Source organism: Embleya sp. NPDC001921, assembly GCF_053594475.1.
Window position 1 is genome coordinate 229,842 of sequence record NZ_JBSFEO010000001.1, and the last position, 57,671, is coordinate 287,512.

Genomic DNA, 57,671 nt, shown 5'->3' on the forward strand with positions numbered 1-57,671 from the left:
GCGCCGGGCACAGCGTGGGTCCAGGCGTGCCGGGGGGCCGGCGCATGCGCCCGGACCACCGTGGGGAGCGCAGGGTGAACGGCGCAACGGACGACGCGCGGGCCGACGGGGCCAAGGCGTCGCTGAGCCGGTTCGCCCGCGACTGGGCCCGCACCATCGAGGGCACCAGCTTCGTCCCGTTGAGCGGTGCCGAGATCGAGCAATACCTGCGCGGGCAGGCGCTGCGCATGGCGCAGGCGCTGCGCACCGAGCCGTTCGACCCGGCCGCCGCGCGCGACGTCGGCGCGTCCCTGGTCGGCGAACACTTCACCGGCAGCGGCACGCTGGAGCGCACGCTGGGCCTGGTCGGCCCGTGGTGGCCCATCCTGCGCCGCGACGCGGTCGCCCGGGGCCAGGACCCCGACGCGTACCTGGAGCGGATCGCCGCGCTGATGGGCGCCCTCGCGGCGGGCTACGCGGAGGCGCTGCGCCGGCGGACCCTGGACGAGCAGGAAGCCATCCACGCCGCCGTTCTGGTCGCTCGTGACAGTGCCGAGCACGCACTGCACACGAGTGAAGCGCGCTTTCGGGCGGTTTTCGATCAGGCCGCGCTCGGCATCGGGATCGGCGACGTCGACGGCAACGTGATCGACGTCAACCAGGCGATGACCACGATGTTCGCGGCCAGCGTCGAGGAGATGTGCAAGCGGCAGGTCCGCGACTTCATGCACGACGGCGACACCGACCACATGTGGAAGCTCTATGACGAGTTGATCAGCGGCGAACGCGATCACTTCGCGCTGGAGAAGCAGTTCGAGAAGGCCGACGGCGAGACGTTGTGGACGCATCTGTCGCTGTCCCTGGTCCGCGACTCCAAGGGCAACCCGGAGTACCAGGTCTGCATGCTGGAGGACGTCACCGACCGGCATCGCCTGCACACCAGGCTGCGCCACCAGGCGATGCACGACCAGCTCACCGGGCTGCCCAACCGCGCGTTGTTCGTCGAGCGGCTGACCGCGGCGTTCGAACACCCGGGCCCCGGGGACCGGGTCGGCCTGTGCTACCTGGACCTGGACGGGTTCAAGGTGGTCAACGACAGCCTCGGGCACGACGTGGGCGACCAGCTACTGGTCGCGGTGGCCCGGCGGCTGAGCCGGTACGCGGGCCAGGCCGGGCATCTGATGGCCCGGATGGGCGGCGACGAGTTCGTCATCCTGGTCGAACACTCCACCGGGACCGGGCAGGTGGTGGCGCTGGCCGACGGCGTGTTCGCGGCGTTGCGCGAGCCGTTCCGGATCCGCGGCCACGACCTGACGGTCACCGCGAGCATCGGCATCGTCGAGCGGCCGGTGGCCGGCACCAGCCCGGCGGACACGCTGCGCGCGGCCGACATAACGCTGTACTGGGCCAAGTCCGACGGGCGCGGGCGCTGGACCGTGTTCGACACCGACCGCAACGACCGCGAGGTGGCCCGCTACACGCTGTCCGCGGAGATGCCCGCCGCGCTGCACCACGGCGAGTTCTACGTCGACTACCAACCGCTCGTCTCGCTGGCCGACGGCGGTGTGCTCGGCGTCGAGGCGCTGGTGCGCTGGCGCCACCCGCGCAACGGCCTGGTCGGCCCGGATCGTTTCATCGGGCTGGCCGAGGAGACCGGGCTGATCGTGCCGCTGGGCATGCACGTGCTGGAACAGGCCTGCCGCGAGGCGCGCCGCTGGCAGGACCTGGAGCCGGACGGCGCGCCGTTCATCAGCGTCAACCTGGCCGAACGTCAGTGCCGCGAACCGGGCCTGGTCCGTCAGGTGGAGCGGGTGCTGGCCGAGACCGGCCTGGATCCGGGCCGGCTGCAATTCGAGCTGACCGAGAGTCAGATCATGTCCACCGACGGTGGTCCGCTGGAGCGGCTGCGCGAACTGGCCGCGATGGGCATCCGGATCGCCATCGACGACTTCGGCACCGGCTACTCGAACCTGGCCTATCTGCGCCGCCTGCCGGTGTGCGAGCTGAAGATCGCCGGCTCCTTCGTCGAGGGCCTGCGCCAACCCGGCGACTCCGATCCGGTGGACGGCCGGATCGTGGCCTCGCTGGTCGAACTGGCGCACGCGATCGGCCTCACGGTGACGGCCGAGGGCATCGAGACGGCGGTCCAGGCGGAGCGGCTGCGGGCGATCGGCTGCGACGCGGGGCAGGGCTGGTACTTCTCCCGGCCGGGACCGCCGGATCGCATCGAGGGCATGCTGGCGGGGGTCAAGGAGCGGAGCTGAGGGTACGGGTCGGGGCGCGCGGGCCGGTGCACGCCGGGCGGCACGGGTCGGGGCGCGCGGGTCGGCCCGGGCCAGGGCCGGGCGGCGCGGGGCGCGCCCTGATACCCGTAGTACTTCGGAGCTACCTCGCGGGTGGGCCCTTCGGCGGGACGCCCGCGCGTGCGGAGGGCGCCTAACGTCGCCTCCGGGGCGTGGTCGGAGCCCGCCCGGAGGGCGGAGGTAGGGCATGCCTAGGGTTGATCCTGTGCGAAAGGGGAGGATCGGGCGGATCGGGACGGCGGCGACCGCGGTGGCGCGCGTGCTGCGGCACGACCTGTGGAACCCGAAGCCCGATCCGCTGCCGCGTGGCTGGCGGGACTGGCAACCGGCTTCCGCGGTGCTGTTGGTGGTCCTGGTGATCCCGGTCGGGGCGATCAACGTCAACCAGAGCGCGTGGCAGTACGGCCTGGGCAACGATGTCGGCCTGCTGCTCGGCGGGATCGGGCCGGCGGCGGTGGTGGCCGCGATGTTCCGGCCGGTGCCGGCCTGGTGGGTGGCGACCGCGGCGATGGTGCTGACCGCCCTGCTGGCGGATCCGGCCGGCCCGCAGCTCTACCCGTGGACCGGGGCCGGGATCGCGGTGCACGCGGGCGTGCTGTTCCTGGTGGCCCTGCGCTCGCGCCCGCGCGTCGCGGCCGAGGTGCTGCTGATCACCGTGCTGGCCGGGCTGGGCTGCATGGCGGACCCGCTCCCCGGGTCCCGGTCCGACCTGATGCAGGCCGCGCTGATGATGACCGCCGCGGCGGTGATCGGCGCCGCGCTGCGCGGGCGCCGGGTGGCCCGGACCGAGTTGGTGGTGCAGGCCGAGCTCACCGCCGAGGAGCGGGCCCGGCGCACCCTCCTGGAGGAACGCACCAGGATCGCCCGCGAGTTGCACGACGTGGTCGCGCACCACATGTCGGTGATCTCCATCCAGGCGCAGGTCGCCCCGCACCTGGTGGAGAACCCCTCCGACGCGCTCAAGGAGAACCTGGTCGGCATCCGCGCGAACGCGGTCGACGCGCTCACCGAACTGCGCCGGGTGCTGGGTGTGCTGCGCTCGGAGGACGAGTTGTCCGACGCCATGCGGCACGCCCCGCAACCCACGCTGGACCGGCTGGACGAGTTGGTCGAGAACGTGCGCGGCGCGGGTCTGCGGGTGGACACCCGAATCACCGGCGAGCGGCGGGCGTTGCCGCCGGGGGTGGAGCTGTCCGGGTTCCGGATCGTGCAGGAGGCGCTCAGCAACGTGCTGCGGCACGCGCCCGGGGCGGCGATCCGGGTGGAACTGGGCTACCAGGAGACCGGATTGGCCATCCGGGTCGCCAACACCGCGGCCGAGGTGCCAAAGGCCCCCGGGCAACCGGCCGCGTCGGCCGGCGGACACGGGTTGCTCGGGATGCGCGAGCGGGTCGCGATGCTGGGCGGGGAGTTCGCCGACGGGCCCATTCCCGGCGGCGGTTACGAGGTAGTGGCCAGACTTCCGTTGGAGGACCGTTCGTGACCATCCGGGTGTTGATCGCCGACGACCAGATGATGGTCAGACAGGGCTTCACCGTGCTGTTGAACGCGGAGCCCGACATCGAGGTGGTCGGGCAGGCCGTGGACGGCCTCGACGCGGTCGGGCGGGTGGCCGAACTCGCCCCCGACGTGGTGCTGATGGACATCCGGATGCCTCGGCTGGGCGGCATCGAGGCCACCCGGCGGGTCACCGGTGCCGGCGACGGCTCGGTCAAGGTCCTCGTGCTGACCACGTTCGACCTGGACGAGTACGTGTACGAGGCGCTGCGCGCGGGGGCCTCCGGCTTCCTGCTCAAGGACGCCTCCGCCGAGGAACTCGCGCACGCGGTACGGGTGGTGGCCGCCGGCGACGCACTCCTGGCGCCGAACATCACCAAGCGCCTGATCACCGAGTTCTCCCGGCTGGGCGGCGCTCCCCGGACCCCGCTCAAGGAGCGCCTCGGCGACCTCACCGAGCGGGAGACCGAAGTCCTGTCCCTGATCGCCCAGGGCCTGTCCAACGCGGAGATCGCCGGCACGCTGGTGGTGGCCGAACAGACCGTGAAAACCCACGTCGGCCGAATCCTGATCAAACTGGGCCTCCGCGACCGAACCCAGGCGGCGGTCTACGCCTACGAATCCGGCCTGATCCGCCCGACGGGCTACTAGCGAGCGGCGTGCGCGCGGAACGGCGGACGGGCGGGTGGGGTGTCGGTCGGGGTGGTTAGCGTGTGGGGCGGTGGGGTCGAGCCGACCCTGATTCGACTATCACGATGGAGGTTCGCCGTGTTTCGTCAGGGCGACATCCTGTTGCAGCCGATCCATGAGCAGACCGTGCCGAACGGGGTGAAGGCGCTGCCGACCAAACCCCGGGACGCGCGCGGGCGGTTGGTGCTCGCGCTCGGCGAGGCCACCGGGCACGCACACGCCGTCGTGGGCAGCGGCACGCTCTACCTGGCCCCGGAGCCGATGCTGATCGGGCATCTGCGCCTCGACGAGGCCACCCGCATCGTGCACGAGGAACACGCCACGATCGACCTCCCCAAGGGTTGGTACCGCGTGGTCCGCCAGCGCGAGTACATCCCGGGCGCGGTCCGCATGGTGGCGGACTAGATCGGGCCCGAACCGGTGGAACCGTAGGCTCCGCCTTCGGAGGTTGCGGGCGGAGCCGGTGGGCGCGACCGTCCCGAGCCGACCAAGACACGACCGCACGTCACGGGAGACACGATGGCCACGCCGCCCCGCAAGCTGCCCGGGATCGCGCTGCCGCGCAAGGCAGTCGTCCCACCCCCGCCGGCCCCACCCGCTCCGCCCGCCAACCCGGCCGCCGCGTCCTGGGCCGCGCACCGTGAGCGCGAAGCGCGGGCGGCTCGGGCGGCCGAAGCGGCGACGCCGACCGCTCCCCCGGCTGCCGACGCCCCGGCCCCGGCAGCCGCGGTGATCCCCGAGGCCGACCAAGCGGCACGGGCCGCGCTCCGCGCCAGGCGCGCCCCGCGTCACGCGCCGACTCGCACGGCCGACGAGCCCGGGCCGGCCGGGCCCGTGACCCCGCGGCCCGCCGCCACCCACCGACCGGGGCGGATTGCCCACCACGCGCCCGTGCCCCGCCACTTTGCCGTGCTCGACCTCGCGGATCGGCTCGCGTTGGCGGAGGCCGTCACCGACTGGGCGCACGTTGCCGCCGCCACCGGTCCCGCCGACCGGCCGGCCGCCGAGGCGGCCATCAAGGCCGTGTACCGGGCCGCGGGCATGCCGGAGCCGGAGCGGGTGGTCTGGTACGACTCGCCCCTCGCGGCGGCGGTGGCCGCCGCCGTGGCGGCCGGCAGTTGCAAGCCCGCCGACCTCGCCGCCACCCGGCTGTCGGTGAAGGTGCCCGGCCGTCCGGGCCGCCCCGTGCAGGAACGGCTCTGGAGCGGCCCCTGGACGGCCGCCAAGGCCGAGGCCACCGCGGCGCTCGGCACGGCCGGCTGGGACCTCGCCTGGGCCGAGGGCGCCGATCGGCTGTGGGAGCCCACCCGGCAGCTCACCGAGCGGATCCGCGAGGCCGTGCACTCCGGCGTCGGCGCGTGGGACCCGTCCGTGCGCACCCCCGCCTCGCGAGGCCGCTGGGACGTCGCGGACAAGGTCCGCGCGACCACGCACAGCGCCCTGGGCGGTCAGCACGACGCGGCCTGGCTCGCGGTCTTCGACGGGCTCAAGGAGCGCTTCCCCGAGTTCGACTTCCCGCTCCTGGCCGAACTCGGCGAGGTGGCCCGGCACATCGGCTGGTGGTGGCCGTACGAGCGGGTCGTGCTGGTCAGCGAGCGGCCCACCACGATGCACCGCGACGACCAGTCGCGGCTGCACAACGGCGACGGCCCGGCACTGACCTACGCGGACGGCTTCGCGCTGCACGCGTGGCGCGGGATGCCCGTCCCGGCCGACTTCGTCGGCGGGCTCGGCCCCGGCGGCAGCCGGCTGACCGTACGCGCGATCCACAACGAGGACAACGCCGAGCTGCGCCGGGTGATGCTGGAGATCTACGGCTACGACCGCTACCTGCGCGAGGTCGGCGCGCAACCGCTGGACCGGGACGAGACCGGTGTGTTGTGGGAGATCGAACTCGACGACGACGAGCCGATCGTGATGGTCGAGGTGCTCAACTCCACCCCCGAACCGGACGGCACCACCCGCACCTACTGGCTACGCGTACCGCCGGACACCGAGACCGCCCGCGAGGGGGTGGCCTGGACGTTCGGCCTGAGCCCGCAGGACTACCGCCCACTGCGCGAGACCTGACGCCCGGTCACCGGCGCCGGCGTGCCGCGGCACGCCGGCCTCGCGAACCCGAACACCCCGGACCCGCGCGCCCCGCACGTCAGTGCGGAATCGCCTGCCTCGGCCGAGTGGCCGCCAGGCCGTCGCGGAACTCGTCGATCCGGCGCGCGACGTCCCAGATCGTCACGCTGCCCTCCAGCAGCGACAGGTACAACGAGCGTTCGGCCAGCCCGGTCAGGTCGACGGTGAAGTACACACTCATCAAGGGATTGATGAACAGCTCGCTGTTGTCCGTGCGTTCGGTGAAATGCGCGTCGCCGAAGCGCCCGTGCAACGCCGCGGCGACCGACCCGTGCACGATGCTCGGCCGCTGCGGGGTGAGCCGATTCGCGTACGCCACCGCGTCCAGATACAGCGCCCCCTCGCGCGATTCGCGCGGGATCGACAGCGCGCCGAGGTAATGCCCCGAGCGGGTGAGCGCGGCCAGGTTCTCCAACACCTGGGCGTGGCAGATGCCGTGGTAGGAGTCGATGCCGAAGCCGAGCGAGACGACCAGCCGGGTCGGCACCCGTACGCCGGCCACCGCGGCGAGGCTGGTCATGTCCTCCTCCGGAGTGCCCAACGACGCCTCGTCGCCGCGCATCAGGATGTCGGTACCGCCGTCCACGAGCACGATCGCGTCCACGTCCAGGTCCTTGACCAACCGGCGGTAGGCGGCCCGCAACGGTTCGACCCCGGTCTTGCCGAACGCGTACACCGTGTCCGGAAGGCCGTTGCGCGCCAGCCACATCGCCAGTGCCCGCTCCGGGAAGTAGTCGTCGTTGCCCGGCGTGTCCGGCCGTACCGCCGCCAGCCCCGGCAACAGCCGGTCGCGGGAGGGGAGTCGATCCACCGTCACGAACGACAGGTTCGCGTAGTGCACCCGCTTGCCCTGCTCGCTCAGCGCCAGACCGAGCGGCAGTCCGGCGAACACGTCGAAGCCGCCGCCCGCTCCGGCGATCAACACGGAGCGGGCGGCCCGGAGGCGGGCGAAGATCGGGGGTTCGGTGAGGGTGAACACGCGCGGACCGTACCAAGGTGATCATGCGGCGCGTCAAGGCAATTGGCGGTGCTCAGGTCGAACCCACCGCGGCCGCGCGGTACTCCTCGACCAGCAGTCGCTTGTACAGCTTCCCGGTCGCGTGCCGGGGCAGTTCGGCACGGAAGTCCACCGACCGAGGACACTTGTGATGGGCCAGCCGCGCACGGCAGTAGGCGATCAGCTCTTCCGCCAACTCCGGGCCCACCAGGGCATCTTCCGCCGGTTGCACGACCGCCTTGACCTGCTCGCCCAGGTCCTCGTGCGGAATGCCGAACACCGCCACGTCGGCGATCGCGGGATGCAGCGCGAGCAGGTTCTCCACCTCCTGCGGATACACGTTCACCCCACCGCTGATGATCATGTGTGCTTGACGATCCGTCAGGTACAGGTAGCCGTCCGCGTCCAGCCGGCCGATGTCGCCCAGCGTGGTCCAACCCCGGCCGCCGGGATCGCGGCCGGCCTCGGTCTTGGCCGGGTCGCGGTGGTACGAGAACCGCGGCCCGTCGGCGAAATAGACGATGCCGTGCTCGCCCAGCGGCAGTTCGTTCCCCTCCTCGTCGCAGATGTGCGGGGTGCCCAGGATCGCCCGCCCCACCGTGCCCCGGTGCGCGAGCCATTCCTGGGGGGTGCAACCGACGTAGCCGTTGCCCTCGGTGCCGGCGTAGTACTCGTACAGCACCGGCCCCCACCAGGCCATCATGCGTTCCTTGACCTCGGGCGGACACGGCGCCGCCGCGTGCACCGCGTAGCGCAGCGAGGACAGGTCGTACCGCTCGCGCGCCTCGACCGGCATTTTGAGCATGCGCACGAACATGGTCGGCACCCATTGGCTGTGCGTCACCCGGTACCGCTCGATCGCGGCGAGCGCGGCCTCGGGGTCGAAGCGCTCCAGGACCACCACGGTGTGCCCGCCCCGCAGGAACTGCATGCAATAGCGCAACGGGGCCGCGTGGTAGAGCGGCGCGGGACACAGGTAGACGTCGCCGCCCCCGCCCGAGGTGTTCATCCCGTACAGCGCGCCGATCAGGTGAAACAGCGTCAGCGCCGGTCCGGTGCCCACCGGGTGGTCCTCGCGCGTGGGCAACACGCCCTTGGGCCGACCGGTGGTGCCGGACGAGTACAACATGTCCGCGCCCTCGACCTCGCTCGCGATCGGCGTGCTCGGGTACGGCCGGACCGCGGCCTCGTACGGCTCGAAACCCGGCGCCGCGCCGTCCAGCATGAGCAGGCGCTCCACCCGGGGCACACGCTCGCGGACGGCGCTCGCGAACTCGGCCTGCGCGGCCGAGGAGACGAACACCCGGGCCCCGCAGTTGTCCACCACGTACACCAGTTCGTCCGGGTGCAGCCGTACGCCGATCGGCGTGTAGATCAACCCGGAGCGCTGCGCGGCCCAGGTGAGCGCGAGGTAGAGCGGGTGGTTCTCCAGCGCGATGGCGATGTGGTCGCCGGGACGCAGCCCGGCGTCGTACAGCAGGTGGGCGAAGCGGTTGGATTCCGCGTCCAGTTCGGCGTAGGTGACGACACGGCCGGTGCCGGCCATGATCACGGCGGGGCGGTCGGGGTGCGCGGCGGCGATGACACCGGGATGCATGGGCGATCCTCGTCTCGGTGCGACGGTCCCGCTCCCGAGCGGGGCGCGGGCTCCTGAGCTTCCGTTCGGATGGCGCCGCAGAAGTCTCGCACCGTACCCAGCCGTATTGAAGACGCCGCGCGCGTCCCGGCCGCCCGTGTCCCGGCCGGAGATGTCCGCAGCGCACGTACCCGGACCGAGCACTCTGGGGCCTGCTCCCCGGGCAGTCCCGGGGCAGCCCCCGAGCACTCCCGAAGCCCGCTCAGTGCAGCGGTCGCCCACCCGCGAAAGCCGGTCCGCGCACCTCGCCGCCGGGCCGATCCCCCGCCGGCGGCGCCAGTTCGCGCCCCAGCCACTCGAACGCGGCCGGCAGACCCTTGGCCCAGGTGCCGAAGTTGTGCCCGCCGGACGGCTCGATCCGCACCTTCACGGTGTCCGTCGGCCGGAACTTGCGGGCGAACTCGCGTGCCTCCCGGGCCGTCTTGCCCTCGCCCTTGGCCGCGAACAGGTACATCCGCACCGGCGGCCTGCGCGCGTCCTCGATGGTGTGCAGCGGGCTGTTGGCCCGGCGCAGCCCCTCGTCGCCGCGATACAGGTCGCCGGTGGTCATGTCGGTGATCGCCTTGAAGTAGCCGGAGAGGCTGGCCGCCGCCGCGTAGCGGTCGGGGTGGCGCAGGGCCAGGTTCGCGGAGCAGAAGCCGCCGGTGGAGTAGCCGAGCAGGCCCCAGTGCGCGGGTGCGGGCGCGGTCCGGAAGTTGGCCGTGATGGCGTCCGGCACGTCCTGGCCGAGGTAGGTGTCCGCGCGGGAGCCGCCCGGGGCGTCCACGCATTCGCTGTCCCGGCCCGCGATCGGGTTCTGCGCCGCGATCACCACGATGGTCGGCGGCATCCGGCCCGATTCCATCAGCCCGGCGAGCATCTGGTGCACCTTCATCCGGCGCAGCCAGGTGTCGGGCGTGCCGGGGAAGCCGGAGGTGAGCTGGATCACCGGAAACCGGGTGCGGGTGTTCTCCGGCGCGAAGTAGGCGGCGGGCAGGTAGACGAAGGTGTTCAGCCTGTAGCCGGTACGAGGGCCCTGGATGCTCGTGTTGACCAGCACGCCGTACTTGGGGTCGGCGCCCTTGCGCCGGGGGTGCGGGGCCCTGGGCTGGTCGGTCAGCGGGGGCTTGGTGACCATGAACGGCAGGCCCTTGCCGCCGTCGTCGGAGAACGGGACGGCCGGCTTGGGGTCGAGGTGCTTGACCTTCACGGTGGCCACCGGCACGTCCGGCACCGACGGTCCGTCGGCGATGTGCATCAGATCGGACAGGGTCGAGTAGAAGTACATCTGCGCGTTGACCGCGGCCAGGATGGTGAAGGTCACCATGAGCTGGGTGAACAGCAGGGTGCAGATGCGGCGAGTGCGCTGGAGGGTGGGGCGGTTCCAGAACCAGACGGTGGCGAACGCGGTGCCGGCGGTGACGACCGCCATGCCTATGACGAACCAGATGCTCGTGATGTCGACGTCCCAGACCGGACGTCCCGCCAACTGTTGTTCCACGCTCCCACTGCCTTCTTCGCCGGGCCCGACCGATAGCGCCGATCCCGGCCGGCACCCCACACAGTCGCGCCGGGAGCGGAGCAGCCTGCCTGTCCATCCTGTGCCCGGCCGCGCGGCGGCGCGTCGATCCAGAGTCCCTGACCGAGTCATTCACAAGTCGCACGCAAGCCCGCCGGCTCCTCCGCGCTCCGGGGCGTGCCCGGACGTGGCCGGGCGTGGTCAGTACGAGCGCGGCAACCCGAGTGTGTGCTGCGCCACATGGTTGAGGATCATCTCCCGGCTGACCGGCGCGATCCGCAGCGTACGGGCGATACCCCACAGCGGGACCAGTCCGTAGTCGCGGCTCATGCCGTTGCCGCCGTGTGTCTGGATGGCCGCGTCGACCGCGTGCACGGCGGCCTCGGCGGCGGCGTACTTGGCCATGTTCGCGGCCTCTCCCGCGGCCTTGACCAGGTGCTCTCCCGCGTCGTGCAGCCAGGCCGCCCGGGCCGTCATCAGCGCGGCCAGCTCGACCTCGATCGCGGCCTCGGCGAGCGGGTGCGCGATGGCCTGGTGGGTGCCGATGGGCGCGCCCCACACCTCGCGGGTACGGGCGTACTCCGCGGCGCGGGCGAGCGCGTACCGGGCGATGCCCACGCCCAGCGCCGCACCCGTCACCCGCTCCGGGTTCAGGCCGTGGAACACCTGGCGCAGCCCGTCGCCCTCGGTGCCGATCAGCCGGTCGGCGGATACCGGTACGTCGTCGAAGAACAGCGTGAACTGCCGCTCCGGCGCCGCGCCTTCGATCGCCAGCGGGCTCGCGGTCAGGCGCGGGTCGTCGGCGTCCACCAGGAACAGCGAGAGCCGGCCGCGCCCGGAGCCGGGGTCGGTACCGGTTCGGGCGACCACCAGGATCGCGTCGGCCTCGTCGACGCCGGAGATGAACTGCTTGGTGCCGCGCAACAACCAGCCGTCGCCGTCCCGGGTCGCGGTGGTGGCCAGGCGATGGGTGTTGGAGCCCGCTTCGGGCTCGGTGATCGCGAACACGATCTTGCCGCTGCCCGACGCCAGCAGGGGCAGCCAGGTGCCCTTCTGCTCGGCGGTGCCGAACCGGGTGAGCACCTCGCCGGCGATCGCGCCGGAGACCAGGAGCAGCAGCAGCGGGCAGCCGTGTGCCGCGACCTCCTCGCAGACGATCGCCAGCTCGACCAGGCCGCCGCCCCCGCCGCCGTACTCCTGCGGGATGTTGACGCCGATGTAGCCGTGTTCGCCGAGGGCCTGCCACAGTTCGGTGGTGGGCCGGCGGTCGCGGCTGTGCTCGGCGAAGTAGCCGGGGCCGAATCCGTCGGTGATCGCACCCACCGCCGCGCGCAGGGCCCGGTGTTCGTCGCTTTCGTCGAATCGCATGGCTCACCCGTCCAGCAGCGTCGTGGGGATGTCGGTGTGCCGGGACCGGATGTACTCGGCCAGGCCCTTGGCCTGCGGGTCCGGGCGGGTGGAGGCCGCGACGCCCTCGCCGAGCAGGCCGGCGATCACGAAGTTGACCGCGCGCAGGTTCTCCAGCACATACCGCCGGATCGGCAACTCGGCTGCCTCCGGCAGTAGTTCGCGCAGTCGATCCACCGTCAGGTGTCCGCGCAGCCAGCGGAATCCCACGTCGTCGCGGGCCCACAGGCCGAGGTTGGCGTCGCCGCCCTTGTCGCCGGAGCGCGCTCCGCAGACCAGCCCGAGCGGGACCCGGCGGGTCGGTCCCCCGTCGCGGGCGGCGGGTTCGGGCGCCGGCGTGGGATCCGGCAGCGGCGCGGTGTGCTCGGGCGGGGCGATCACCTTGGCGGTGCCGTCGGGCAGCACCACGGTGTGCTCGACCTCGGTGGCCGGGATCCACCCGGCGCGGAAGACGCCGTACGCGGTCTCGGCGGTGGGGGGCGTGGTGGTGTGGAAGCCCGGGTAGCCGGCCAGCGCGAGTTCGACGACCGCGCCGGAGAAGGCCCGGCCGACCTTGGCGGGGTCGGGGTCCTTGACGGTGACCCGCAGATGCGCGGTGGCCTGCTCGTTGGTCGGCGCGTCGGGTCGGTCGTAGCGGATCAGCCGCACGTCGACCTCGGCGAATCGGTCCCGGCCGCCGAGCGTGTCGAACAACATGCGTTCGGCGTGCGCGGCCTTGGCCTCGATGTCCAGTCCGGTCAGCACCATGGTCATGGTGTTGCGGTAGCCGCCGAGTTCGTTGACGGCGACCTTGAGGGTGGGCGGCGGCGGCAGGCCGCGTACGCCGCGGATCCGGACCCGGTCCGCGCCGGCTCGGCCGAGCGTGATGGTGTCGAAGCGGGCCACCGCGTCCGGGTTGGCGTAGGCGGGTCCGGCGATCTCGTACAGGAGTTGCGCGGTGACCGTGCCGATCGAGACCAGGCCGCCGGTGCCCCGGTGCTTGGTGATCACCGCCGATCCGTCCGCGGCGACCTCGGCGATCGGGAAGCCGGGGCGGCGGGTGTCCAGCGCGAAGTCTGCGCCGCGGCCCGGGCGTTGCGGACGCGGCAGCTCGCCGAGGAAAGGGTAGTTGCCGCCGGTGGCCTGCGGGCCGCACTCGATCACGTGGCCCGCGACGATCGCGCCGGCGAGTCGGTCGTGGTCCGTGCGCCGCCAGCCGTGCCACCACGCGGCGGGGCCGACCACCAGCGACGCGTCGGTCACCCGCGGGCAGATCACGATGTCGGCGCCCTCGGCGAGCGCTTCGGCGATGCCCCAGCCGCCGAGGTAGGCGTTGGCGGTCACCGCGCGCGGGCCGGCGTCGATCCGCTCCAGCACGTCGTCGCCGGTGACGTGGGCGATCCGCGGGGCCAGGCCCAGGCGTTCCGCGCTCGCCCGCAGCCGCTCGGCGAGCCCTTCCGGGTTGAGACCGCCGGCGTTGGAGACGATCCGGATGCCCCGGTCCAGGCAGGTGCCCATGACCTGTTCCATCTGGGTCACGAAGGTGCGCGCGTAGCCGGCGGTGGGGTCCTTGGCCCGGGCCTTCCACAGGATGGACATGGTCAGCTCGGCGAGGTAGTCGCCGGTGAGCACGTCGATCGGGCCGTCCTCGACCATCTCGCGCGCGGCGGCGAGCCGATCGCCGTAGAAACCCGAGCAGTTCGCGATCCGCACCGGGCGGCGGGCGGCGCCCTCGTCGGCGACCGGGTGCTCTCGTCGTCGTGTCCCGCTCATCCGCTCGCCTCCACCGGGGCGGTCACCACGGCCAACACCGCGCCGGCGTCCACCGGATCGCCGGGGCCGACCGGGAGGTGGGTCACCACACCCTGGTGCGGCGCGGTCACCTCGTGCTCCATCTTCATCGCCTCCACCGCCAGCACGAGTTGTCCGGCCACCACGTGCTCGCCCTCGGCGACCGCGACCCGCACCACGGTGCCGGGCATCGCGGCCAGCAGCGAGCCGGCGGGTTCGGCCTCGGACTCCGCGGCTTCGGGCAGGCGCGGCAGTTCGACCAGTTCGCTCGCGCCGAGCGGGCTGTCCAGGTAGACCGTGTCGCCGACCCGGTGCACCGCGATCGTGCGCCGCACCCCGTCCGCGCCCAGGTCCACCCGATCCGGGTGGGCGGCGTGAACGACCAGTCCGGGCAGCGGCTTTCCGTCGATGGCGAGATGGTCCGGGAGGCGGTAGGTGACGGTCGTACGGCCGTCCGTGTCGTGCGCGTAGGTCACCTGCTGGTCGGCGCTGCGGACGTTGCGCCAGCCGCTGGGGATGCCCGTCAGTACGCGGGCCGCCGCGCGCCGCTCGGCCTGCCCGGCGAGTGCCGCGGCGGCGGCGTGGATCGCGGAGACCGCCGGGTCGGCGGCGCACAGGTCGGCGGCCGAATGCCGGTCCAGGAAGCCGGTGTCCGCGTCACCGGCGGCGAACTCCGGCGAGCGCAGGATGCCCACGAGCAGGTCCCGGTTGGTGCGTACGCCGTGCAGCCGGGCCCGGGCGAGCGCGTGGGCGAGCTTGCGGCAGGCCTCGTCGCGGGTCGGCGCGTAGGCGATCACCTTGGCCAGCAGGGCGTCGTAGTGCGGCCCGACCCGGCTGCCGGTGACCACGCCGGCGTCCACCCGGATGCCGTCCCCCTCGGGGATGTCGAAGCGGTGCAGTGTGCCGACCGAGGGGGCGTAGTCGCGTACCGGGTCCTCCGCGTACAGCCGGGCCTCGATCGCGTGGCCGACGGCGACCGGTGCGGCGGGCAGCGCGTGGCCCTGGGCGACCAGGAGTTGCAGCCGGACCAGGTCGAGGCCGGTGGTCAGTTCGGTGACCGGATGCTCGACCTGGAGTCGGGTGTTGACCTCCAGCAGGTGGAACGCGCCGGATCGGTCGAGCACGAACTCGACGGTGCCCGCGCCGACATAGCCGATCGCCCGACCCGCGGCGACGGCCGCCGCGCACAATCGCTCGCGCAGCGCCCGGTCGACGGCGGGTGAAGGGCTTTCCTCGATCAGCTTCTGGTGCCGGCGCTGGATCGAGCAGTCCCGTTCGAAGAGCGCGAGCACGTTTCCGTGGGTGTCCCCGAAGATCTGTACCTCGACGTGCCGCGGTCGCTCGACCAGGCGCTCCAGGAAGACGGTGTCGTCTCCGAACGCGGCGCCCGCCTCGCGCCGGGCCGCGGCCACCGCCCGGGCCAGGTCCGCCGGTTCGCGCACGGCCCGCATGCCTCGACCGCCGCCGCCGAAGGCGGCCTTGACCAGGAGCGGGAAGCCGACCCGGGCCGCGAGCGCGTCGAGTGCGTCGAGCGCTTCGGCCCTCGCGTCCTCGCGGACGATCCCGCCCGGAAGGACCGGCACACCGGCGGCCCCCAGCAGTTCCTTCGCGGCGAGCTTGTCGCCCATCGCGGCGATGGTGTCCGGCGCGGGTCCGACGAACACGAGTCCGGCGGCCTCGACCCGCAGGGCGAAGTCGGCGTTCTCGGACAGGAATCCGTAGCCCGGGTGGACCGCGTCCGCGCCGGTCGTGCGGGCCGCCTCGATCAACAGGTCGCCGCGCAGGTAGGTGTCCGCGGCCGCGTCGCCCGGCAGCCGGACGGCCTGGTCGGCCGCCGCCACATGCGGCGAGTCGACATCGGGGTCGGCGTACACGGCCACGGTGTCGATGCCCATCGCGTGCGCGGTGCGGGCGATCCGAACCGCGATCTCGCCGCGGTTGGCGATCAACAGCCTGCGGATGAGCGGCATACGATCCCCTCGGGGTGCGGTCTTGGGGGTTGCGGGTCGGTGCGGGTTGCGGGTCGGTGCGGGTTTCCCGGCTGGTTCGAGGTGCGGGTCGGTTTCGGTTCGGATCGGTTTCGGGTGCTCGCGTGCGGGCGCCTGCGGTGTTGCCGGCGGCGGCGGATCCGAGGCGGGTCACATTCGGAAGACCCCGTATCCCGTGGTGCCCGCGATCGGTGCCGAGTGGGCCGCCGACAGTGCGATACCGAGCACGGTGCGGGTATCGCGCGGGTCGATCACGCCGTCGTCGTAGAGCCGCGCGGTGACGAAGAACGCGTGCGACTCGCGCTCGATCTGCGCCTCGATCGCGCCGCGCCGCAGTTCGTCCACCTCCTCGTCGAAGGGGATCCCGCGCGCGGCCGCGGCCTGTCGGCCGACGATGGACAACACGCCGGCCAGTTGCGCGGCGCCCATCACCGCGAGCTTCGCGGTCGGCCACGCGAACAGCAGCCGGGGGTCGAAGGCACGGCCGGACATCCCGTAGTTGCCCGCGCCGAAGGACGCGCCGATGTTCAGGGTCAGATGCGGCACGGTCGAATTGGTCACCGCGTTGATCATCTTGGCGCCGTCCTTGACGATGCCGCCCTGCTCGTACGCGGTGCCCACCATGTATCCGGTGGTGTTCTGCAGGAACAGCAGCGGGGTGTCCGAGCGATTCGCCAACTGGATGAACTCGGTGGCCTTCTTCGACTCCTCGCCGAACAGCACGCCTCGCGCGTTGGCCAATACGCCGACCGGGAAGCCGTGCACGGACGCCCATCCGGTGACCAGGCTGGTCCCGTAGCCGGGCTTGTACTCACCGAACCGCGAGCCGTCCACGACCCGGGCCAGCAACTCCTTGGGGTCGAAGGGGACTCGCAGATCCGCCGAGACCAGGCCGAGCACCTCGTCGATGTCGTACAGCGGTTCGTCCGCCGGCTTCGTCGGTCCGGGTCCGTGCTTGCGCCAGTTCAGTTCGGCCACGATCCGCCGCCCGATCCGCAGGCAGTCGTACTCGTCGACGGCGTAGTGATCGGCGAGCCCGGACACGCGCGCGTGCATAGCGGCGCCGCCCAACTCCTCGTCGTCGGCCTCCTCGCCGGTGGCCATCCGCACCAGCGGCGGCCCGCCCAGGAACACCTTGGCCTGCCCCGCCACGAGCACCGAGTGGTCGCACAGCCCCGGGATGTACGCGCCGCCCGCCGTCGAGTTGCCGAACACCAGCGCGATGGTGGGAATGCCCAGCGCGGACAGCTCGGTCAGGTCGTGGAAGACCCGCCCGCCGGGGACGAACAGCTCGGCCTGGGTGGGCAGATCGGCGCCGCCGGACTCGACCAGGCTGATCACCGGCAGCCGGTTTCGGCGGGCGATCTCCAGCGCCCGCAGGTTCTTGCGCAGGGCGTACGGGTTGAGCGAACCGCCGCGCACCGTAGGGTCGTTGGCGATCAGTACGCACTCGACGCCGGAAACCGGCCCGATGCCGGTGACCAGACCCGCGCCGACGGTGAACTCGGTGCCCCACGCGGCGAGCGAGGACAGCTCCAGAAAGGGCGCGTCCTGGTCGAGCAGCAGCTCGATCCGCTGACGCGCGGTCAGCCGTCCGCGCGCCAGGTGCCGTTCAACGTAGCGCTCGCCGCCGCCGGCGCGGGCCAGGTCGAGCTGTTCGTGCAGCGCCGCGAGGGCGGCGAGCTGCGCCGTGCGGTTGTCCCGGTAGGTGTCCGACCGGGGATCGAGCCGGGAACGAAGAACGGGCACGACGTCGCCTCCTCGCCTGACGAAGCACGTCGACGCGTATCGACGCATGTCGAAGGCAGCTTCCGGATGTTAACGGCCGGTCACTTGGCTGCGGAAGGGTCGGCGCGGTACGACGATCGACGGCGCGGAGGGGCGCGGGCGGGTATGGAGTGGCGGCGCGGACGGGTGGGCCGATGGGGTGACGGCGGGGGCGGGTCGCGGTCGGGCGTCGGCCATTGGGGTCCTCCGGGGCGGCGGGGTCGATGTCGGATCATCGCTCCGGTACCCCGTGCCCGGGAAAACACGACACCGACGCGGGCCCGGGGTGGCGGGACGCATCGGTGTCGGGGTCGGGTCGGGTCGGGTCGGTGTGACCGTCCGGGTCAGCCGTGGTGGTGACCGTGGTGGCCGTGGTGGCCGTGGTGGCCGTGGTGGCCCGCGTGCGGGTCGGCGGGCTCGGCTCGCTCGGCGGTCGGCGCGGCGGCCGGCTTCGCGGCCTCGACGGTGAACTCGGCGGTCCGCACCACGCCACCGTGCCGGAAATCGAGGAAGAACCGGTAGGTGCCGACGCTGGGCAACTCGGTGTGGAAGGCGATCTCGGGGCCTGCCGGGGTGATCCCGTCGCCGGGGGCGCCACCCGGGTGAACGTGCAGGTAGGCCAGGTCACCCTCGCGCAGCACGACGAGGTGCCCGAACGCGGCGAGGTACGGCTCCAGGTCGGTGACGGGGCGGCCGTCCCGGGCCACCGAGAGGGTGATGTGCGCGCCCTGCCCGGCGGCCGGCTCACCGGCCAGGGTCACCGTGTACCCGTCCACCTCGGCGGTCGGCGCCGGCTCGGGCAACGGCACGTGCCGGAAGTCGCCGGCGACGTGGATGTCCACGCCGAGGGTGAGCGGGATGCCGGTGGCGGCCGGGGCGAAGTCGGTGAAGACGCGGTAGGTGCCGGCCTGGTCGAGGGTGAGTTCCTGGGTCCAGACGCCGTCCTCGCCCAGCACCGGGTGCACGTGCCGGAAGCCGCTCAGGTCGCGGCGGACCACGATCAGGTGCAGGTCCTTGTCGTGCTGCGGTAGGTACTCGCGCACCGGGGCTCCGTCGGGGCCGTCGATCCGGAACGCGAAGGTGCCGGCGGGCGCCACGACCGGGACCAGCGTGTAGCCGTCGCGGGAGACCTGGAGGCCCTCGGGCGTGGCGGGGGCTGCGGCGTGGTGGGCGTGGACGGTCATGGCGGGCTCCCGGAATCGAGTGGTGTGGTCGAGCGGGCCGGTCCGGCCGCTCGGTGGCCTTGGTGGCGGCCACAACCGAAAGTTATACCCCCCAGGGGTATAGGGACAAGTGAAGGCGAAGCGAAGTGACCGGGGCCACTTGACGGCTAACGCCGTTAGCTAGATGATGAACCCAAGCGGCTAACAGCGTTAGCCGATCGAGTCTCGGGAGACGACCTCATGACCATGACCATGAACACGACGGACACGATGAACGCGACGCACGCCTCGGGCGAGCAGGCCACGCCGCTGCCGCACGCACCCGGCGCACGAAGCCGGCAACCGCTCGTCGCCGGAGTCACCCACGCCGCCGCCTGGGTCGCCGGCCTCACCGTCGCGGCCGGCGCCACCCCGGAGCTGGGCGACTCGGCCGCCGAGATCACCTCGGCGTACGTCGACGACGCGAGTCGGGCCGTCGCGCAATCCGTCCTCGTCCACGGGCTCGCGGCCGGCGCGCTGGCCGTACTCGGTGTCGCGCTGCTGCGCCGGGCGGCCGGCGGCCGGGATCGGGCGACTCGCTTCGCGGGTTGGGCGGGCGTGACCTCGGCCGTGCTCGCCATCGTGCAACTGGTGCTCGAACTGGTCGCGATCGGCCGGGCCGACGTGGGCGATCCGGGGCTCGCGGGCGGGTTGTTCGAGCTGGTCCAGCGCATCGACGGCGTCAAGATGTTCGCGCTCGCCGCACTGGCGTTGGGTGTGGGTCTCGCCGCGCGCCGGGTCGTGCCGCTGCGCCGCTGGGAATCGCTCACCGGCTACGCCCTCGTCGCCACGATCGTCGGCTCCGGCCTCGGCTACCTGCTCCTGAACACCGCGTTCGGCCAGTTGGCCCTGTTGTCCCTGCCGCTGCTGCTGGTCTGGGTCGTCGCGGTGGGCCACACGCTGTCCCGGCGGTCCTGACGGCGCCGATGGGTGGGCGAGCGGGAAAACGGGATTCGCATCGTGCGCGGGATGTCGGATACTTCGGGCTCGGCCGCGGGATCATGGGAGCGAGGATCGGCGAGATGCGCACACTGCTGATGGGAGTGGTCGGCTCGACCGCCTATGGGCTGGCCACGGCGGAGTCGGACGAGGACCTGCTCGGCGTGTACATCGCCGACTCGCGCGAGGTCCTCGGGCTGCACGGCGCCACGGTGACGAGCGGCTCCAAGGTGACCACGAAGCCCGATGTGACGATGCACGAACTGGGCAAGTACTGCGGGCTGGCGCTCAAGTGCAACCCGACGGTGACCGAGCTGCTGTGGCTCCCCGAGTACCGGGTCGAGACCGAGGCCGGACGCCGACTCCGGGCCCTGCGCGGCGCGTTCCTGTCCACCGAGTACGTGCGGTCGGCCTACGGCGGCTACGCCATCCAACAGGCCAAGCGGCTGCTGGGTCGGCACGAGGCGGGCAAAGAGGGGTTCTCCTCCGACACGGCCAAGCGCACCGCCAAACACGGCCGACACTGCCTACGCCTCCTGCTCCAGGCCCAACACGTGCTCCGCACGGGCGAGTTGCTTCTCGACGTCAGCGCCCACCGCGAAGACCTGTTCGCTGCGGGTCGGCTCGCCGCCGAGAACCCCGAGGCCTTCACGCGACGCTTCGAACGCGAAAAGGCCACCCTCGACGCCATCGACTCGGTCCTCCCCGACCGCCCCGACCGCGAAGCGATCAACACCCTCGTAGTCGACCTCCGCCTCGCCGCACTCACGGGGTGAACCCGACGGGTCAGCCGACCGTCATCTCGTAGCGGAGCCGCCGAGTCGCCAGGGCGGCTCTATGCCGTGATCAGCGGGTGAGCGCAGCCGTCAGGGCCGCCCACGAGGCAGAGGGCACCAAGAGGTGACCGACACGCACGTCTTTGCTGTCTCGAACCGGGACAACACCCGAAATGCCGACTGCCACCTCCACGCAGTTGGCATCGCCCCCGTTGCTGTAGGTGCTCTTACGCCACGCCGCAGCTCTCGCGTTGGGGGTCTCGTTCATGATGCTTCTTCCTCCATGACCCGCTTGATGAAGCTCACGGACTCGTCCGGGGAGAGCGCCGAGTCCCGTACTCGATCGTAGGACAGACGGTGCAGCCCGACCTCGCCCGGATCCTCGATGAGTTCGCCCGACTTGCTTCCTTCCAGGTAGGCAACCCCAGTCCCGTCCGACATCCAAAGCAGCGATAGGGAACCACCCATCAGGTCGTGTGATCCCGCCGCGAATGGAAGCAACTGAATGACGGTGTGCGGAGCTTGCGCCGCCTCGACGATCCGCGCGAGTTGCGCCTGCCAGAGCTTCGAGTCCGCGAGCGGGCGCCTGATCGCAGCCTCGTCCAGAATGACCCGCAGGCTCGGCGGCGGTTCCCGAAACAGCAGATCCTGTCGGGCAATACGCTCGGCGACTTGCGCCTCCAGTTCGTCCTTATTGGTCATCGGTTGCGACGACAGGACAGTTCTCGCATACGCCTCCGTCTGCAACAGGCCCGGCACCGCAAGCATGTACTTGTGCATGATCGTGGCCTGCGCTTCCCAGTACATGAACTCGTGGTACCGCTCTCGGGCCGCCTCCTTCCGCGCTCGTTTCCACAACCACACCAACAAGCCCCTGGTCTCGTAGACGTCGTCCAATGCCTTCATGACCGGGCGCTCGGATAGACGTTCACCTGTTTCAAGGCGATGCAGGTAGGAGCGGTCGTATCGGGTGTCCTCGGCGAGTTGGGCGAGCGATTTCCCGCTGGCTTCCCGCAGACGGCTGAGCTGGTTCGCCAGGACCTCTCGGGCCGAATAGTCGTCTTCGACGTCGCGCTCAACCATGCCAATTCCCCTTGTTGTCCAGCTCGTGGGCCACAGCGCCCTCCTGCCGAAGCCTATGAGGATGCGTCACGCTTTGAACACGGAAAGCGACGACCGGAAGGTGCATCCATGCCCATCGACAGGAAGACCGCCGAGGCGTATCCCACCGAGCCCTGCGACTGGACCAGGGATGACGTGACCCGTTTCTGGAAGACGAACAACAAAAGCGTCGTCCGCTGTGAACTCTCGGGCCGCGTTGGCGTCTTCGCAGCGGTCATCCACATGCAGGCGTTCGTGCGTCTTCCGGGCGGGACCGAGTTCCGCACCCACTGCGCCAACCTCGTGGTACTGGACGAAGAGGCCACCGGTGAGACCCCATGAACGACATCAACGAAGCGCGTGAAGTCGAGTCGACCGTCGCGGCGGAGCGAACTGCCTACCTGGCGGTGCTCGTGCGCCGGGTCGTCCGGCTGCCGGGTGTATCCACCGACGTTCGGGGGCGGATCGACGCAACGTCCGTCGTACCGGTGCACGAGGCGCGTCGAAGCCCCCGGAGCACGCCATGAACCCGCGCGGCACGCCCCCTCGTCGTTTCGCCGCGCCCGGGCCCGGGAGTTCGGATCCGGGCGCGGAGCTCGTCCGCATCGTCAAGAGCGACGAGCGCCACGACGCGGCGAGTCCACACCCTCGCCCTCCGATCCGGCTGGGCGATCACGTACGGATCATCGATCCCGCCCAGCGCCTGGGACAACCCGCCGGCACGGTGATCGCGCTCGACGATTTCCCGCCCGGGCGATCCGTGTGCGTACAACCCCTAGACGGCGGCGTGTTCTGGGTTCGCTGGACCCACGAAGTCGAGCAAGTTCCGCCCCGCCCATGAGCGTTTTCACCGTGCCGCGAAAGCACCCGCGCCACCTCGGTCGCGTAGCGCCTCGACTACACAAAGTGCAGTTCATCGAGCCTGATCGACGAAATGTGGGGTCTCCGGCGAACGCGTTGAACACGAATGCGCAACGAGAGGTTTCCACCGGAAATCTCGGCTGCCGATGTCGTTGGAACACCGATAGGTTGTGCGCTCCCGAGGCCCCGAATCTCTGGGTCTCCAACGCTCCGCGCCCCTGGGGGATCCCGCACGTCATGACCATGCCGTTCCAGAACGAAACGCAGCTGATCATCCGTCAGAACTTCCGCCCGATCGTGAACCAGTACGTGGTGCACCTGGTCGGTCCGGACGGGCAACACGGACCGGTGATCGCGTTCGCACAGCAGAAGCGCGGCAAGCTCAAGGAAGAGGTCATCCTCTACACGGATGACACCAAGACCACCGAGCTCGCCCGCTTCAAGGCACGCCAGATGCTCGACGTGCGCGCCCAGCACGACGTGACCGGCGTCGAGGGCACCAACCTCGGCATGTTCTCCAAGGACTTCAAGAAGTCCCTCCTGCGCTCCACCTGGAACCTCGAACGCCCGGACGCCGCCAAGGCGGTCGGCCAGGAGCGCAGCCTCTTCGGCGCGATCCTGCGTCGCGTCTGGGGCTTCATACCCGTGGTCGGCGCGTGGCTGCCCGCCCCGACCTACCACTTCGACTTCGTCGACGAGGGCGGCAACGCCGTCCTGACCGTCGAGCGCCAGATGAAGCTGCGCGACCAATACCTGGTCAAGCTGCCGGACTCGACCATGGACCGCCGCCTGGCGATCTGCGTCGCGGTCGCGATGGACGCCATCCAGAACCGCTGACCACCCCGGCGCGCACCCGCCGCCCCTCCCCGCGCACGCCGACCGTCCCCGAACCGGCCGGCGTGTGCGCGGGGGCCGCCGTGCGCGCGGTGGGTTCGTCAGTCCGTGTCCGGTACCAGCACCGGCGTGTCCCGCTTGAGGATCTCTCCTCGGAAGAAGGCCGGGCTCCTGAGCCGCTGCACCTCCATCAGGACCGCGCCGAGGACCAGCAGGCCGACGCCGATGATGAAGACGCTGCCGACGCCGGCCACGCGGTTGCCGTCGCCGTAGTTGGGATCGGCCACGTCGACCAGGGTCTTTATGAAGATCGCGCCCAGCATCAGACCGCCGAGCGCCGGCATCACGCCCTTGATCATCGCCTCGTGCAGGCTGCGCGAGAGGTCCTTGCGGAAATACCACACGCAGGAGAACGCGGTCAGCGAGTAGTAGAAGCAGATCATCAGGCCGAGCGCGTAGATCGTGTCGGTGAGCACGTTCTCCGACAGGATCGTCATGATCGTGTAGAACGCGCCGGTCGCGACGCCGGCCGAGACGGTCGCGAAGCCCGGTGTCTTGAACGTGGGATGCACGCGCGAGAACACCTTGGGCACCGCCTCGTACGCGCTCATCGACAGCAGCGTGCGGGCCACCGGGATGAAGGTGGTCTGGAGGCTGGCGATCGAACTGGCGAGCACCGCGATGAACATCAGGATGCCCAGACCCGAACCCATCACCGGGTCGGCCAGCTTCGCGAAGATGTTGTCGTCCTCGTCGTTGTTCAGACCCAGCCCGGTGGTTCCGGTGCCCGCGTACATCAGGGTGGCGACGCCGGTCATCAGGTAGGCGACCACGATGAACAGGACCGAGATGATCGCGGCCCGCCCCGGGACCTTGGGACCGCCGGCGGTCTCCTCGTTGATGCTCAGGGCGGTGTCCCAGCCCCAGTACATGAAGATCGACAACGACAGACCCGCGGTCAGCGCGGTGAAGCCGCCGTCGATCTCGAACGGGTTGAACCAGCTCCACGAGAACGGGATCGACGTGGGCACGTCACCGCCGGTGGCCTTGGCGATCGCCATCACGACGAACAGCGCGAGCACCGCGAGTTGCAGCGCCACGAGTACGTACTGGACCCGCTTGGTCACGGTCATCCCGCGATAGCTGATCGCGGTCGCGATCGCGATGAAGACCAGGCACGTGGGCACATGCACCAGCTTGTTGTCGTCCAGCTCCTTGACCCAGTCGCTGTTGAACGCCTCGCCGAGCGCGAGGTAGAAGAACGACGTGCCGATGCCGGCCAGGTTGGACAGCACGATGACGGTCGCCATCACCAGGCCCCAGCCGCACAGCCAACCCACCCGCGGGCCGAACGCCTTGACCGTCCAGGTGAACGAGGTGCCCGCGTCCGGCACGGCCTTGCTGAGTTCGCGGTAGGCGAAGGCGACCAGCAACATCGGGATGAAGCCGACCAGGAAGATCGCCGGGGCCTGTGTGCCGACCTTGTTGACCGTGGGCCCGAGCGCGCCGGTCAGGGTGTACACCGGCGCCACCGTGGAGATGGCGACGACCACGCTCCCCAGCAGACCGATGGAATTTCGGTTCAGGCCCTTGTCCTTGAGATCGGACTCCGGGAGGTAGTGCGACTCCCCTACCCGGCGGTGCCTATCGCCCCTGTGGCGCACGTGCTCGTTCTTCACAAGCGAACAGACTAAGTCAGGATGAAACGACTTTTGACCAAGGGGGTCACGAACGATCCGGTGAGTCGCCCATGTCACTCGTTGGGGCATTTCCGGTGGACCGACCGGTGGACCGACCGGTGGACCGACCGGTGGACCGAAGGGCCGCGTCGCCGAGCATTCCGGACAGGAGTTCGGCGACCCCGACCCGGATGTCGTCCCGCGACGGCGGCGTCGCCCACCCGGCGCCCACGATCGAGTCGAACATCACCCCCTCGCACCACGCGACCAGGGATCGGCCGTGCCGTTCGGGCGCGGGCGAGCCGAGCGCGGCCAACATGCCGACCGCCGCGCCCCGGAACGCGGCGCCCGCCTCGTCGTACACCCCCCGCAGCTCGGGCCGCCGGGTCGCCTCCAGCGCCAGTTCGTAGCGGGCGATCTTCTGTTCCCGCCCGTCCCGGATGGCGTCGCCCACGATCACCGCGATCAGGTCGGCGATGCCCGCCACGTCGCCGGGCAGCGCGGGCGGCAACTCGCCGTCGGCCAGGGCGGGCGCGAACTCGCCCGCCTCCAGGGCGGTCATCCGCGCCAAGGCCACCTCCAGGAGCGCGGCGCGCGTGCGCGCGTAGTACGACGTGGATCCGGGCGGCAGGCCGGCGCCCTCGTCCACGGCGCGATGGGTCAGTCCGCGCATGCCGCGCTCGACGAGCAGGCGGATCGCGGTGTCGGCGATCAGGACGATGCGGTCCGGACGGTCGGGGCTGGTGCGCTTCGCGGTGGTCACGCGGGCCAGCCTGCCATGCCGCTACGGATGTAGAGATCCCATCCACTACAGGCGTAGAGATTTGCCCACTACACATGTAGAGTCATCAACACGTCCTCTACATCTGTAGTGGATCGAGAGGGCACGACACATCAGGGGGAACCATGTCCGTCACGAAGCCCGAGGCGATCATCGTCGGCGCCGGACCCGGCGGGCTCACCGCCGCGAACGCCCTGCACCGCAACGGGTGGTCGGTCCTGGTCCTGGAACGCGCCGCCACGCTGGAGCCGATCGGCGCGGCCATCGCCGTCGCGCCCAACGGGCTGCGCGCCCTGGACGCCGTCGACGCGGGCGGGCCACTGCGCCGGCTGGCCGCGATCCGGGGCGCCGCGACCCTGCGCCGACCGGACGGGCGGGTGCTCGCGCCGACCACCGGCGAGGCCTTCGTCGAGCGCTTCGGCGAACCGATGGTGCTCGCTCCCCGGGCCGAACTGACGCGCGTGCTGCACGCGAGCCTGCCGGTGGACGCGCTGCGCACCGGGACGACCGTGCTGACCGTACGCCCCGGCGGCCCGGACGAGCGGGCCTCGGTGACCACCGCGGCCGGCGACACCCTGACCGCCGACCTCGTGGTCGCCGCGGACGGGATCCGCTCGCCGATCCGCCGGGCGCTCTTCCCCGAGCACCCCGGCCCGCGCTACGCCGGATTCACCACGTGGCGCGCGATCGTGCCGGGCATGGACATCGTCCCCGGCGAGACCTGGGGCCGCGGTCTGGTCTTCGGCGCCATGCCGCTCGCCGACGGTCGGGTGTACTGGTACGCGACCGCGAACCGCCCCGCGGGTGCCACGCACGGCGACGAGCGGGCCGAACTGCTGCACCTGTACCGGGACTTCCACGCACCCGTGGCACAACTGATCACGGCGGCGCCGGCCGGGGAGATCCTGCACCTGGACGTGCACGAGATGGCCGAGCCGCTGCCGGCCCACCACCGGGGACGGGTCGTGCTGATCGGCGACGCGGCGCACGCGATGACGCCGAACCTGGGTCAGGGCGGCAATCAGGCGCTGGAGGACGCGATCGAACTGGCCGACGTGCTCTCGGGCGCGGACGCCGACGGCGTGGTCGACGCGCTGCCCGCGTACACCGCGCGGCGGCTGCCGCGTACCTCCGAGGTGGTGCGCAAGTCGCGCCGCATGGGGGCCATGGCGCAGTGGGAGGGCCGAGGCGCGGTCGCGGTCCGGGACACGTTGTTGCGGGTGGCCGGCCGGATCGCGCCGGACGCGGCTTTGCGCCCGCTGGACTCCGTCCTGGCCTGGCGCCCGCCGGCGGCTTCGGCCTGAACCGTCGGGTGTTTGCGGGTTCCACCCACGAGGGATGCGCCGTACATTCCGTACCGGCCGGTATGTGGTTGACGGAGGGGGAACGCGGTGACGATCGATCCACAGCTCGTGGAGTTGTTGAGTGTCATGCCGGAGGATCTGTTCGTGGGCGACGCGGCCACCGCACGGGCCACCATCGACGCCGGTATCGGACTGCTGCCGGTGATGACCGAACTGGCCAGGGTGGAGGACCGCACCATCCCGGGTGCCGTCGACGCGCTGCCCGCCCGGATCTACCGGCCCTCGGAGCAGCCCGATCTGCCGGTGACCGTGTTCTTCCACGGCGGCGGGTTCGTGATCGGCGGCCTGAACAGCCACGACGCGCTGGCCCGGCGGATCGCCCGGCACGCCGAGTGTGTGGTGATCTCGGTGGACTACCGGCTCGCCCCCGAGCACCCGTTCCCGGCCGCGACCGAGGACGCGTTCGCCGCGTACCGCTGGGTGCTCGACAACGCCGCCGAACTGGGCGCCGATCCGGCCAGGATCGCCCTGGCCGGCGACAGCGCGGGCGCCACCCTGTCCGCGACCACGTGTCTGCTGGCCCGCGACCACGGCCTCCCGCAACCGGCCCTGCAGATGCTCTGGTATCCGGCGACCGGCGTCGAGGACACCGTGTCCCGGGCCGAGAACGCGCACGCGCCGCTGCTCACCGCCGCCTCGATCGCGTGGTTCATGAGCCATTACTTCGGCGGACGCGGGTTCGACGAACTGGGCCCGTACGCCCGGATCGGCACCATCGAGGACCTGTCCGGGCTGGCGCCGGCACACGTCGTGCTGGCCGGCTACGATCCGCTGCGCGACGAGGGCGCGGACTACGCCGAGCGGCTGCGCGCGGCGGGCAACACCGTCGAGTGCGAACTGTTCGACGACATGGTGCACGGCTTCATGAGCTTTGTGGACCTGATCCCGCGCTGCGAGGAGTGCGCCTCGGGGTCTTTCGCAGCGCTGCACAAGGCACTGCACCCGTAAGGCGCGGCACACTCCCAGGGCGGTTCGGACCCGAGGGGCGCGGACTCGAGGGGCGCGGGCCCGACGGACGTGGACGCAACGGGCGTAGACGCGACGGGCGCACGGCGAATGCGCGGCAGCGCGAGGCCGCCGTCAGCGCGACGGCAGGATCAGCAACTCGTCCGAGCCGGGCCGCCGCAGCACGTCCACCGGGTGGCCGTACAGGTCGGACAACACCGGCGCGGTGCACACCCGGTCCGGCGGACCGCACGCGACCAGCCGGCCGCCGGCGAGCAGCGCGATCCGGTCCGCGTAGGCGGCGGCCAGGTTGAGGTCGTGCAACACGATCACCACCGCGTCACCCCGGCGGGCCCGGGCGCGGGCCAGCCGCAGCACGTCCTCGGTGTGCTTGAGGTCCAGCGCCGCGGTGGGCTCGTCGAGGAACAGTACGGGCGCGCCCTGCGCGAGCACGCGGGCCAGTGAGACCCGGGCCCGCTCGCCACCGGACAACGACGGGTAGGCCCGGTCGGCCAGGTGCGCGACGTCCGTCTCGGCCAGGCAGCGCGCCACGATGGCGTCCTCGGACTCCTCGCTCGGCAGTCCCGCGTGCGGCGCGCGGCCCATCCGCACCACCTCGTCCACGGTGAACGGGAAGGACAGCGTGACATTCTGCGGCAACACCGCGCGGCGCAAGGCCAGTTCGCGCTGCGAGTAGTCGGGCAGCGGTCGATCGGCGATCCGCACGGTGCCGTGATGCGGCGTCAGATCACCGGTGAGCAGGCCGAGCAGGGTGGACTTGCCCGCGCCGTTGGGTCCGAGTACCGCGACGATCTCGCCGTGTCGCACGTTCAGCGAGACGCCGTCGACCAGGTTGCGGCCGGCGACGGCGAAGGTGACGTCCTCGGCCTCGACGCCGATCGCGCCGGATTCGGGAGTGGGCGCGGTCGCCGCGCCGCGGTTCCGGGCGAGCAGCCTCATCAGGCCCAACCTCCTTGCCGGGAACGGGTCCTGCGCAGCAGCCACAGGAAGAACGGGGCGCCGATCAGCGCGCTGAGCACCCCGAGCGGCACCTCCTTGGGCATCGCGATGGTGCGCGCCGCGAGGTCGGCACCGACGGTGACCAACGCGCCCAGCACGGCGCTCGCGGGCAGCAGCAGCCGGTGTCGGGGGCCGGCGATCAGCCGGATGATGTGCGGGACGACCAGACCGACGAAGGTGATCACCCCGGCCGCGGCGACGGCCGCGCCGACCAGGGTGGCGCTGAGCACGACCACCACGATGCGGACCCGTTCGGTGTCCACGCCCAGGTGTCGGGCGCCGCGTTCGCCGAGCGCCATGATGTCCAACGCCCGGGCGTACCGGGGCAGGATCAGCAGGCCGATGATCGCGAACGGCGCCAGCGCGCCGATGATCTTCCAGCTCGCCCCGCCGACGCTGCCCAGGTTCCAGAAGGTGATGCTGCGCAGTTCGGCGTCGTCGGCGACGAAGGTGAACAACCCGATCGCGGCGCCGGCCAGCGCGTTGATCGCGATGCCGGTCAGCACCAGGGTGACCACTTCGGTGCGGCCGTCCGCGCGGGAGAGCAGATAGACGAACAGCGTGGTGATCAGGCCGCCGGCGAACGCGCACGCGGTCACCGTCCACGAGCCGAACGTGGAGACGCCCATCACGATCGCGCCGACCGCGCCCAGTGCCGCGCCCGAGGACACCCCGATCACGCCGGGCTCGGCGAGCGGATTGCCGAACACGCCCTGCATCGCGGCCCCGGCGCAGCCCAGGCACGCGCCGACCATGATGCCGAGCACGATGCGCGGGAAGCGGATATTCCACAACACGGCCTCGTTGGCCTGCGACACATGGCCGATGTCCAGGCCCAGGTGGTGCAGTACCGAGGAGAGCACCTGATCGGACGGGATGTCGAAGGCACCCATGCCGGCCGACACGACGCTCGTGGCCAGGAGCAGCAGCACGAGCGTGGGCATCAGCCACCGGCCGTGTCTGCGCGGGGCCGCCACCACGGGGGCCGCCACCACGGGCGCCGCCGCCCCCACTGGGGCCGCCACCACCGGAACCACCGCCTCCGGGACCGCAGTCCCCGGATCCGCCGCCACCGGTGCCGCCGTCTTGGTGAGTTCGACCACGGGCGGCGGTGAAGCCGGTTCGTCCGTGGGTCCTTGACGCTCCGTCACCGTTGCCACGGGCTCCCCTGCACCTTCCCGTCGTGTGTCCGCGGACGCCGGACCGGCCGAGAGGGCCCGGCCGGCGTCCGCGCGACACCGGCCGAGGCCCGGCCGACCCTAGCCATGCAGCAGATCGACGAGCTTGTTCAGCGCGACGCCCGCGGTCGGACCGCCACCGCCCAGTTCCAGGTCGTCCATCGCGACGACCTTGCCGTTCTGGCCGGCGGGCGTTTGTGCGACACCCGGCAGCTTGAGCACGCCGTCGACGCCGCCGACCGACTCCAGGCCCTTCTGGAAGACCAGGATGACGTCGGGCTTGGCCGCGACCATCGCCTCGGGGGTCAGCGCGGCCGACATCTCCACGCCCAACTCGGTGCCGGTGTCGATGCCGCCGGCGGCGGTGATCATGCTGTCCGGGCCCAGGCCCTTGCCGCCGATCTGGTACAGGTTGGCCTGCCCGCGGATGTACAGGAACGCCACGCGCGGCTTGGTGGTGGCCTGCCCGCCCTTGGCCTTGGCGGTGGCGATCTCGCCGGCGGTCCGGTCGGCGAGCGTCCTGCCCTTGTCCGGCACGCCCAGCGCGGTGGCGATGGTGGTGATCCGGGTGATCGCGTCCTCGGGCTTGCTGCTGTCCGGGATCAGCACGATCGGCACGCCGGCCGCCTTGAGCTGGTCGATCGCGCTGCGCGGGCCGACCGAGGCGCTGCCGATGGCGACCGTGGGCCGCTGGGCGAGGATGCCCTCGGGGTTGAGGGTCCGCGAGTTGCCGAAGGTCGCCTTGCCCTTGCTCTCCGGCAGGACCGCGCCGGAGGTGTCCACGCCGACGACGTTCGAGGCCAGGCCGAGCGCGTACACCGTCTGCGCGATGTCGCCGCCGAGCGGGACGATCCGGCTCGCGTCCTTGACGGTGACCTTGCCCATCGTGGTGTCCACGGTGGCGGGCAACGCCGTACCGGGCGCGGCCTGGCCGGCCGCGCCGTCGGACTTGTCGTCGTCGCCACCGCACGCCGTGGCGAACGCGGTGATGGCGAGGACGGCCGCGGCCACCTTCAAGCTTGTTCGACGCAGACGCATCCGGCGGCCTTTCGAGCTGTGGAGTATGCGGACGAGCGGCTCGATTCTTAGGCAAGCCTTGCCTTGTCCTACTCCGCAACCTAAAGGTGAGGCTTACCTAACTTCAAGCCCGGATCGGGTGGACAACGTCACACACGAGCCGCGGTCCGCGGTCGGGGCGATCCGCTCCGGGCAGGCATCGGTTCGCCCGCGCCCCGGGCCCGAAGGACGTCGGCGGACGCCCCGTTCCGCGCCGCGCGATCGTTTCAGCGCTCGCGCCAGGCCCGGCTGTGTCGGCGGATCTCGGCCGCGGAGAAGTTCTCGTGGTCCTCGCCCCACGCGGTGACGCCGTCGAAGGTCCATTCGGTGAGGCCGTTGACGGTGAACAGGTTCGGGTTCAGGAAGAAGCCGAGCCGGTTGTGCATGCGCCCCTCGGCGTGCAGTTCGCGGCCCAGTTCGTCCACCGCGTCGAGCACGATCCGGGTGGCCCAGCCGGTGGCGTCCTCGCGTTCGACCACCTCACGGCGGCCCTTGGCCAGCTTGGCCCAGGTGCCGTCGCGGAGCAGGTAGCCGTGGATGGACACGCAGCCCGTGCCGAAGTCCATGGTGATGCTGTGGAAGGCGTCCCGGTCGGAGGCGGTCGCGTAGCTGTAACCGCCGCGTCTGGCGGGCGACTGCATCAGGCCGGGGCCGAACTGCGAGCGCGGTCCCCACGAGCGGTCGCGGAAACCGTACGAGTCGACCGGGATCTCCTCGCCGCGCAGCACGAGCGTGCCGGTGTACCGGCCGGGCTGGTCGACGTGCTTTTCGCCGAGGTAGTGCGGCGGCAGCACCCCGGTGAAGGTCAGGTCGACGTGGATCTCGTCGCCGCCGTCCGGGTCGTCGTAGCCGACCTCGTACACCCGTTGCGGCTCCACGCAGCGCACCCGGAAGCCGTTCGGCAGGCGCAGGTCGGTCAGGTCCTGGTCGGGGATCGGCAGATGCCAGAAGTTCTTGGCGTAGACCGCCTCGTGCGGATGTTGCCCGCTGTCGTCCCAGAAGTACGCGCCGCCCGCCGCGACCCCCTGGTTCGCCCGGAAGAACGGATAGAGCTGCCCGGACAGCCGCTTCTCCGGAACCGTGAAGGTGAACCAGGAGGTCTCCGACCAGTACGGGTCGTCGCTGGTCGGCGGGTGGAACATGTCGTCGGGGTGGTGAGTGGTCATGGCCAACGGGTACTACGGGTGCTTGGCCGAGTCAATGACTTTCGGCGACGAGCACCGCGGCGACCGATGTGCCCATCGGGTGGCCGCCGTGCCCGCTATCGGATGGTGACGTCCACCGTGAGCGGTCCGTCCGCGGCGACGCGGTCGATCCGGGCGATGTGTCCGGCCGCGCGCAGATCCGTCTCGACCAGGGCCGCCCGGGCCAACTCGGCCGGGTCGCCGGTGATCGTGACGGCGGCCACCTCGGCCCGCATCGAGACCTGCGCGGCGGACTTGGCCTTGCGCACACCGGCGATCAGCTCGGACGCGGTGCCCAACAACGCCCGGTCCGCCGCCGGCGCGTGCGGCGCGGGCCAACTCGCCCTGTGCACCGAGCCGTCCCGCCACCACGACCACACCTCCTCGGTCGCGAACGGCAACACCGGCGCGAGCAGCCGCAGCAGTACGGACAGCGCGCTCGCCAGGGCGGCCCGGGCCGACGCGGCGCCCGCCGGCGACCCCGCCTCACCGTAGGCGCGGGCCTTGACGAGTTCGACGTAGTCGTCGCAGAAGTACCAGAAGAACCGCTCGGTCCGGTCCAGTGCCCGGGCGTAGTCGTAGTCCTCGAACGCCTCGGTCGCCGCACGGACCACCTCCGCCAGTTCGGCCAGCAGCGCCAGGTCCAGCGGTTCGGTCACCGCCTCGGGGACCTCGACGGCGTCGTGCGCCCGGTCCGCCTCGCCCGCCACGTCCGCGCCGATCGCCTCGGCCGCGCCGATCGAGAGCACGAAGCGGCCGACGTTGAGCAGCTTGATCGCCAGCCGCCGGCCGACCTTCATCTGGCCGACGTCGAACGCGGTGTCCACGCCCGGCCGGCCGCTCGCCGCCCAGTAGCGCACCGCGTCCGAGCCGTGTTGCGCGAGCAGGTCGACCGGGGTGACCACGTTGCCCTTGGACTTGGACATCTTCTTGCGGTCCGGGTCCAGGATCCAGCCGGAGATCGCCGCGTGCGCGAACGGCAGGCTTTCGTGCTCGGCGTCCGCGCGCACCACGGCGGAGAACAGCCAGGTGCGGATGATCTCGTGTGCCTGTGGCCGCAGGTCCATCGGGAAGACCCGGGCGAACAGATCCTCGTCACGACACCAGCCGCCCGCGATCTGCGGTGTGAGCGAGGAGGTGGCCCACGTGTCCATCACGTCCGCGTCGCCGACGAACCCGCCGGGCTCACCCCGCTGTTGCTCCCGGTATCCGGCCGGCACATCGGTGTACGGGTCGATCGGCAGGTCCGCCTCGGCCGGTCGCAGCGGCGCGTCGTGGCGCGGCAGGCCGTCCTCGTCCAGCGGGTACCACAGCGGCACCGGCACGCCGAAGAAGCGCTGCCGGCTGATCAGCCAGTCACCGTTGAGGCCCTCGACCCAGTTGTCGTAGCGCACCTTCATGTGCGCCGGATGCCAGGCCAACTCGGCGCCCCTGGCCAGCAGTCGGGCGCGCAGGTCGGCGTCGCGCCCGCCGTTGCGCAGGTACCACTGCCGGGTGGTGACGATCTCGAGCGGCTTGTCGCCCTTCTCGTAGAACTTCACCGTGTGCGTGATCGGCTTCGGCTCGCCGATCAGTTCGCCGCTCTCGCGCAGCATCGCCACGATCCGCTCGCGCGCGGTGAACACGGTCGCGCCGGCCAGTCGCGCGTAGGCCGCGACCGCGTCGGGGGCGTCGATCCCGCTCGGCGGTTCGCTCAGGAAGCGGCCGTCCCAGCCGAGCACCGCCCGGGTGTCCAGGCGCAGTTCGCGCCACCAGGTGACATCGGTGGTGTCACCGAACGTGCACACCATGGCGATCCCGGAACCCTTCTCCGGATCGGCCAGCGGGTGCGCGTACACCGGCACCGCGACGTTGAACAGCGGCGTGCGCACGCTGTTCCCGAACAGGTGGGTGTAGCGGGTGTCGTCGGGATGCGCGACGAGTGCCACGCAGGCCGGCAACAACTCCGGCCGGGTGGTGGCGATTTCCAGCGCGTCGCCGGTCGGCGTGCGAAACACCAGGCGGTGGAAGGCGCCGGGACGCTCGCGGTCCTCCAACTCGGCCTGCGCGACGGCGGTGCGGAAGGTGACGTCCCACAGCGTGGGAGCCTCGGCCGGATAGGCCTCGCCGCGCTCCAGGTTGCGCAGGAAGGCCCGCTGGGAGGCGGTCCGCGAGACCGTGTCGATGGTCTGGTAGGTCATCGTCCAGTCGACGGACAGCCCCAGCAGCCGCCACAGTTCCTCGAACGCCTTCTCGTCCTCGTGCGTCAGTTGCTCGCACAGCTCGATGAAGTTCCGCCGGGAGACCGGGATCTGCTGCTTGCCGGGCGACTCGGGCGGGAGGAAGTCGGCGTCGTAGGGCAGCGCGGGATCGCAGCGCACGCCGAAGTGGTTCTGCACGCGCCGCTCGGTGGGCAGGCCGTTGTCGTCCCAGCCCATCGGGTAGAAGACCTCGCGCCCGCACATCCGGCGGTAGCGCGCGATGGCGTCGGTGTGGGTGTACGAGAACACGTGGCCCACGTGCAGCGATCCGCTGACCGTCGGCGGCGGGGTGTCGATCGAGTAGACCTCGTCGCGGGTCCGGCTCCGGTCGAAGCGGTATACGCCCGTCTCTTCCCAGACGCGCGACCATTTCGCTTCCAGCCCGTCGAGGGTGGGCTTGTCGGGCATGCGGGGGGAACCAGTCGGGGCAGCCATGCCCCCGGAGCGTACCCGGCGCCTCGCCCGGACTCGAACCGATTCCGGAGCCGGCGGTGGGTGTCGTGGCCGGTCGGTGGGCCGGGCGGCCCTGCCGGGTCGGTGGGCCGGCGAGGCGGTAGCGGCCGGCGAGGCCGGCGGGTGGCGCGGAACGAGCCGAGGTCCGCGAGTCGCCCATCGGGGGGTCGGGCGACTCGCGGACCTCGGGTTCGGGTGCCGTACGGGTCAGGCGTCGGTGCGCAGGGCGGCGACGAATGTGCGCCAGGGGGTGCGGGCGAGGGTCAGCAGCCCGACGGCCGGGTCCTTGCTGTCCCGTACCTCGACGGCGCCGTCCGGGTGCGGGCGGATCTCGGTGCAGTCGCCGTTCTGCATGCTGTAGGAGCTCTTGAACCAACGGGGGGAGTTGTTCTCAGGCATGGCGTTCTTCCTTCTCGGTGGGCGAGTCGCTCCGGTTTCGAGCGACTCGGTCTGCGAGTTGCTGGGCGCTGGCCGCGATGAAGGCCTCCGACTCGACGGGGCTGAGCGCGATGCCCCGCAAGTCGGCGAAGACCTTGCCGTAGTGAGCGGTGTCCTGGGCTCTTTCCAGGTACGCGTGGCTGGTGATGTTCTCCAGCGAGACCACTTCCATCCCCGACGGGGGAGGAAATCCGTAGATCGAGAACGGCGTGGGGCCGCCCGGATAGGCGCCTGCCGAAAAGGGTAGTACTTGCACGGTCACGTTCGATAGTTGTGCAATTTCGATCAAGTGCACGAGTTGTTCCCGCAGCACCCGATGGCCGCCTATTTCCTGGCGCAACGCGGCCTCGCCGATCACCATCAACACCTCCAGCGGGGCCGGTTCCTCGCGGGTGAGCACGCGCTGTCGATCCAGCCGCACCCGGACCCTGGTGCGGCACTGCTCGTCGACCGGTCCGACCGTGCCGCCGCGGATCACCGCCGTCGCGTACTCCTCGGTCTGGAACAACCCGGGAATGATGCTCGGCTGGAAGCCCAGGCAGGACGCCACCTCGGCCTCCAGGCCGATCAAGTCCAGGAAGTCCTGGGGAAGTCGATCGGCCAGGTCGCGCCACCAGCGCTGCCGGCGGCCCTCGCGGGCGAGCGCCAGCCAGCCGTCCCGCGCCTGCGCGTCGCCCACCTCGTACAGGTCCAGCAGCGCCTTCAGATCCAGCGCCCGAATCCCGCTGCGCCCGGACTCGATCCGGCTGACCTTCGCCGGATGGCAGGAGAGGGCGTCGGCGGCGTCCTCCAGCAGCAGCGACTTGTCCTCGCGCAGGCGACGCAGGTTGGCACCCAGAACGCGCCTGCGCACCGTCGGGTATTGCTCCGCGCCCATTCTTCCTCCCGCTCCCGAGCCCGAGCGCTTCCGTCGAGGTATTCCGGCTCCGCCAAGGCTTCGAGCCGTTCATCATCTTTACCGGCCTTTACCGGCTTTCCCGGGTTTCATCTCGGCGAGTCGCCCGTCATGGTACTCATGTCCGACACTCTGCAAGTCGAGTGAGTTGTTTGACTTGCACTTATTGCGCCCACCGAGGACGCTACTTACAGCGACACCTCGACCACCCGCCGGGGTGTTCGCAAGTGACCGATCGCGCCTTTTCCCGACCTTTGGGAGGCGAGGGAACGTGCTGCAGGAGCAAGATGCCGGCGTGAACCAGGCAGGGATCGCGTGGATCAGCGCCGCCACCCGCGATCCGCGCGAGACGCGGTACACGTGGCTCACCAACCCGGGCGCACGGCGCGCCGCGGACACCGGCCGTCTGTTCGACGCCGTGGTGATGCGGGTCGACCTCGGCGCCGCCGTGCTCGACCTGCTCACGGCCGCCGCCGAACCCGTGGGGGCGGTGATCGCCGAGGAACACGCGGGCAAGTGGGCCTACCTGATCGGCCCCGGCAGCGCCGAGGCGTGGCTCGCCGCCGTCGGCCCGGCCGGCGGCACCCGCTACCACTACGTCGGCCACGGCGGCTGCCTCACCCTGCCCGGCCCGCGCCCCTACCCCGGATCGTCGATGACCTGGATCGTCCGCCCGGGCCTGGGCACGAACCTGACCTGCGTCCCCACCCTGGCCAGCGCCTACCTGCACGCCGAATCCCACCGCCCCGACCCCACGCCCTGAACCGCGCCCCGACACCCGAGGCCACGACCCGACGAAGCGGGACGCACGCGAACTACGCGTGGGTGTAAGGGCGCACGCGAACTACGCGCGGGTGTACGGGCGGACGAAAGGGGTGTCGGTCGGGCGCAGAAGGGTGCGGGGGCCGGCGGCGGCGCGGATCGCGTCGAGGCAGCGGCGTGGGTCCGCGGCGTAGATGTTGCTGAACCAGGCCATGTTGGCCTCGACCACCACCCAGTGCTCCTCGGCCGTGTCGGCGGTGCCGGCCAGGCCGATGTCCACGACCACCGCGCCAGGCAGGTCGGCGGCGGTGTGGGCGAGCATCTCGGCGGCGAAGGACAGGAGTTCGCCGGCCCGCGGGTCCTCGGTGAGCGACAGCGGGTCGAGTCGGCCGAAGCGTGCGTAGCGTGAGCCGGTGTGCACGACGCCGTCCAGCACGAACAGTCGGTACTCGGCGACGAATGTCCGGATCTCGCTGACCAGGACCGGGGTTTCGCCGGGAACGGCGGGCGGCAGTCGGGTGCCGTCGGCGTACACCGCCGCCTCGAACGACTTGTCGCTCGGCGGCTTGACGAAGGCCGGCACGCGCAGCCGCCGCGCCTCGGCCATGGTCGTCGCCGTGATCGCCCGCCGCGTCCAGCGCTCGTCCAGCGTGGTCAGCCAGTGGTCGGCCGGCTCCAGCAGGGCCACGCCCAGTGACTGGGCCACCGTGTCGGCGAACCGGGGTCCGCCGTAGTAGACCGCCGATCCGCGCAGGTCGGGACGCGGGCCGTCGAGCACGGCGACCGGCATGCCGCGCGCCACCGCGGCGCGGGCCAACAGGTCGGCGGTCGTGGTGGTTTGCGCGGACAGGGCCAGGGTCTCGATCACGAACGCACGTTAGGGCGTGTAGCCCGGCGGGGCGACCGGGTTTCGGATAGGAATGGCACGAGGGCTCGGTCAGGGGGACGGTGTGTGGAACGCGATCGTGGATGTGGCCGATGTGTGTCACTCCGAGAAGCTGTATCCGATCGGCGCGAAGGGGCCTTTTCCGGCCCGTCTCGACACGGTCGTGAACGCGTGGCGGGCCCGGCACGGTGCCGGCGTCCGGGTCGAACTCGTGGTGGCCAAGGCGCTGTTGCCGGCCCTGGACGCGGCCGACCGAAGTGCGTTGTCGCGCCGCGCGGCCCGGGGCGAGGTGACCGTGCGTGCGGTCGCGGACACGTTCGTGCTCGAACGCGCCGAGGCCGAGGGCCTGCACGTGCTCAGCGGGGACCACTTTCTCGACTTCCGCGCCCGGCACCCGTGGATCCGGTCGCACCCGGAACGTTTTCACCACTGGCACCAGGACGAGCACGGCGTGCACTTCGTCCCGCGCGGCATCGACCCCGAGCCGCCCCGGCCGCTCTCGGCGGCGGAAGGCGTCGAGGTGATCGACGGGTCCGCGCGAGCGCACCCGGGCCCGGACATCCTGAACACCCGGTGGCGGTGCACCGAACCGCGCTGTCCGTACGCACGCACGTGGACGGGCCTGATCCCGGTGTGGCCGCGCGTGGACGTCGGCGCGCGGGCGGTCTGCCCGGAGTGCGCGAGTGTGCTCGCGGCCCAGGGCCCCCGGCGGGCGACCCGACAGGTGGCGTTGGCCGACCACGCCACCGGCGAGTCGATCGAACGCCTCCCGCTGGAGTTGGGCGGCAACCTGGTCCTGGGCCGGGGCCGGATCCCGAACGGCTACGACCTGGGCGGCCTGCAGCGCCGGTTCGGCGAGGCGGTGCGGTACGTCAGCCGGCAGCACGTACTGCTGCGCTTCGCGACCGGACGCGCCGGTGAGCGGGTGCTCGCGGTCGATCTGGGTTCGGCCAACGGCACCGAGATCGAGCGCTGGAACGGAGCCGGCCACGAACCCGGTCGGCCGATGGCCGTCGACGCGGAGGAGATGCTCGCCCCGCGCGACCGGCTCGTCCTCGGCGGCGGTGTGCGCGTCGAGGTCGAGGCACACGACTTCGATCCGAAGGCGCCGCCGCGCGACGTCGAGCACACCGAGCACACCGCGCGACGGACCGTACCGGGGTGAGCCGGGGACGGGCGCGAACCGCGGGGCTCGGCGGGCGGTAGCGTTCGAGGCGGGGGCAGGGGCGGACGTGAGACGAGAGGGGTGGCGTGAGCAGCGTCGACACGGTGTCGTTGCAGGACCTGTGGGACCGGGTGGTCGGAACCCAACCGGATCCGCCGAGTTGGCTCGCGCTCGTGACCGGGGCGGTCGCGGTCGTGGTGGTGTTGTACCGCCCGACCTGGCGACCGCTGCGCTCGGTCGTGACGATCGCGCACGAGGGTGGGCACGCGATGGTCGCGCTGCTCAGCGGGCGCCGATTGTCCGGCATCCGACTGCACTCGGACACCTCCGGGGTGACCGTGTCGGTGGGCAAGCCGACGGGCCTGGGCATGATCCTCACCGCGATGGCCGGCTACATCACGCCGTCCATCCTGGGCGCGGGTGGTGCGGCGCTGCTCGCGGGCGCGCACATCACCATGGTGTTGTGGGTGGCGCTGGTGCTGCTCGCGCTGATGTTCATCGCGATACGCAACTGGTTCGGCGCGCTGGTGCTGCTGACCACCGGCGGGGTGATCTTCGCGATCTCCTGGCTGGCCAGTGCGCGGATCCAGGCGGCGTTCGCGTACCTGCTGGTGTGGTTCCTGCTGGTGTCCGGGGTGCGGCCGGTCTTCGAGCTTCAGCAGATGCGCGGTCGTGGCCGTGCGCCGTGGTCGGACGCGGATCAGCTCGCCGACCTGACCAGGATCCCCGGGGCGGTGTGGGTCGGCTTCTTCGGCCTGGTCTCGGCCGCGGCCCTGGGCATCGGCGCGGGCTCGCTGCTCACCTGAGCGCCGCGGTACACCGGAGCGATCGGGCCCGACGCCGGCCGGCCCCACCTCGCGGTGGGGCCGGCCGGCGTCGTTCCACCCGGCGTGGAACCCGCGATCAGAGCGCGTCGGGCAACTTCGCGAGCACGCCGTCGTAGATCCGCTTGAGCCCCGCGGGCGCGAAGGTCTTCTCGAAGAAGCCCCCGATGCCGCCCGCGCCGTTCCACACCGTGACGATCTCGACCCGGCTGCCCGTGCCCGCCGGTGACACGGTCCACGTGGTCACCATCGACGAGTTGGCGTCGGTCTCCACCAGCGTCAGGGGAGCCGGCTCGGTGACCGTCACCAGGCAGTCGCGCGACCGCTTGCTCGTGGCCTGCAGCCGCCAGTGCGCCACCGTGCCGGCGCCCTTGGCGCCCTCGCGCACGTCGTACTCCGAGAAGTGCTCGGTGAGCAGCTTGGGCCGCACGTCCGCGTAATCGGCGACGGCCGCGAAAACCGTTTCCGGTTTCGCCGCCACAGTCGTCTGTGCGGTTGCCCTGACCTGCGCCATGACCACTCCTTGCCCTCGATTGCTGTCGGCCGGGTCAAGCAAACCACTCCGCCGCCCGGGCACCGAATCGCACTCCCCCTACCCGCCGGTCGGCAACGGGTCTCAGGCCGTCTCCACGCCGACCGAGCCGGCCGGTCCGGCGAGGTCGAACTCGTAGCCCCGGCCCTGCGTACGCAACTTCCAGCCGGCGCCGTGACGGTGGAACGCGTCGAGCCGCAACACCCGTTCGACGGTGGCGGCGTCGAGCACCGAGCGGACGAACGAGGTGGCCTGGCACGGCGCCACGTCGATCTCGATCTGCGCGACCGCCGCGAACGTGCTCGCTCCGTCGACCGAGGCCGCGATCACGACGCGACGTACGTCACGTGGCAGCGCGTCCAGTTCGAGCGTGACCGTCTGCTCGGCCGGGCCGGTCGCGTCGAGGACGACCGCCTCCAACGGCGTGGTCGGTTGGTTCCGGAACCCGAAATCGGCGTCGCCGCGCACCCGTTCGTGCTCGTCCGCCCGGGGTCACTTGCAGCGCGTACCGGCCGCCGGCAGTTCGCCCTCGAGCAGAAAGTTCTCCACCGCGGTGTCCACGCACGTGTTCCCGCGGTTGTAGGAGCCGTGCCCGTTGGCCTCGCGGGTGAGCAGAACCGCGCCGGGCAGTTGCGGGGTGAGCGCCTGGGCCTGCTCGTACGGCGTCGCCGGGTCGCCCGTGGAGCCGACGATCAGCACCGGCGGCGCGGTCGGTGCCTGGATCGGGCGGGCCCGGTCGGGGCCGGCCGGCCGGCACTGCGCGGCGAAGGACCAGGCCACGCCGGGGCCGGTGATCGGCAGCGGGTCGGCCAGCTCCTTGGCCAGCGCGTCGGCCTCGGCGATGGTCAACTGCCGTCCGTCGGCGCAGTTGATCGTCACGTTGGCCGCGGCGTGGTCGCTCGGGTAGGAGCCGTCCGCCTCCCGGCCCAGCCAGTAGTCGGTGACCGAGGCGGCCCGGCGCGCGTCGTCGCCCAGGTAGATCGCCAGGGTCACGCGCAGGTCCTTCCAGGCCTGTTCGCTGTAGACGGCCTGGGAGATCGCGTTGACGGCCTCGCCCTCGCCGATGGTGCGACCGCCGGCCACCTTGAAGGGCTTCTCGCCCAGCTTGTGCAGCCGGTCCGCGAGTGTGCGCACGGCTTCGTCGACGGTGCCCTCGAACGGGCAGTCGGACTGCTTCAGGCAGTCGGCCAGGAAGGCCCGGAAGGTCTGTTCGAAGCCGCGGGCCTGGCTGCGCGCGGCCGCGACCCGGTCCAGCGCCGGATCCATCGGCGCGTCGAGCACCATCCGGCCGCTGCGGCCCGGGAACGTCTCCAGGTACACGGCGCCGAGGAAGGTGCCGTAGGAGTAGCCGAAGTAGTTGAGCCTGTCCTCGCCCAGCGCACCGCGCAGCACGTCGAGGTCGCCCACCACCTCGCGGGTGCCCAGGTGGGCGAGCAGCTTGCCGCCGCGCGCGGTGCAGCCGTCGGCGAACTCCGCGTAGAACGCCGAGATCGAGGCCAGTTCGGCCGCGTCGTCCGGGGTCGGGTCCAGACCGCGCAGCCGGTCGATGCCGGCGTTGTCGACGCAGGTGACCGGGTTGCTGTCGCCGGTGCCGCGCGGGTCGATGCCCACCACGTCGTAGCGTTCGGCGAGCGCCGGGCGCTGCCCGAACCCGGCCACCATGCGCAGCACTCCCGATCCCGGGCCGCCGGGGTCGACGGCCAGGACGCCCAGCCGCTCCCCCGTGGCCTTCTTGCGGTACGCCTGCACCTCGATCGTCTCGACCGCCGGATTCGCGTAGTCCAGCGGCACCCGCAGCTTCGCGCACTCCAGCAGGCTCTCGTCCGCCTTGGTGCCCTTGTCGTCGGCGCACTTCGCCCAGGCCGGCCGCTGGGCGTAGAACTCCTCGAGCGCCGGGTCGTCCGCGCCGATCGGCTTGGCCGTCGGGGTGCTCGCGGTGGCCGTCGCGGTGCCGGTGGGCGAAGGCGCGGCGGTGGGCCGCCGATCGTTCTTCGACTCCGCCCCGCCGCCGGAGCCGCCGCACCCGGCGGCCAGCACGAGGGCGAGGCCGACGGGCGCGATGCGTCGCAGGCGCGACGCGAATATGGAGGTGGTCACGGCGCCAAGGAGTATCAGTAACCGGCCGACTGTGCCCACTATTTGTTTGGCTGGTACTTCTCCAGTTCCGGAATGACCTCTTTGCCGAGGATTTCGATCGTCCGCAGGATGTCCTGGTGCTCCAGGAAGCCCCACTGGACGTAGCAGATCAGTTCGTCCACCCCCAGGTCCGCGTAGCGCTTCATCTTGCGTACGCAGGTCTCCACGTCGCCGATCACGATCATGTCCGCCGCGTCGAAGGTCTCCACCGGGACGTTGCCCTCGAACATCGGCTTGAGCAGCGGGAAGGTCTTGTCCTGCTCGGCCGGGGACAGGTGCGGCAGTTCCCATTCGAGGGTGAACATGGCCAGGTTCTTGTACCACCACGCGACCGAGTCCCAGACCCGCCGGTCGACCTCCTTGCGCCCGGTGGTGTGCACCAGCGTGTAGGCCGCGACCTTGTTCGTGGTCACGTCGGTGAGCGGGGTCGGGTTCGCCGCCGCCGCGCGGTAGGCGGCGACCTGGGCGGCCATCGTCTCCAGCGGCTGCATGATCGAGAAGGACAACATGCCCAGCCCGTTGCGGCCGGCGATCTCCGCCGAACCCTGCGAGGTGGCGGCCATCCAGCACGGCGGGTGCGGGTCCTGGAACGGCTTGGGGGTGACCATCCGGCGCGGGAAGGAGAACCGCTCCGACTCGTACTCGAAGTACTCCTCGCGCCACATGCCGGTGACGATCTCGATCGCCTCGCGCCAGTCGTCCCGGGACCTGGCGATGTCCACGCCGAACGCGGTCTGCTCCATCGGGGTGGAGCGGCCGGTGCCCCACTCGACCCGGCCGCCGGACAGGATGTCCACCGTCGCGACCTTCTCCGCGATCCGCTGCGGCGGGGTGAAGCCGAACGGGGTCAGCGTGACGCCGAAGCCCATCCGGATCCGCTCGGTGATCCCGGCCAGGTGGCCCAGGAAGACCTCCGAGGCGGGCATGTGCGAGCGGCCCTCGCGGAAGTGGTGCTCGACCGCCCAGACGGTGTGGAACCCGACCCGGTCGGCCAGCCGGATCTGCTCGATCGCCTCGCGGTACGCGCGCTGCTCCTCGCGCCGCTGGCCGTAGGGGTGTTCGCCGTGCCACGGGCGCGGCACGTCCACTTCGTAGAGCACGTCGAGCTTCATCGGAGCACTCCGTTTTCGATATACTGAAAAATGTTTTCGAATCCCGTATTCCGTGGTCCCGAGTGTGACCCGCCGAGGTACCGGCCACAAGGTGCCCGCCGGGTCGGAGAGTCGCCGTCATGGTCCGTCCCGCCCTCGCCGCCGGTCGCGCGGTGGAGATCCTGAACTTCTTCGCCGCCCACCCGGGCGACGCCTACACGCTCTCCGAGCTGCACTCCGCCCTGGGCATCAACCTCGCGTCCGCGCTGTCGGTGCTCCAGGCCCTGGAGGACGCCGGCTACCTGGTCCGGCATCCGCGCCGCAAGACCTACGAGCTGGGTCCGGCCCTGGTCGCGCTCGGCGACGCCGCGCTGCGCGGCAATCGGGCCGTGGACCTGGCCCGGGCCGAGATGCGCGCGCTGGCCGACGAGTTCGCCACCGAGCTGATCGCCAGCGTCGCGGTGGGCGACGAGATCGTCATCCTGGCCGTGGAGGGCCGGCCGCAGTTGGCCTCGGCCGACGTCCGGGTCGGTCAGCGGTTGCGCATGGTGCCGCCGCTCGGCCAGGTCTTCCACGCGTGGTCGGCGCCGGCGGAGGTCGACGCGTGGTTGGACCGGCTGGACGAGCGCGTGCGCGGTACGGCCCGGGTGCACCTGCCGCCCACCCTGGCCGCGGTCCGCGAGCGCGGGTACTCGATCACCCTGGACAGCCCGACCCGGACCCGGATCGGCGGCACGCTGGAGCGCATGGCCGAACATCCGCGCGAGGCCGCGCTGCTGCGCGACCGGTTGGCCGAGTTGGCCGCCGCGCTGGGCGAGGAGGAGTACGAGCTGATCGCGGTGGACCCGGACACCCGCTACGACATCTCGACCCTGGTCGCCCCGGTCTTCGACGCCGCCGGCCGGGTCGCGGTCGCCCTCACCCTGAACGGGCTCAAAGCCGTGACGGGCCGTCAGGTGATGGCCCACGGCGAACGATTGGGCTCGGTCGCGCGGCTGGTGACCCGCCGCTCGGGTGGTCGGGTACCGGAGTAGGCCGGGTGCCGATCGGGCGCTCGCCCCCGCCGCGAGGGTCGTGTTTCGGGTACGTGTCGACCGGCTCACCGCGTGCGCACTCGCTCATCGTCGGGCAATGCGCGCGTAACACGGGGCCGGTTCCTTAACCCGCGCGTAACACCGAGGTATACGTCAGGAAACTCGGGCTGCCCACCCTGACCTGAGACCAGATCAGGCCCACGAGGGAGCCGCATGACCGTCGCGACCGACGCCCTGAACGCCGGAGACACCGCGTGGCTGCTCGTGGCCACCGCGCTCGTGCTGCTGATGACCCCCGCCCTGGCGATCTTCTACGGCGGCATGGTCCGGGCCAAGAGCGTGCTGAACATGCTGATGATGAGCTTCGTGGCGATCGCGGTGGTGACCGTGGTGTGGATCGCCTTCGGCTACGGTCTGGCCTTCGGCGACGATCTGGGCGGCGGACTGCTCGGCGAGCTCGACCAGCCGTTCATGGCCGGCACCAAGCCCACCGACCTGCACGGCACGGTGCCCGAACTGCTTTTCATGGCCTTCCAGTTGACCTTCGCGATCCTGACCGTGGCACTGATCTCCGGGGCGATCGCGGACCGCACCCGGTTCAAGGCGTGGGTGCTCTTCTGCGCGGTGTGGGTCCTGTGCGTGTACGTGCCGCTGGCGCACTGGGTGTGGGGGCCGAACGGGTGGATCGCGCACCGGCTCGGCGCGCTCGACTTCGCGGGCGGCCTGGTGGTCGAGATCAACTGCGGCGCCGCGGGCATGGCGGTGGCCCTGGTGCTCGGCCCCCGGATCGGCTTCAAGCGGGATCCGATGCGACCGCACAACCTGCCGCTCGTGGTACTCGGCGCGGGTCTGCTGTGGTTCGGCTGGTTCGGCTTCAACGGCGGCTCGGCGCTGGGCGCGAACGGCCTGGCCGCACAGGCGCTGGTGAACACCCAGGCGGCCGGGTGCACCGCGCTGATCGGCTGGCTCGCGGTGGAGAAGCGCCGGGACGGACACGCCACCACGCTCGGCGCCGCCTCCGGCGCGGTCGCCGGCCTGGTCGCGATCACCCCGGCCTGCGGCGTGGTGGACCTGCCCGGCGCGCTGGCGATCGGCCTGGCGGCGGGTGTCCTGTGCAGCTTCGCGGTGGGCTGGAAACACCGCTTCGGCTACGACGACTCGCTCGACGTGGTCGGCGTGCACTACGTCGGCGGCGTGGTCGGCACGCTGCTGATCGGCCTGTTCGCGGCGGGGGACGTCACCGGCGGCCCGGAGGGCCTGCTGCACGGCGGCGGCGCCGCGCTGCTCGGCAAGCAGGTGGTGGCGATCGTGGTGGTCTCCGCGTTCTCCTTCGGCGTCACCTACGCGATCGCCAAGGCGATCGACCGCACCATCGGCTTCCGCGCGCACGCCGACCACGAACAACTGGGCCTGGACCTCGCGGTACACGCCGAAACGGCCTACGACCTCACCGCCTTCGCCGGCACCAAACGAACCGGCAGCACGCCCTTCCGCCCCGGCCCCCCACCGGGCGACGGCCACGACGCGGACTGAACGGACGCGCCGGTCGGGCTCCTTCGGCCGCATCCGCGTCCGGCCGGCGTTCAGACCGGGCGCCCGGCCCGGCGCGTTACGGCCGAGGGGGTCAGCGCGATCGGCGGGCCAGGATTGCCGCCGTGGCCAGGCCGGCGATCGCGGCGCTCGCCGGCAGCGCCGCTCGGCGGGCGAGCTTTCGGGTGTTGTGGTGGTCGAAGACGCCGCCGCCGGACTGGATCGAGAAGGCGGACCACACCGACTGGGCCGAGAACGCCGATGCCACGCCCAGGTAGGAGCCGATCGACGCGGCGGACAACGCCGAGCCGATCGAGCCGAGGGACAGCGCGGAGCCGACCGAGCCCACCGACAGCACCGAACCCACCGACCCGATCGACAACACCGAGCCTTCCGACGCGATCGACAACACCGAGTTGTGCGAGCGCCAGGACAGGATCGAACCGTGTGCGTCGACGCTGGACCGCTTCTTCGTCATGGGCCCAGTCTGCCCGAAGGCCGAGAATCCGGGTTCACATCCGGTCCACCGCGACCACTCGCAGCACCGCGCGCCCGGTCTCGTCCGACTCGGTCAGGTCCACCTCGGCGGTGATCCCCCAGTCGTGGTCCTGGGCCGGGTCGTCGAACACCTGGCGGACCCGCCACGCGGAGTCCTCCTTGGTGATCTGCATGAGCTTGGGGCCACGCGCGTCGGGACCGGTGCCGATCGAGTCGTGCTCGTCCCAGTAACCCTCCAGCGCGTCCTGCCAGCGCTCCGCGTCCCAGTTGCCGTCGCCCTCCTGCTCGGACAACTCGCCGAGCTGGAAGTAGCGCCGCAGCGCCGCGAGTTCCACCCGGCGGAAGAGCGCGTTGCGCACCAGCACCCGAAACGCCCGCTCGTTCGCGGTGACCGGGGTGGTGCGGCCCTCGATGTCGTCGAGTTCCTCCTGGGTCGCGTCCGGGTTGGCCAGCTTCTCCCACTCGTCGAGCAGGCTGGAGTCGACCTGGCGGACCAACTCGCCCAGCCACGCGATCAGATCGTGCAGGTCCTCGTTCTTCGCGTCGTCCGGCACGGTCTGGTTGAGCGCCTTGTACGCGCTCGCCAGGTAGCGCAGCACGATGCCCTCGGTGCGCGCGAGTTCGTACCAGCCGACGTAGTCGCCGAAGGCCATCGCCCGCTCGTACATGTCCCGCACGATCGACTTGGGCGACAGCGGGTGGTCGCCGACCCAGGGGTGGCTGCGCATGTAGATCGCGTAGGCGTGTTCGAGCAACTCCTCGAGCGGACGCGGGTATTGGATGTCGGCGAGCCGCTCCATCCGCTCCTCGTACTCGATCCCGTCCGCCTTCATCTGCCCGACCGCCTCGCCCTTGGCCTTGTTGAGCTGCGCGGCGAGGATCTGGCGCGGATCGTCGAGCGTGGCCTCGACCACCGAGAGCACGTCCAGCGCGTAGGTCGGCGCCTCCGGGTCGAGCAGGTCGAACGCGGCCAGCGCGAAGGTGGACAGCGGCTGGTTGAGCGCGAAGTCGGCCTGGAGGTCCACGGTGAGCCGGACGATCCGGCCCTCCTCGTCCGCCTCGGCGAGCTTCTCCACCACGCCGCCGTCCAGGAGCGAGCGATAGATCGCGATGGCCTGCCGAATGTGCCGCAACTGTTGGGCACGCGGCTCGTCGTTGTCGGTGAGCAGGTGCCGCATCGCCTCGAACGCGTTGCCGGGCCGGTTGATCACCGCGAGCAGCATCGCGTGGGTGACCCGGAAGCGCGACGCCAACGGCTCCGGCTCGGCCTCCTGGAGCCTGGTGTAGGTCTCCTCGTTCCAGCCGACGAAGCCCTCGGGGGCCTTCTTGCGGACCACCTTGCGGCGCTTCTTCGGATCGTCGCCGGCCTTGGCCAGCGCCTTGATGTTCTCGATCTCGTACTCGGGGGCCTGCGCGACCACGTTGCCCACCGTGTCGAAGCCGGCCCGCCCGGCGCGCCCGGCGATCTGGTGGAACTCGCGCGCCCGCAGCCGGCGCACCCGCTGGCCGTCGTACTTGGACAGCGCGGTGAACAACACCGTGCGGATCGGCACGTTGACCCCGACGCCGAGCGTGTCCGTACCGCAGATCACCTTGAGCAGACCGGCCTGGGCCAGGCGCTCCACCAGCCGGCGGTACTTGGGCAGCATGCCCGCGTGGTGCACGCCGATCCCGTGCCGCACCCACCGGGAGAGTTGCCGACCGAACTTGGTGGTGAACCGGAAACCGCCGATCACCGACGCGATCTGGTCCTTCTCCGCGCGTGTGCACATGTTGATGCTCATCAGCGACTGCGCCCGCTCGACCGCCGACGCCTGGGTGAAGTGCACGATGTAGATCGGCGCCTCACGCGTGGTCAGCAGCTCCTCGATGGTCTCGTGCAGCGGGGTGACCCGATAGGAGAAGTACAGCGGGACCGGGCGGGTGGCCGACTTGACGATCGTGGTGGTCCGACCGGTGCGCCGCTTGAGGTCGCTCTGGAAGCGGTCCATGTCGCCGAGCGTCGCGGACATCAGCAGGAACTGCGCCTTCGGCAGTTCGATCAGCGGGATCTGCCAGGCCCAGCCCCGGTCCGGGTCGCCGTAGTAGTGGAACTCGTCCATCACCACGAAGCCGACATCCGCGTCCGCGCCGTCGCGCAGCGCGATGTTGGCCAGCACCTCGGCGGTACAGCAGATGATCGGCGCGGTCGCGTTGACCGAGGCGTCGCCGGTCATCATGCCGACGTTCTCCGTGCCGAACTGGGCCACCAGGTCGAAGAACTTCTCCGAGACCAGCGCCTTGATCGGCGCGGTGTAGAAGCTGCGCTCCTTGCGCGCCATCGCCGCGAAGTGCCCGCCGGCGGCGACCAGGCTCTTCCCCGAGCCGGTCGGCGTATTCAGGATCACGTTGTTGCCCGAGACCAGCTCGATCAGCGCCTCCTCCTGTGCGGGATACAGGGTGAGGCCGCGCTCTTCCGCATACGTCGCGAAGGCTTCGTACAGGGCGTCGGGGTCGGCCTCGGCGGGGAGCAGATCGATGAGAGTCACCCGTCTATCCTGCCTGCTCCCGGCCCCGCGCCCGCACGCAACCCGGATACCGCCGATCCCCGCACGTCGCCGCGGGCGGTCCCGGCGGCGGGCCGCCCGGCTTCCGGTGACGCGTGTCACATCCCTAGGGTCGCCGTGATCATCCGCCACCGGGGACAGGGGTGCTCGTGAGGCCGGCACGACACATGGGGCGGTTGGGTCGCGTGATGTTCGCCGGGACCCTGGCGACCGGCCTGCTCGGGTGCACGGCCCACGGCCGAGCCGCCGGATCCGACGTCACACCGACGGTGGAGGCGCTGCCGTACGACCCGGACGGGGACAGCGGCGGGATCGGCTGGACGGTGCGCCCGGCCGGGAGGACCCCTCCCCAGGCGGGCTACCGCCTGGTCGTCTCGACCGATCCCTACGCGGTCGACACGATCACCCGCGGCGGCGTGGACCCGAACGCCTGGGACAGCGGCCTGGTCCACTCCACCCGGCACACGGGCATCCGCCCACCGGGCTTCCGCTTCGAATCGGGCGCGACCTGCTACTGGACCGTGCGGATCCGCGACACCCACGGCCACGACTCCCCCTGGAGCCCCACATCCCAGTGGACGACCCACCACCCGGCGCCCGCTGCCACCGAAGACCGAGCAAACCCGAGCAGCCCGTCCGGCGCCTGAGGACACCCGGACCGCAGGCCACCCCGCAACCGCCAGGCTCCGGGCAACCGAACTCCAGCCCGTCCGGCGCCTGAGGACACCCGGGCCGCGGAACGCGGCTTCAGCAGACGACCCCCGCCGCCCGCAGCTTCGCCACCCGTTCCGCGCCGAGACCGAGTTCGCCCAGGATCGCGTCCGTGTCGGCCCCGAGGACCGGAGCCGGTGCGCCCAGCCGCCCGGGCGTACCGCCGAACAGCGCCGGATGCCGCGGCTGCCGCAGCCGTCCCGCGGTCGGGTGTACGTCGTCCTCCAGCAGCCCGACGGCGACGACGTGCGGGTCGGCCGCGAGGTCGCCGGGGCCCCGCACCACCCCGCACGGCACGTTCTCCGCCTCCAGCCGGGCGATGCCCTCGGCGACGGTGAGCCTGGTCGCGACCTCGTGGCAGCGGGTCACCAGCGCGTGGCCGACCTCGCGGTTGCGCCGACGCTCGGCGATCGTGGCCACGCGCGGGTCGTCGTACCCGTCCACGCCGAACGCGCGACACATGCCGGCGAAGTCCGCGTCCGAGGTGGGCGTGGCGATGCCCCATCCGTCCACGAACGCGTACGGACGCACGTCCGCGACGAAGCTGCCCGGCTGGCTGCCGTCGCCGTCGCGCAGCACGTCGTTGCCCGCCGAGTCGACCCACATGAACGAGATCACCGCGTCCAGCATGGACAGTTCGAGGTGCTGGCCGCCGCGCCCGCGCTCGCGGGCGAACAGGGCCGCGGTGATCGCCTGCGCGGCGGTGAGCGCGGTGACCTTGTCGGCGAGGGCCTGGTTCGAGAACCTCGGACTGCCGCTCTCCGGGTCCTTCTGGTTCTCCGCGATCCCGCCGTACGCCTGGATCACCGTGTCGTAGGCGCCCTTGCCGGCATACGGCCCGTGCGCCCCGAAGCCGGATATCGAGCAGTACACGAGGTCGTCCCGCCGCACGTCGGCGTAGCCCAGGCCGAGCCGTTCGGCCACGCCGGGCCGCCAGTTCTGCACCACCACGTCGGCCCGGGCGATCAGCGCGCGCACCAGGTCGCGGCCCTCGTCGGTGCGCAGGTCGACGCCGACGCAGCGCTTGCCGCGGTTGCACATCTGGTAGAGCGCGCTGATGCCGCCGGTCGCGGTGCCGATCCAGCGCGAGATGTCGCCGATCCCGGGACGCTCGACCTTGATCACCTCGGCGCCCTGATCGGCGAGCAGAGTCACCGCGTACGGGCCGGTGGCGGCCGTGGACAGGTCCACGACGCGCACGCCGGCGAGTGGTCCGTCGATCGGGACACGTTCCATGCGGCGCTCCCCTGGTGTGTCGCCCACGTGTCGCCCACGTGTGTCGCCCACGCGATGGCTCGCGTGACGGCATGACGAAAACAGGTTCTCTGTCACAGGTCAAGGCTCTGGCCTGTTGGCGAGGTCCGGCGGAGAATCCGGCAGCGTCCCGGTGTCCGGGACGCGACGCAGATCGACGGAGGATTCGTGACCAACCCGATCGGGCCGCTCACCGCGGCCGACGAAGGCTTTCACCACCAGGTCGCCGAGACGTTCGCGACGGTGGCCACGACGGACCCGTCGTGGACCGAGAAGGTCTGCGCGATGGCCGCGGCCCGGAACGGCAGCCTGCAACTGGGCTTCGGACTGGGCAAGTACGCGAACCGCGACGTGATGGACGGCTACGCGGGCGTCTCCCGCGGCGTCGAGCAGCTCACGGTACGCGGGTCGCGCCGATTGGCCCCCGAGCCGCACACCACCGCGGTGGGACCGATCCGGTACGAGGTGGTCGAGCCGCTCAAGGTGGTGCGCTTCGTGTTGGAGGCGAACGCGGCCCAACCGATCGCGTTCGACTGGACCTTCGAGGCGGTCGTCCCGGCGGTCTGCGAGGACCGCACCCACAACCGCCGCGCCTATCGCACCACCGCCGACCTGGTGCGCTACCACCAGACGGGAGTCGCCTCCGGCTGGGTCGAAGTCGACGGCGAACGCACCGAGATCACCCCCGACACGTGGGTGTCCACCCGCGACCACTCGTGGGGCACCCGGTACGACGTGGGCGCGCCCGCGACCGACCTGGAGCCGGCCGGGATGCCCGCGTCGATGTCGTTCCGGATGATCTGGGCACCGATCCTGATGGAACGTCAAGACGGCAGCCGCTACGCCCTGTTCCTGCACTACCAGATCAGCCGGGCACCCGGGTTCGAGCAGAAGCGGGTGATGGGCGGGGTCGAGCACCCCGACGGACGCGTGGACGCCTGGGCGGATTTGGTACCGGACTTGAGCTACGACCCGGTCAACCGGCGGCTGCGCGGCGGCCGGCTACACGCGACGATGGCGGACGGGTCGGCCCGGCCGCTGGAGATCGAGGTGGTCTCGGCGACCGGCTTCCACCTCGGCGCCGGTCTGTACTTCGGTCTGGACGGACGACACCACGGCGAATGGCGCGGCGAACTGCACGTGGAGGGTGAACGAATCGCGGACTGCTCGACGCCCGAACAGGCCCGCCGGCTGCACCAGATCCGGGACACCGTGGTGCGGGTCACCGATCCGGTGGGCGGCGGGGTCGGGTGGGGCAACTGTCAGCCCATCGTCACGGGCGCGGACCAGGCGTCGGGACTGACGGCGGAGTCCTCGTTCATGTAGGACTCGGGGACGACTCGTACGCGGCTCGTACGCGGCTGGTGCGCGGCTCGCGCACGCGGCGGATTTCTCGATGGGTACTCCGGTGAACACGCAGCGCGAGCCATACGATGCTTCCGACCTTGATCAGGGGAAGGGACGTCAGCCATGCGCAGGATCCTCATCGTCGGTGCCGGCCAATCCGGGCTCCAACTCGGCCTGGGGTTGCTGGCCCACGGCTACGACGTGACCGTGATGACCGAGCGGACCCCCGACGAGATCCGCGCGGGGCGGGTGACCTCGACCCAGATCATGATGCCGTCCACGATCGCGCTGGAACAGCCGCACGGCCTGGACCTGTGGGCCGACCTGGTGCCGCCGATCCCCCGGGCCGGGTTCACCATTCCCGGCCCGGACGGCACGCCGGTGGTGAACTGGCTGGGCGAGATGGGCGGCGCGCAGTCGGTCGACCAGCGGATGAAGATGCCCGCGTGGATAGACCTGTTCGTGGCGCGCGGCGGCAACCTCGTGGTGCACCCGGTCGCGGTGTCCGACATCGACTGGTACACCCGCAACTACGACCTGGTCGTGGTGGCCGCCGGCAAGGGCGAGCTGGTGTCGATGTTCGACCGCGACCACGAGAAGTCCGAATTCACCACCCCGCAACGCCAGTTGGCGGCCGCGTACTTCCATGGCGCGACCCCGCGACCGGAAGTGGGCCACGACGCGCTGCACGTCAACGGGATCCCCGGGGCCGGCGAGATCATCATGTTCCCGGGCCTGACGTTGTCCGGCCCGTGCGACATCATCCTGCTGGAGGCGGTACCGGGCGGCCCGCTCGACGTCTTCCGCGACGTGCGCGACCCGGACACGCACTGGGCGCTGATGCGGGACCTGGTCGAGCGGTTCGCGCCGTGGGACCACGAGCGGATCAGCCGCGCCGAACTCACCGATCCGATGTGCGTGCTCAGCGGCGGCTTCGCGCCCATCGTGCGCAAGCCGATCGGCGAACTCCCCTCCGGCGGCCTGGCATTGGGCATCGGCGACGTACTGGTCACCAACGACCCGCTCAGCGGCCAGGGTTCCAACAACGCCGCGCGAGCCGCCGACCTCTACCTCGACGCGATCGTGGCGCACGGAGACCGCCCCTTCGACGCGGTGTGGATGCAGTCGCTCTTCGACACGTTCTGGTCCCGCGCGCGCCACGGAGTCAAGTTCTCCACATCACTGCTCGGCGTGCCCCCGGAGCACGTCCGGATGCTGATGGGCGCCGGCAACACCTGCCCCGCGGTCTGCGACGCGATCATGAGCGCCTTCGACAACCCGGTGGAGTTCGAGGAGTTCTTCTACGAACCGGAGAAGGCGAAGGCGTTCCTGACCAAGGTCGGCGCGATCTAGGACGTGTCCGGCGGACCTCGGTGGGTCCGCCGGACAGGGCCTGGACGACGTACGTCTCCCGGCCGAGCGGTCGCCGCCCGCGCCTCGCGGGTCGCGGGCGGCGACCGTCGGGTCAGGGGTTGACGGTGATGGTGAAGGTCGACGTCGTGTTGCGGATGTTCTGCGCGTTGTCGCTCATCCGCAGGCCGTTGAAGGTGACCGAGCCGACCGCCGGGCCCTGGCCCGGTTCGGGAAGCTCGTTGGCCCAGATGCCGAAGCCGGACTTGGCGTCGTAGGCGTCGCCGCTGCGATGTGCGCCGGTGATCGAGATGTCGTTGAAGATGGTGTCCTTGACCGGGAACTGCGGTTGTCCGCCCACGTAGTTGGTCTGGAACATGATGCCGCCGTAGGTCGGGTCGACGATGTCCACGTCGCTCACCCGGATGCCCTGGAAGATCTTCGAGGCGGAGAAGACCCAGATCGCCGGGAAGACCTGCCCGTTCCAGAAGTGGCCGCCCGCGCGGACGATGGAGATGTTCCGGAAGTCGGTCGGGTCGGTACCGAAGCCGTTCATCGGATAGCCGAAGTCGAGTGAGCTGATGGTGATGCCGGAGTAGACGAGGGTGTCCGCGATCCGGATGTTGCGGAAGGTGTTGGCGTAGCCGCCGTAGACCGCGAGGCCGGCCGCACGCCACGTCAGCATCGAGGTCAGGTTCTCGTACACGTTGTTCTTCTCGTCCGCGCCGCCGGCGTCGATCGCGGAGAACAGCGCGAAGCTGTCGTCCCCGGTCGAGCGGGCCTCGATGTTGTCGAGGTGGTTGTCGGTGCTGCCGTTGGTCATGTTCACGCCGTCGGCGAAGGTGTCCCGGATCCGGCTGTCGCGGATCGTGATGTTGTCGGTGTTGGCGCCCCAGTACAGGCAGACGGTGTGTTCGTTCCAGACGTCGTCGATCAGGATGTTCGCGACGTTGGCGAAGTCGAACACCTTGCCCGGCCCGTCGATTCGCGACGTGTAGTTGCCGAAGTAGGCGAAGCCGGTGAACGAGGAGCCGTTCGCGGACGCCTCGGCGCGGAAGCCGACGTCGGTGTTCTCCTGGCTCGTGGGAGCCTCGAACCTGGTGAACCAGGGACCCGCTCCGGTCACCTTGACCGCTTTGCCGTACACCTGGAACTTGCTCGCGGTCGGGTACGTGCCGGGCGGCAGGTAGACGCCGACCAGCGTGCCGCCGGGGTCCATCCGGACCCGGTCGAGGGCGTTCTGCACGTCCTGGTGGGTGAAGCCGGCCGGGACGGCGTAGGTCGCCGGGTTCGGGTTGGCGATCGGCGCGACCTGCTCCAGGTCGACGAAGTCGATGGTGTAGTCGCTGGTGTTGGCCGCGTTCTTCTGGAGTTTGATCCGGCTGCCCTTCGGGACGGTGGTCCCGAGCATGATGTTGGCCTCGTCGTAGATGTGCCGAGGACCGCCGGCACCGGGCGAGTTGCCGGGGGCCGCCTCGTTGCCGTACAGCCAGGCGTACTTCGAGGTGAGCGCGATGGCCTTGAGGAAGGTGCCGTCCACGTACACGTCGAGCGTCGCGTCGATGCCGCCGCCGCCCGGGGCGTCCGGGATGGAGAACCGGGTGACCAGGGTGTTGGTGCTCGCCCGGGTGGTGAACTCGACCGAGCTGCCGGTGGTTTTGAGGGTGACCGCCTTGCGACCGGACGCCTCGCCGGCCGGATCACCGATGACCCGGTTCGGTCCGATCACCGCCGCGCCGCCGGCCAGGAGGCCGTCCTCGGCCTCGTACATGTCGTAGGGCAGGTGCGCGCCTCGGCCCACGAACAGCGGCCGGGTGCTCGTATTGTTCGCCTGCTTGACCGGGAGTTCGTTGGCGTCGGCGGCGATCACCGTCCCGACACCGTACGTTCCGTCCGCGGCAGGCCAACCGCCCAACGCGATCGGGGGGCTGCTCGCGCCGGGGGCGAGCACACCGGTGTACGAACCGGTGAGGGTGCGGAGCACGGCGCCGGTGGCGTCGGTCAGGGTCAGCGTGACCGCGTGGGCGCCTGGCGCGCTCGCGATGGTGCCCTGGTTCTTGATCGTGACGGTGAAGGCGACCGGGTTGCCGGCGACCGGGTTGTCCGGGGTCCACTCGACGGCCGAGGCGATCAGGTCGGAACTGGCCACGGGAGTGACCACGAGCGGATCGGGCGCGGTGTAGGCGTTGTTGGTCTCGTTCTGCTCGATCACCGCGTTGGCCTCGTCGACCCCGGCACCCGGGGCGTAGCTGCCGGCCGGACGGGTGCCGATGGTGGTGGACACCGTGGTGGTGGCACCGGCGGCCAGCGCGCCCACCTGGGCGGTGCCGGCGGGGGTGTCACCGAGTCGGAAGTTCACGGCGGTGGCGCCGGCGGGGACCGGGCCGATGTTCTTCACCGTCGCGGACAGCGTGATCGCGTCGGTCTCCACCGGTGCGACGGGGCTCGCGGTCAGCGCGGTGACGGTCAGGTCGGGGTTGGGCGCGGGCACGCCGATCACCTGGAACTCCGCGACCTGACCGCCCGGCGCACCGGAGTTGATGGTGATCCGCAGGCGCAGGTCGGCGACCCGGCCGGTGACCGGGATGCTCACGGTGTTGCCGCCGGGGCCCGGCGCGAAGGCGCGTACGGCCGCCGGGGCCAAGGTGGTGAAGCCGGTCGCGCCCTGTTCCCGACCGAGCACCTCGATGGTCTGGGTGCGCGGACCCCAGATCGGATCCGGGTTGAGGCGCACCACCACGGCACTGACGTCCGCGTTCGAACCCAGCGCCACGGTCAGCGTGTTCGGGTAGGTGTCGCCTTCCCAGTACGTGCTCACGCTGTCGTCGTTGGCGTTGCCGGCGACGAAGTTCTGCGTCGTGGAGGACGCGGTGATCGGCTTGCCGACGGCCAGGTTCGTGCCGGTGCCGCCGCCGGATCCGATACGGGTGACCCGGTTGCTGTTCGGCGAGCTGTTGCCGGCGGCGTCCCGGGCGACCACGTGATAGGTCACCGTCGCCGTATCCGGCAGGCTGTCGGTGTATTCGAGCGTGCCGCCGGCGACGGTGCTGCGCAGCCCGCCGTCGGCGTACACGTCGTAGCCGGTGACCCCGACGTTGTCGGTCGCGGCGGCCCAGGTGAGCCGGATGCGACCGGCGGCCGGTTGGGTGTACGCCAGTGCGGTCGGCGCCGTGGGGGCCTGTGTGTCGCCGGTGGTCGGGCCGTAGACCTCGAACTCGGCGACCTGGGCGGCGGGCCATCCGGTGTTGGCGGTCACCTCGACCCGCAGGTATCGGGTGGTCACCGTGTCGAACGCGAGCGTGAGGGTGTTGCCGCTCGCCGGGTCGAAGACGCGACCGGCCGAGGCGAGGATGTCGGTGAAGGTCGTCCCGTCGGTGCTGCCTTGGAGGGAGAGGGT

46 protein-coding genes and 1 pseudogene (1 of these 47 only partly in view) are annotated in these 57,671 nt (G+C 71.2%); 19 read left to right on the forward strand and 28 right to left on the reverse strand.

From position 1 onward, the window contains the following. Positions 1-44: 44 nt before the first annotated feature. The 5 genes from ACWCPW_RS00970 to ACWCPW_RS00990 all read left to right on the forward strand — a co-directional run bounded on the left by ACWCPW_RS00970 (position 45) and on the right by ACWCPW_RS00990 (position 6,539). A complete protein-coding gene (locus tag ACWCPW_RS00970) occupies positions 45-2,243 on the forward strand; it encodes a putative bifunctional diguanylate cyclase/phosphodiesterase (RefSeq protein WP_449759447.1) in 2,199 nt (732 codons plus the stop codon). A gap of 226 nt (positions 2,244-2,469) precedes the next feature. Continuing rightward, entirely contained in the window at positions 2,470-3,765 is a 1,296-nt protein-coding gene (locus ACWCPW_RS00975; protein ID WP_449759448.1) for a sensor histidine kinase, read from the forward strand. After that, entirely contained in the window at positions 3,762-4,430 is a 669-nt protein-coding gene (locus ACWCPW_RS00980; protein ID WP_449759449.1) for a response regulator, read from the forward strand. The genes ACWCPW_RS00975 and ACWCPW_RS00980 overlap by 4 nt, the downstream gene beginning before the upstream one ends. Before the next feature lie 117 nt (positions 4,431-4,547). Beyond that, entirely contained in the window at positions 4,548-4,874 is a 327-nt protein-coding gene (locus ACWCPW_RS00985) for a hypothetical protein (RefSeq protein WP_406295088.1), read from the forward strand. A 636-nt stretch (positions 4,875-5,510) separates the two neighbouring features. Beyond that, the gene (locus ACWCPW_RS00990) at positions 5,511-6,539 is read left to right on the forward strand and encodes a DUF6745 domain-containing protein (protein ID WP_449759588.1); all 1,029 of its coding nucleotides are present in this window, start codon (positions 5,511-5,513) and stop codon (positions 6,537-6,539) included. Positions 6,540-6,618: 79 nt separating this feature from the next. Here the strand turns inward: ACWCPW_RS00990 and ACWCPW_RS00995 are convergent, their stop codons facing one another. From ACWCPW_RS00995 to ACWCPW_RS01030, 8 genes are all read right to left on the reverse strand, one after another. Next, positions 6,619-7,578, reverse strand: coding sequence for a DUF1152 domain-containing protein (locus tag ACWCPW_RS00995; RefSeq protein WP_449759450.1), 960 nt, complete (start codon positions 7,576-7,578; stop codon positions 6,619-6,621). Between the two features lie 52 nt (positions 7,579-7,630). Beyond that, on the reverse strand, positions 7,631-9,193 hold the full coding sequence (locus tag ACWCPW_RS01000; protein WP_449759451.1) for an AMP-binding protein: 1,563 nt from the start codon (positions 9,191-9,193) through the stop codon (positions 7,631-7,633). Positions 9,194-9,434: 241 nt separating this feature from the next. Continuing rightward, complete coding sequence (locus ACWCPW_RS01005) at positions 9,435-10,712, reverse strand: alpha/beta hydrolase (protein WP_449759452.1); 1,278 nt, start codon at positions 10,710-10,712, stop codon at positions 9,435-9,437. Between the two features lie 219 nt (positions 10,713-10,931). Next, positions 10,932-12,098: an acyl-CoA dehydrogenase family protein gene (locus ACWCPW_RS01010; protein ID WP_449759453.1), complete on the reverse strand. Its 1,167-nt coding sequence runs from the start codon at positions 12,096-12,098 to the stop codon at positions 10,932-10,934. A 3-nt stretch (positions 12,099-12,101) separates the two neighbouring features. Beyond that, positions 12,102-13,889 carry an acyclic terpene utilization AtuA family protein gene (locus tag ACWCPW_RS01015; protein WP_449759454.1) on the reverse strand — a complete coding sequence of 596 codons (1,788 nt, stop codon included), beginning with the start codon at positions 13,887-13,889 and terminating at the stop codon, positions 12,102-12,104. Continuing rightward, a complete protein-coding gene (locus ACWCPW_RS01020; protein WP_449759455.1) occupies positions 13,886-15,877 on the reverse strand; it encodes an acetyl/propionyl/methylcrotonyl-CoA carboxylase subunit alpha in 1,992 nt (663 codons plus the stop codon). The genes ACWCPW_RS01015 and ACWCPW_RS01020 overlap by 4 nt, the downstream gene beginning before the upstream one ends. Before the next feature lie 168 nt (positions 15,878-16,045). After that, positions 16,046-17,644, reverse strand: a complete 1,599-nt coding sequence (locus ACWCPW_RS01025; protein WP_449759456.1) for an acyl-CoA carboxylase subunit beta — start codon at positions 17,642-17,644, stop codon at positions 16,046-16,048. A gap of 362 nt (positions 17,645-18,006) precedes the next feature. Beyond that, positions 18,007-18,846, reverse strand: a complete 840-nt coding sequence (locus ACWCPW_RS01030; protein ID WP_449759457.1) for a hypothetical protein — start codon at positions 18,844-18,846, stop codon at positions 18,007-18,009. A gap of 219 nt (positions 18,847-19,065) precedes the next feature. Between ACWCPW_RS01030 and ACWCPW_RS01035 the strand changes: the two genes are divergently transcribed. Then, the gene (locus tag ACWCPW_RS01035) at positions 19,066-19,782 is read left to right on the forward strand and encodes a hypothetical protein (RefSeq protein ID WP_449759458.1); all 717 of its coding nucleotides are present in this window, start codon (positions 19,066-19,068) and stop codon (positions 19,780-19,782) included. Between the two features lie 104 nt (positions 19,783-19,886). Continuing rightward, on the forward strand, positions 19,887-20,579 hold the full coding sequence (locus ACWCPW_RS01040; protein WP_449759459.1) for a nucleotidyltransferase domain-containing protein: 693 nt from the start codon (positions 19,887-19,889) through the stop codon (positions 20,577-20,579). A 70-nt stretch (positions 20,580-20,649) separates the two neighbouring features. Here the strand turns inward: ACWCPW_RS01040 and ACWCPW_RS01045 are convergent, their stop codons facing one another. Further along, positions 20,650-20,847: a DUF397 domain-containing protein gene (locus ACWCPW_RS01045; protein WP_449759460.1), complete on the reverse strand. Its 198-nt coding sequence runs from the start codon at positions 20,845-20,847 to the stop codon at positions 20,650-20,652. After that, a complete protein-coding gene (locus ACWCPW_RS01050) occupies positions 20,844-21,662 on the reverse strand; it encodes a helix-turn-helix domain-containing protein (RefSeq protein WP_449759461.1) in 819 nt (272 codons plus the stop codon). The genes ACWCPW_RS01045 and ACWCPW_RS01050 overlap by 4 nt, the downstream gene beginning before the upstream one ends. A 108-nt stretch (positions 21,663-21,770) precedes the next feature. Between ACWCPW_RS01050 and ACWCPW_RS01055 the strand changes: the two genes are divergently transcribed. Together ACWCPW_RS01055 and ACWCPW_RS01060 are read left to right on the forward strand one after the other, a co-directional pair. Beyond that, positions 21,771-22,022 (forward strand): hypothetical protein, encoded by a 252-nt coding sequence (locus ACWCPW_RS01055; protein ID WP_449759462.1) that lies wholly within the window; start codon positions 21,771-21,773, stop codon positions 22,020-22,022. Positions 22,023-22,778: 756 nt separating this feature from the next. Next, the gene (locus ACWCPW_RS01060) at positions 22,779-23,378 is read left to right on the forward strand and encodes a hypothetical protein (protein ID WP_449759463.1); all 600 of its coding nucleotides are present in this window, start codon (positions 22,779-22,781) and stop codon (positions 23,376-23,378) included. Positions 23,379-23,476: 98 nt separating this feature from the next. On the opposite strand, the gene ACWCPW_RS01065 is transcribed toward ACWCPW_RS01060, so the two are convergent. Beyond that, a complete protein-coding gene (locus ACWCPW_RS01065; RefSeq protein ID WP_449759589.1) occupies positions 23,477-25,039 on the reverse strand; it encodes an APC family permease in 1,563 nt (520 codons plus the stop codon). 61 nt (positions 25,040-25,100) lie between these two features. Beyond that, complete coding sequence (locus ACWCPW_RS01070; RefSeq protein ID WP_449759464.1) at positions 25,101-25,817, reverse strand: TetR/AcrR family transcriptional regulator; 717 nt, start codon at positions 25,815-25,817, stop codon at positions 25,101-25,103. Positions 25,818-25,960: 143 nt separating this feature from the next. Between ACWCPW_RS01070 and ACWCPW_RS01075 the strand changes: the two genes are divergently transcribed. Then, a complete protein-coding gene (locus ACWCPW_RS01075) occupies positions 25,961-27,139 on the forward strand; it encodes an FAD-dependent monooxygenase (RefSeq protein WP_449759465.1) in 1,179 nt (392 codons plus the stop codon). 87 nt (positions 27,140-27,226) lie between these two features. Continuing rightward, a complete protein-coding gene (locus tag ACWCPW_RS01080) occupies positions 27,227-28,147 on the forward strand; it encodes an alpha/beta hydrolase (RefSeq protein ID WP_449759466.1) in 921 nt (306 codons plus the stop codon). Between the two features lie 132 nt (positions 28,148-28,279). Here the strand turns inward: ACWCPW_RS01080 and ACWCPW_RS01085 are convergent, their stop codons facing one another. The 7 genes from ACWCPW_RS01085 to ACWCPW_RS01115 form a co-directional block, all read right to left on the reverse strand. Beyond that, positions 28,280-29,104: a heme ABC transporter ATP-binding protein gene (locus ACWCPW_RS01085; protein WP_449759467.1), complete on the reverse strand. Its 825-nt coding sequence runs from the start codon at positions 29,102-29,104 to the stop codon at positions 28,280-28,282. Beyond that, positions 29,104-30,192, reverse strand: a complete 1,089-nt coding sequence (locus ACWCPW_RS01090) for a FecCD family ABC transporter permease (RefSeq protein WP_449759590.1) — start codon at positions 30,190-30,192, stop codon at positions 29,104-29,106. The genes ACWCPW_RS01085 and ACWCPW_RS01090 overlap by 1 nt, the downstream gene beginning before the upstream one ends. 231 nt (positions 30,193-30,423) lie before the next feature. Beyond that, complete coding sequence (locus ACWCPW_RS01095; RefSeq protein ID WP_449759468.1) at positions 30,424-31,353, reverse strand: heme/hemin ABC transporter substrate-binding protein; 930 nt, start codon at positions 31,351-31,353, stop codon at positions 30,424-30,426. Positions 31,354-31,625: 272 nt separating this feature from the next. Further along, positions 31,626-32,564: a DUF7065 domain-containing protein gene (locus ACWCPW_RS01100; protein ID WP_449759469.1), complete on the reverse strand. Its 939-nt coding sequence runs from the start codon at positions 32,562-32,564 to the stop codon at positions 31,626-31,628. Positions 32,565-32,659: 95 nt separating this feature from the next. Then, positions 32,660-35,257, reverse strand: a complete 2,598-nt coding sequence (gene valS / locus ACWCPW_RS01105) for a valine--tRNA ligase (RefSeq protein ID WP_449759470.1) — start codon at positions 35,255-35,257, stop codon at positions 32,660-32,662. A gap of 225 nt (positions 35,258-35,482) precedes the next feature. After that, entirely contained in the window at positions 35,483-35,674 is a 192-nt protein-coding gene (locus tag ACWCPW_RS01110) for a DUF397 domain-containing protein (protein ID WP_449759471.1), read from the reverse strand. Beyond that, the gene (locus tag ACWCPW_RS01115; RefSeq protein WP_449759472.1) at positions 35,667-36,590 is read right to left on the reverse strand and encodes a helix-turn-helix domain-containing protein; all 924 of its coding nucleotides are present in this window, start codon (positions 36,588-36,590) and stop codon (positions 35,667-35,669) included. The genes ACWCPW_RS01110 and ACWCPW_RS01115 overlap by 8 nt, the downstream gene beginning before the upstream one ends. Positions 36,591-36,903: 313 nt before the next feature. Here ACWCPW_RS01115 and ACWCPW_RS01120 point away from each other — a divergent pair, with 313 nt between their 5' ends. Then, entirely contained in the window at positions 36,904-37,371 is a 468-nt protein-coding gene (locus tag ACWCPW_RS01120; RefSeq protein WP_449759473.1) for a hypothetical protein, read from the forward strand. A gap of 81 nt (positions 37,372-37,452) precedes the next feature. Here the strand turns inward: ACWCPW_RS01120 and ACWCPW_RS01125 are convergent, their stop codons facing one another. Further along, complete coding sequence (locus ACWCPW_RS01125; RefSeq protein ID WP_449759474.1) at positions 37,453-38,238, reverse strand: ATP-grasp domain-containing protein; 786 nt, start codon at positions 38,236-38,238, stop codon at positions 37,453-37,455. A 97-nt stretch (positions 38,239-38,335) separates the two neighbouring features. Here ACWCPW_RS01125 and ACWCPW_RS01130 point away from each other — a divergent pair, with 97 nt between their 5' ends. Beyond that, positions 38,336-39,421 carry a hypothetical protein gene (locus ACWCPW_RS01130; RefSeq protein WP_449759475.1) on the forward strand — a complete coding sequence of 362 codons (1,086 nt, stop codon included), beginning with the start codon at positions 38,336-38,338 and terminating at the stop codon, positions 39,419-39,421. 86 nt (positions 39,422-39,507) lie between these two features. Further along, positions 39,508-40,227 (forward strand): M50 family metallopeptidase, encoded by a 720-nt coding sequence (locus ACWCPW_RS01135; protein ID WP_449759476.1) that lies wholly within the window; start codon positions 39,508-39,510, stop codon positions 40,225-40,227. A 97-nt stretch (positions 40,228-40,324) separates the two neighbouring features. On the opposite strand, the gene ACWCPW_RS01140 is transcribed toward ACWCPW_RS01135, so the two are convergent. From ACWCPW_RS01140 to ACWCPW_RS01155, 4 genes and pseudogenes are all read right to left on the reverse strand, one after another. After that, complete coding sequence (locus ACWCPW_RS01140; protein ID WP_449759477.1) at positions 40,325-40,759, reverse strand: SRPBCC family protein; 435 nt, start codon at positions 40,757-40,759, stop codon at positions 40,325-40,327. Between the two features lie 102 nt (positions 40,760-40,861). Next, positions 40,862-41,248, reverse strand: a pseudogene (locus ACWCPW_RS01145) (TerD family protein); the annotation flags it as partial. A 21-nt stretch (positions 41,249-41,269) separates the two neighbouring features. After that, positions 41,270-42,874 (reverse strand): alpha/beta hydrolase, encoded by a 1,605-nt coding sequence (locus ACWCPW_RS01150; protein WP_449759478.1) that lies wholly within the window; start codon positions 42,872-42,874, stop codon positions 41,270-41,272. Between the two features lie 38 nt (positions 42,875-42,912). Further along, entirely contained in the window at positions 42,913-44,025 is a 1,113-nt protein-coding gene (locus ACWCPW_RS01155) for an LLM class flavin-dependent oxidoreductase (protein WP_449759479.1), read from the reverse strand. A gap of 119 nt (positions 44,026-44,144) precedes the next feature. On the opposite strand from ACWCPW_RS01155, the gene ACWCPW_RS01160 reads away from it, so the two are divergent. Further along, positions 44,145-45,038: an IclR family transcriptional regulator gene (locus ACWCPW_RS01160; RefSeq protein ID WP_449759480.1), complete on the forward strand. Its 894-nt coding sequence runs from the start codon at positions 44,145-44,147 to the stop codon at positions 45,036-45,038. Positions 45,039-45,251: 213 nt separating this feature from the next. Beyond that, a complete protein-coding gene (locus tag ACWCPW_RS01165) occupies positions 45,252-46,571 on the forward strand; it encodes an ammonium transporter (RefSeq protein WP_449759481.1) in 1,320 nt (439 codons plus the stop codon). A gap of 91 nt (positions 46,572-46,662) precedes the next feature. Here the strand turns inward: ACWCPW_RS01165 and ACWCPW_RS01170 are convergent, their stop codons facing one another. Further along, positions 46,663-47,046, reverse strand: coding sequence for a hypothetical protein (locus ACWCPW_RS01170; RefSeq protein ID WP_449759482.1), 384 nt, complete (start codon positions 47,044-47,046; stop codon positions 46,663-46,665). A gap of 34 nt (positions 47,047-47,080) precedes the next feature. Further along, on the reverse strand, positions 47,081-49,594 hold the full coding sequence (locus ACWCPW_RS01175; RefSeq protein ID WP_449759483.1) for a DEAD/DEAH box helicase: 2,514 nt from the start codon (positions 49,592-49,594) through the stop codon (positions 47,081-47,083). A gap of 206 nt (positions 49,595-49,800) precedes the next feature. Here ACWCPW_RS01175 and ACWCPW_RS01180 point away from each other — a divergent pair, with 206 nt between their 5' ends. Next, a complete protein-coding gene (locus ACWCPW_RS01180; RefSeq protein ID WP_449759484.1) occupies positions 49,801-50,259 on the forward strand; it encodes a glycoside hydrolase family 78 protein in 459 nt (152 codons plus the stop codon). A 100-nt stretch (positions 50,260-50,359) separates the two neighbouring features. Here ACWCPW_RS01180 and ACWCPW_RS01185 read toward each other — a convergent pair whose 3' ends face one another. Then, a complete protein-coding gene (locus ACWCPW_RS01185) occupies positions 50,360-51,559 on the reverse strand; it encodes a CaiB/BaiF CoA transferase family protein (RefSeq protein ID WP_449759485.1) in 1,200 nt (399 codons plus the stop codon). Between the two features lie 186 nt (positions 51,560-51,745). On the opposite strand from ACWCPW_RS01185, the gene ACWCPW_RS01190 reads away from it, so the two are divergent. Both ACWCPW_RS01190 and ACWCPW_RS01195 read left to right on the forward strand, forming a co-directional pair. Beyond that, positions 51,746-52,903: a hypothetical protein gene (locus ACWCPW_RS01190; RefSeq protein WP_449759486.1), complete on the forward strand. Its 1,158-nt coding sequence runs from the start codon at positions 51,746-51,748 to the stop codon at positions 52,901-52,903. Positions 52,904-53,047: 144 nt separating this feature from the next. Then, positions 53,048-54,277: a styrene monooxygenase/indole monooxygenase family protein gene (locus ACWCPW_RS01195; protein WP_449759487.1), complete on the forward strand. Its 1,230-nt coding sequence runs from the start codon at positions 53,048-53,050 to the stop codon at positions 54,275-54,277. Between the two features lie 112 nt (positions 54,278-54,389). On the opposite strand, the gene ACWCPW_RS01200 is transcribed toward ACWCPW_RS01195, so the two are convergent. Continuing rightward, a protein-coding gene (locus ACWCPW_RS01200; RefSeq protein ID WP_449759488.1) for a discoidin domain-containing protein crosses the window boundary here: on the reverse strand, positions 54,390-57,671 show its 3' portion. 711 nt of this gene lie beyond the right edge of the window; only the last 3,282 of its 3,993 coding nucleotides appear in the window; its start codon lies off the right edge, out of view — the gene reads right to left on this strand; it ends in the stop codon at positions 54,390-54,392.

What these genes read in the sequence shown, in the direction of transcription:
- ACWCPW_RS00970 (WP_449759447.1), top strand. Translation starts at nt 45, where the DNA reads ATGCGCCCGGACCACCGTGGGGAGCGCAGGGTGAACGGCGCAACGGAC.
- ACWCPW_RS00975 (WP_449759448.1), top strand. Translation starts at nt 2,470, where the DNA reads ATGCCTAGGGTTGATCCTGTGCGAAAGGGGAGGATCGGGCGGATCGGG.
- ACWCPW_RS00990 (WP_449759588.1), top strand. Translation starts at nt 5,511, where the DNA reads ATGCCGGAGCCGGAGCGGGTGGTCTGGTACGACTCGCCCCTCGCGGCG.
- ACWCPW_RS01000 (WP_449759451.1), bottom strand. Translation starts at nt 9,193, where the DNA reads ATGCATCCCGGTGTCATCGCCGCCGCGCACCCCGACCGCCCCGCCGTG.
- ACWCPW_RS01010 (WP_449759453.1), bottom strand. Translation starts at nt 12,098, where the DNA reads ATGCGATTCGACGAAAGCGACGAACACCGGGCCCTGCGCGCGGCGGTG.
- ACWCPW_RS01015 (WP_449759454.1), bottom strand. Translation starts at nt 13,889, where the DNA reads ATGAGCGGGACACGACGACGAGAGCACCCGGTCGCCGACGAGGGCGCC.
- ACWCPW_RS01020 (WP_449759455.1), bottom strand. Translation starts at nt 15,877, where the DNA reads ATGCCGCTCATCCGCAGGCTGTTGATCGCCAACCGCGGCGAGATCGCG.
- ACWCPW_RS01030 (WP_449759457.1), bottom strand. Translation starts at nt 18,846, where the DNA reads ATGACCGTCCACGCCCACCACGCCGCAGCCCCCGCCACGCCCGAGGGC.
- ACWCPW_RS01035 (WP_449759458.1), top strand. Translation starts at nt 19,066, where the DNA reads ATGACCATGACCATGAACACGACGGACACGATGAACGCGACGCACGCC.
- ACWCPW_RS01040 (WP_449759459.1), top strand. Translation starts at nt 19,887, where the DNA reads ATGCGCACACTGCTGATGGGAGTGGTCGGCTCGACCGCCTATGGGCTG.
- ACWCPW_RS01045 (WP_449759460.1), bottom strand. Translation starts at nt 20,847, where the DNA reads ATGAACGAGACCCCCAACGCGAGAGCTGCGGCGTGGCGTAAGAGCACC.
- ACWCPW_RS01050 (WP_449759461.1), bottom strand. Translation starts at nt 21,662, where the DNA reads ATGGTTGAGCGCGACGTCGAAGACGACTATTCGGCCCGAGAGGTCCTG.
- ACWCPW_RS01055 (WP_449759462.1), top strand. Translation starts at nt 21,771, where the DNA reads ATGCCCATCGACAGGAAGACCGCCGAGGCGTATCCCACCGAGCCCTGC.
- ACWCPW_RS01060 (WP_449759463.1), top strand. Translation starts at nt 22,779, where the DNA reads ATGACCATGCCGTTCCAGAACGAAACGCAGCTGATCATCCGTCAGAAC.
- ACWCPW_RS01075 (WP_449759465.1), top strand. Translation starts at nt 25,961, where the DNA reads ATGTCCGTCACGAAGCCCGAGGCGATCATCGTCGGCGCCGGACCCGGC.
- ACWCPW_RS01085 (WP_449759467.1), bottom strand. Translation starts at nt 29,104, where the DNA reads ATGAGGCTGCTCGCCCGGAACCGCGGCGCGGCGACCGCGCCCACTCCC.
- ACWCPW_RS01100 (WP_449759469.1), bottom strand. Translation starts at nt 32,564, where the DNA reads ATGACCACTCACCACCCCGACGACATGTTCCACCCGCCGACCAGCGAC.
- valS (WP_449759470.1), bottom strand. Translation starts at nt 35,257, where the DNA reads ATGGCTGCCCCGACTGGTTCCCCCCGCATGCCCGACAAGCCCACCCTC.
- ACWCPW_RS01110 (WP_449759471.1), bottom strand. Translation starts at nt 35,674, where the DNA reads ATGCCTGAGAACAACTCCCCCCGTTGGTTCAAGAGCTCCTACAGCATG.
- ACWCPW_RS01115 (WP_449759472.1), bottom strand. Translation starts at nt 36,590, where the DNA reads ATGGGCGCGGAGCAATACCCGACGGTGCGCAGGCGCGTTCTGGGTGCC.
- ACWCPW_RS01140 (WP_449759477.1), bottom strand. Translation starts at nt 40,759, where the DNA reads ATGGCGCAGGTCAGGGCAACCGCACAGACGACTGTGGCGGCGAAACCG.
- ACWCPW_RS01155 (WP_449759479.1), bottom strand. Translation starts at nt 44,025, where the DNA reads ATGAAGCTCGACGTGCTCTACGAAGTGGACGTGCCGCGCCCGTGGCAC.
- ACWCPW_RS01160 (WP_449759480.1), top strand. Translation starts at nt 44,145, where the DNA reads ATGGTCCGTCCCGCCCTCGCCGCCGGTCGCGCGGTGGAGATCCTGAAC.
- ACWCPW_RS01165 (WP_449759481.1), top strand. Translation starts at nt 45,252, where the DNA reads ATGACCGTCGCGACCGACGCCCTGAACGCCGGAGACACCGCGTGGCTG.
- ACWCPW_RS01170 (WP_449759482.1), bottom strand. Translation starts at nt 47,046, where the DNA reads ATGACGAAGAAGCGGTCCAGCGTCGACGCACACGGTTCGATCCTGTCC.
- ACWCPW_RS01180 (WP_449759484.1), top strand. Translation starts at nt 49,801, where the DNA reads ATGTTCGCCGGGACCCTGGCGACCGGCCTGCTCGGGTGCACGGCCCAC.
- ACWCPW_RS01185 (WP_449759485.1), bottom strand. Translation starts at nt 51,559, where the DNA reads ATGGAACGTGTCCCGATCGACGGACCACTCGCCGGCGTGCGCGTCGTG.
- ACWCPW_RS01195 (WP_449759487.1), top strand. Translation starts at nt 53,048, where the DNA reads ATGCGCAGGATCCTCATCGTCGGTGCCGGCCAATCCGGGCTCCAACTC.